Origin of the sequence: Streptomyces resistomycificus (assembly GCF_001514265.1) — a bacterium.
Lineage (GTDB): Bacteria > Actinomycetota > Actinomycetes > Streptomycetales > Streptomycetaceae > Streptomyces > Streptomyces resistomycificus.
Map to the genome: position 1 here is coordinate 295,855 of NZ_KQ948990.1, position 56,129 is coordinate 351,983.

Consider the following 56,129-nt stretch of genomic DNA (forward strand, 5'->3'; position numbering starts at 1 on the left):
CCGGCGAGATTGACCTTGATCTGCTCGTCGTCGCCCTCGCCCTCACCGGTGAGGTTGTCACCGGTGTGCTCGACCGAGCCGTCGGGGCTCTTGAGGTTGTTGAAGAAGACGAAGTTTGCGTCGCTGGAGACCTTGCCCGAGGAGTCCAGCAGCAGTGCGCTGGCATCCAGGTCGAAGTCGGTGCCGGTGGTGGTGCGGATGTCCCACCCGAGACCGATGATGACCGCGGTCAGGCCCGGAGCCTCCTTGCTCAGTGATACGTTGCCGCCCTTGCTGAGGCTGACTCCCACGAGTCCTCCATTGGTGTCCAGGGGCGGGGAGCCCCGCCGTGCGTTCGATGTCGGATCAACGAGTCGATCCTAGTGACGGGTTCCCGCACCACGCATGGCTTGGCACCGAAGAATCACAGGGTGTCGAGCGCCTTGACGTACTCGTTCAGGTCACGGGCGTCCGGCAGGGCGTTGACGACGGTCCAGCGCACCATGCCCTCCTTGTCGATGACGAAGGTGCCGCGCACCGCGCAGCCCTTGTCCTCGGCGAAGACGCCGTACGCGCGGGAGACCTCGCCGTGCGGCCAGAAGTCGCTGAGCAGCGGGTACTCGAGGCCCTCCTGCTCGGCGAAGACGCGCAGGGTGTGGATGGAGTCGTTGGAGACGGCGAGCAGCTGGGTGTCGCGGTCGGAGAACTGCGGCAGGTGGTCGCGCAGCTCGCACAGCTCGCCGGTGCACACGCCCGTGAAGGCGAAGGGGTAGAAGAGCAGCACGACGTTCTTGTCGCCGCGGAAGTCGGACAGCTTCACGGTCCGGCCGTGGTTGTCCTTGAGCTCGAAGTCAGGGGCCTTGTCGCCGACCTGGATCGCCATCGCCTCGGATGTCCCTTCGTGGGCTGTTCGGGTGAGAACAGCCTACGCAGCGGTCTTGGGAGGCCTTCGGACGGGCTGGGGGTCCCGGCGCTGTGCCGAGCCCGGCCCAGCCCGTCCGGCGCTGCGGGCTACTTCTTGGACTTCGCGGCCTTCGGCGTCACCAGCCGGCTGCCACTCCAGTCCTTGCCGACACTGACGCTCTTGGACGCGGACAGCCCTGCCGTGGTCGCGGCTTCAGAGATGTCGCTCGGCTCCACGTAGCCGTCCCGGCCGGTCTTCGGCGTCAGCAGCAGGATCGAACCACCCTCTTCGATGTACGTGGTGGCGTCCACCAGCACATCTGTCAGGTCGCCGTCCTCGTCGCGGAACCACAGCACAACGGCGTCGGCGACGTCGTCGTATTCCTCGTCCACGAGGTCCGTGCCGATGACTTCCTCAATGGCCTCGCGGAGTTCCTGGTCTACGTCGTCGTCGTAGCCGATCTCCTGGACCACCTGCTCGGGCTGGAACCCCAGCCTGACGGCAGGGCTCGTCCGCTCCTCCGCGTGGTCCGCGGTCGCGCTCACGGGTTGCCTCCTGATCATGTTTTGGAATGGGGGTCCCCCCGAGCCCCTTCAGGGCCTTGGGGGAGTCTCAGCCACGCGCGTGCGCGAAGCATTGGCCGTAGTCCACACGGGCGGGACGGATCGCGCAAGTACCCGGCCGTTCAGACCGCCGAAACGGTGACGATACCGGCCGTGTCGCCGCAACCCACGGCACACCGCCCCAGGTCGAGGTGACGCAGCCCACACCTTTCTGCCCTGTTTGCGCGTTTGGGAACCACCCCGGGTGAGCCCTTGGGTACATGGCCCTGGTTACCTAACAGTAGAGATGACGTATGACGCCCCGAGGTACACGATGGGGATCGGTGCAGGCAAACCGAACACCCCGAGGAATCCCTCGCAAAGCAGCCCTCTGACAGGTAAGGAACAGCGTGGCTTCCGGATCCGATCGCAATCCGATCATCATTGGCGGCCTTCCGAGTCAGGTTCCTGACTTCGACCCCGAGGAGACTCAGGAGTGGCTCGACTCCCTTGACGCCGCGGTCGACGAACGCGGCCGGGAGCGGGCCCGCTACCTCATGCTCCGCCTCATCGAGCGCGCCCGCGAGCGGCGCGTGGCCGTGCCCGAGATGCGCAGCACGGACTACGTCAACACGATCCCGACCAGGGCCGAGCCGTTCTTCCCCGGCAACGAGGAGATCGAGCGCAAGATCCTCAACGCGACCCGCTGGAACGCGGCCGTGATGGTCTCGCGCGCCCAGCGGCCCGGCATCGGCGTCGGCGGCCACATCGCCACCTTCGCCTCCTCGGCCTCGCTCTACGACGTGGGCTTCAACCACTTCTTCCGCGGCAAGGACGAGGGCGACGGCGGCGACCAGGTCTTCTTCCAGGGCCACGCCTCCCCGGGCATCTACGCCCGTGCGTTCCTGCTGGACCGCCTCAGCGAGCAGAACCTGGACGCGTTCCGCCAGGAGAAGTCGAAGGCCCCGCACGGCCTGTCCAGCTACCCGCACCCGCGGCTGATGCCCGACTTCTGGGAGTTCCCGACCGTGTCGATGGGCCTCGGCCCGATCGGCGCGATCTACCAGGCCCGGATGAACCGCTACCTGCACGCGCGCGGGATCGCGGACACCTCGAAGTCCCAGGTGTGGGCGTTCCTCGGGGACGGCGAGATGGACGAGCCCGAGTCGCTCGGCCAGCTGTCCATCGCCGCCCGTGAGGGTCTGGACAACCTCACCTTCGTCGTCAACTGCAACCTGCAGCGGCTCGACGGTCCGGTGCGCGGCAACGGCAAGATCATCCAGGAGCTGGAGTCGATCTTCCGGGGCGCCGGCTGGAACGTCATCAAGCTGGTGTGGGACCGCTCCTGGGACCCGCTGCTGGCGCAGGACCGCGACGGTCTCCTGGTCAACCGGATGAACACCACTCCCGACGGCCAGTTCCAGACGTACGCCACCGAGACCGGCGCGTACATCCGCGACCACTTCTTCGGCGACGACCAGCGGCTGCGGGCGATGGTCGAGGGCATGACCGACGACCAGATCCTGCACCTGGGCCGCGGCGGTCACGACCACCGGAAGATCTTCGCGGCCTACAAGGCGGCCGTGGAGCACAAGGGCCAGCCGACCGTGATCCTCGCCAAGACGGTCAAGGGCTGGACGCTGGGCCCGAACTTCGAGGGCCGCAACGCCACGCACCAGATGAAGAAGCTGACGGTCGCCGACCTCAAGGGCTTCCGTGACCGGCTGCACCTTCCGATCTCCGACAAGGAGCTGGAGTCGGGCGTGCCGCCCTACTTCCACCCGGGCCGGGACTCGGAGGAGATCCAGTACATGCACGACCGCCGCAACTCGCTCGGCGGTTACGTCCCGACGCGTGTGGTGCGCTCCAAGCCGCTCGCGCTGCCCGAGGACAAGACGTACGCGACCGTGAAGAAGGGGTCGGGTCAGCAGTCCATCGCGACGACCATGGCCTTCGTCCGGCTCCTCAAGGACCTCATGCGGGACAAGGAGATCGGCAAGCGGTTCGTGCTGATCGCGCCGGACGAGTACCGCACGTTCGGCATGGACTCCTTCTTCCCGAGTGCGAAGATCTACAACCCGCTCGGCCAGCAGTACGAGGCCGTGGACCGGGACCTGCTGCTCGCGTACAAGGAGTCGCCGACCGGGCAGATGCTGCACGACGGCATCTCCGAGGCGGGCTGCACGGCCTCGCTGATCGCCGCGGGTTCGTCCTACGCCACGCACGGCGAACCGCTCATCCCGGTGTACGTCTTCTACTCGATGTTCGGTTTCCAGCGCACCGGCGACCAGTTCTGGCAGATGGCCGACCAGCTGGCGCGTGGTTTCGTCCTGGGGGCGACCGCGGGCCGTACGACGCTGACCGGCGAGGGCCTCCAGCACGCGGACGGCCACTCGCAGCTGCTCGCCTCCACCAACCCGGGCTGTGTGGCGTACGACCCGGCGTTCGGCTTCGAGATCGCGCACATCGTGCAGGACGGTCTGCGCCGGATGTACGGCACCTCGGAGGAACACCCGCACGGCGAGGACGTCTTCTACTACCTCACCGTCTACAACGAGCCGATCCAGCACCCGGCCGAGCCGGAGAACGTCGACGTCGAGGGCATCCTGAAGGGTGTCTACCGCTTCAGCGAAGCCACCTCCGGGTCCGTGCCGGCGCAGATCATCGCGTCCGGTGTGGCCGTGCCGTGGGCGGTCGAGGCACAGCGGATCCTCGCCGAGGAGTGGAACGTCAAGGCCGACGTCTGGTCGGCGACCTCCTGGAACGAGCTGCGGCGCGAGGCCGTGGAGGTGGAGGAGCACAACCTGCTGCACCCCGAGGAGGAGCAGCGGGTGCCGTACGTGACGCGGAAGCTGGCCGGTGCCGAGGGGCCGTTCGTGGCCGTGTCCGACTGGATGCGGTCGGTGCCGGACCAGATCGCGCGGTGGGTGCCGGGGACGTACCAGTCGCTGGGCGCCGACGGCTTCGGCTTCGCCGACACCCGCGGGGCGGCCCGCCGGCACTTCCACATCGACGCGCAGTCGATCGTGGTGGGCGTGCTGACCGAGCTGGCCAGGGAGGGCAAGGTCGACAGGTCGGTGCTCAAGCAGGCGATCGACCGGTACCAGCTGCTGGACGTCTCGGCGGCCGACCCGGGGGCCGCGGGCGGCGACGCGTAAACCCGTCCGCTGCGGCGGTCACGACGGAAGGGCGGTGGAGCCTCGGGCCCCACCGCCCTTCACCGCTTCTTTACGATGCGCTCATGAAGGAACAAACGGCGCAGGTACGGTGGGAACGTCGGGCCCAACGGCCCCTGCTGGCGCTCGCGGTGCTGTTCGCCGTCGCCTACGCCGTGCCCATCGTGGTCAGTCCGGCGAGCCGGTCGCTGACGAACGCGTGCACGGCGGTGGAGTGGCTGGTGTGGGGGGCGTTCGCCGCCGACTACCTGGTGCGGCTGGTCCTCACGGAGGACCGCGTTCGGTTCGTACGGACCCACTGGCTGGACCTGTGCGCGGTGGCGCTGCCGCTGCTCCAGCCGCTGCGGCTGCTGCGGCTGGTGTCGACGCTGCTGCTGGTGCAGCGGCGGGCCCGGATGGCCTCGCAGATCCGGCTGACCACGTATGTCGCGGGGGCGGTGGTCGGGCTGCTGATGTTCGGGTCGCTGGCCGTGCTGTCGGTGGAGCGGGAGTCGGCGGACGGGAACATCAGGACGCTGGGTGACGCGGTGTGGTGGTCGTTCACGACGATGACGACCGTGGGGTACGGGGATCACGCGCCGACCACCGGGCTGGGGCGGGTGATCGCGGTGGGGCTGATGCTGTCCGGGATCGCGCTGCTCGGTGTGGTGACCGCGAACATCGCCGCGTGGTTCATCGCCCGGTTCGAGAAGGACGACGTGGAGGAGCGGCGGCAGACGGAGGCGATCCTGCTGCTGACCGACGAGGTGCGGGCGTTGCGGGCGGAGGTCGCGGCACTGCAGGAGACGTCCGTGCAGAGGTGAGCAGAGGTGAGGGGCGTGGCCCCGCCCGGACAGGGGTGTGGTCCCGCGGGTTCCGCCCGGACAGGGGCGGGCCCCCGGTCGCCCACCGGGGGCCCGCTCCTCATGCGCCCCGGGTCAGAACATTCCGCTGCCCGGGGTGGCCGCTCCGGCGAGCCAGATGACCGCGAGGAGCGTGTCGATGGCGCCCAGTACGAGGGCGACCAGGGCCGGGACGGGTCGGGTGCCCGCCCAGCTGCGGCCCATGGCGAGCCAGCCGCAGACGATCGCTACGGGGCCGAGGATGATCCCCAGCACAAAGAATCCGGCGATCGCGCAGATGACTCCGATGATTCCGAGCGTCGCGCGATCCGGCCCGCTCCGTGACCCCGTCCGGCTACGTGAGCGGGGGTACCTGCGCGTTCCCTGTCCGAAGCCCGCCATCATCAACTCCCAGAACCCCTCGGTTAGTTCGGGTGTGTTCTCGGGTTCACTGTGCGGGTACCCCGGGCGCGTCAGGTAATCCTCCGGGTTTTTACCAACTCACTTTCCGGCCTTGCGGCGCGCCGCCCCCCTCCGGCAGCGCGCCGCAGCACCGGTCGCCCTCCTTTGTCGTACGAACTCCCCGAACTTGCCCGGGGAACATGCCGTACCGGAGGACTTGACCCACTGTGACGTGCGGCGCGTACCGGGTGCGAGGAATCTTTAGCTTTGTCACCCTGATAGGGGAACTGAGCCTGTTTCTCGCGGGGTTCGTCAGATGTGCCCGACGCCCGCGCCCGCCTCCGCGTTCGCGCCGCGCTTGGTGAGCAGCGCGACCAGGACGGCGAAGGCGGCGACCCCGGCGGCGACCAGGGACGCCAGGCTCATGCCGGAGATGAAGGTGTCGTGCGCGACGTCGGCGATCTTCGCGGCGACGGCGTCCGGGGTGCCCGGGGCCACCGGCGGCATGCCGACCTGGACCGCTTCCGAGGCCTGGTCCAGCTGGGGCTGCGTGAGCTGCGGGAGCCCGGCGTCCTTCCAGTTGCCGGCGAGGTCGCTGTCGACCTTGGAGGCCATCACGGCACCGAGGACGGCCGTGCCGAGGCTGCCGCCGATCTGCATCGCGGCCTGCTGGAGTCCGCCGGCTACGCCGGAGAGCTCCATCGGGGCATTGCCGACGATGACCTCGGTGGCGCCGACCATGACGGGGGCGAGGCCGAGGCCCAGCAGGGCGAACCAGAGGGACATGACGGCGCTGCCGGTGTCCGTCTCCAGCGTCGACATGCCGTACATGGCGATCGCGGTCGCCGCCATGCCGCCGGCCAGCGGGACGCGCGGGCCCAGCTTGGTGATCATCGCGCCCGCGAGCGGGGAGCCGACGATCATCATGCCGGTGAGCGGCAGCAGGTGCAGACCGGCGTCGATCGGGCTCATGCCGTGCACGTTCTGCAGGTAGAAGGTGACGAAGAACAGGCCGCCCATGAAGGCGATGGCCATCAGGACCATCAGGACGACGCCCGCCGACAGCGGTACCGAGCGGAAGAGCGCCAGCGGGATCAGCGGCTCCGTGACCTTCGTCTCCCAGAAGGCGAAGAGCGCGAAGAGCGCGACGGACACGGCGAGGAACGTCCACGTGGTGCCGGCGCCCCAGCCCCACTCCGGGGCCTTGATGAGCGCCCACACCAGGCAGAACATCGCGGCCGACAGCAGGGCGATGCCCAGGAGGTCGAAGGAGCGCGGGGCGTTCTCCGCACGGTGGTCGAGCAGGATCACCGCGCCGAGGACGACGGCGAGGATGCCGACCGGCACGTTGATGAAGAACACCGACTGCCAGTTGACGTGCTCGACGAGCACGCCGCCGAGGATCGGGCCGCCCGCGGTGGAGGCGCCGATGACCATGCCCCAGATGCCGATGGCCATGTTGAGCTTCTCGGCCGGGAAGGTCGCGCGCAGCAGGCCCAGCGCGGCCGGCATGAGGAGCGCGCCGAACAGGCCCTGCAGGACGCGGAAGGTGACGACGAACGCGATGCTGTCGGACAGGCCGATCGCGCCCGAGGCGGCGGCGAAGCCGACGACACCGATCAGGAAGGTCTGCCGGTGGCCGAAGCGGTCACCGAGCTTGCCCGCGGTGATCAGGGAGACCGCGAGGGCGAGGAAGTAGCCGTTGGTGATCCACTGGACGTCGGCGAAGCTCGCCTTCAGGTCCTGCTGGATGGCCGGGTTGGCGATCGCCACGATGGTGCCGTCGAGGGCCACCATCATGACCCCGACCGCGACGGTTATGAGCGTGAACCAGGGGTGGCCGCGCAGCCCGCCGGCGGGCGGCTGGTCCGACGGGGTGGAAGGTGCTTCGTCCCCCGGCCCCGTCTTGTCGATGGTGGTCTGACTAGTCATGCGTTCGAGGCTAATGACAGCCACTGACAATTGACAAACCAATTCACAAGTCAGTAACTGACGCATATGGAAACACTGCGCGAACGCAAGAAACAGCGCACCCGCGACGCGCTGACGCGGGCCGCCCTCGAACTGTTCACCAGCCGGGGGTACGAGCAGACGACGGTCGACGACATCGCCGAGGCCGTCGACGTCTCGCAGCGCACCTTCTTCCGCTACTTCGCCAACAAGGAGGAGGCCGCGCTCGCCGTCGAGGAGCTCACGGTGGGGCGTTTCATCGAGTCGGTGCGCGAGCGGCCGGCGCACGAGGCGCCCATGGAGGCCCTGCGGCAGGCCGTCCTGGAGGGCTGGGACACGCTCAACGACGTCGTCGAGTCCGTCGTACCGGTGGAGCTGTATCTGCGCATGTACCGGGTGATCGAGTCGACACCCGTCCTGCTCGCCGCCCATCTGCGCCGTTCGGCGGAGACGGAGGAGGCGATCGCCCGGGTGCTCGCCGAGCGTGAGGGGCTCGACGTGGAGACCGATCCGCGGCCCCGGCTGACGGTGGCCGTCTTCAGCGGGGTGATGCGGGTGACGGAGCGTCAGTGGAGTGTCGGCGAGGACTTCAGCCTGGACGCGATCCGCGCCCTGACGGTCGCGTACCTCGAACAGGTGGGACCCGCGCTGACGGGTGACTGGCGAACGGCCTGAAGGCGCCCGCACTATGCACAGAAGGCCCCCGTTTGTCCAAACGTGATTCACGCCACTTGGTTAACGCGAGACCCTCTCGTTCTCCTAGTGTGTCCTTTCAGTGACTTCCTTCGACACCTCCCCGCAACTGAACGTCTGGCGCGCACTGCTCGCGCTGGCCGTCGTGTTCGTGATGCTGGCGACCACCGGCTGGACCGCACTGCGCAGCCAGCGGAGCGCCCCCGCGCTCGAGGCCTCACTCTCGGACTGGGAGCACGGCCGCATCGCCGGGCACCGGCTTCCGGACCCGCAGGACACCGCCCCCCACCACCTCGCCCGCTTCTTCACCTCGCTCACCGCCCAGCAGCGCGCGAGCCTCGCCCGCCGCTACCCGCTCGCCGTCGGCAACATGAACGGCGCGCCCGTCGAGCTGCGTTACCGGGCCAACCGGATCGCCCTCGGGCAGGCCCGCAAGGTCGAGCTGAAGCGCATGCGGGACACCGGGCTCACCCCCGACGGCCGCCGGCAGGCGGGCCAACGCATGCACCGCTACGAGTCGCTGATGAGTGACGGCCGCCACATACTCGCCTTCGACCCCGACGGCTCGGGCCGGGTCGCCGAGGTCTTCGGCAGCCTGCGGAAGGCGGAGCGCGTCTCGGTCGTGGTGCCCGGCGTGGACACCGACCTGCTCACCTTCCAGCGCACGAACCGCAGATACTCGGCGCCGGTCGGCATGGCCAAGGCCCTGTACCGGGCGGAGCGCGCCGCTAGCCCGTCGACGCGTACGGCCGTCATCGCCTGGGCCGACTACACCGCGCCCAGCGGTCTCGGCATCGACTCGGCCACCGCGATGCGCGCGGCGGACGGCGCGATCCGGCTGAACGCGCTGGTGAAGGCCCTGCCCGGCAGCACGCCGGTCTCTCTCTTCTGTCACAGCTACGGCTCCGTGGTGTGCGGCCTCGCCGCGCGCACGCTGCCGGACCGGGTGGCCGACATCGCGGTGGCCGGCAGCCCCGGCATGCGTGTGACGAACGCCTCCCAGCTGCACACCTCCGCGCAGGTGTGGGCGATGCGGGACGCCGACGACTGGATCCAGGACGTGCCGTACCTGGAGGTCGGAGGGTTCGGCCACGGGGCGGACCCGATGTCCGCCGCGTTCGGCGCGCGGGTGCTGTCGGCGCGGGGCGCGGACGGACACAGCGGCTATTTCGAACCGGGTACGGAGAGCCTGCTGAACTTCGCGGAGATCGGCATTGGCGCATACCGCTCGGTGCAGTGCGCGGGCGATGTCGAGGCGTGCCGGACGGGTTTGTCCGGGACGGCGTCGGCCGGACGCGCGTAGAGACGGAGGAACCGCGGTTTGCGCGGGGAGGGGACGAAGAAGCTCGTGCCGCATACGATGAGCCGCATGGGTGACGTACTGGCCGGATTTCATGCCGCCTGGGAGTTCGAGTCCGACTCCGTGCTCATCCGTTACGAACGGGGGATTCGAACACCCAAGCTCTTCCAGGCACTCGGGGAACGGCGTATCCCCCTGGACGCGCTCGCCGGGGTCACGCTCACACCCGGCAGACGCGGGACGGTGGTTCTGCACGTCGAGCCGCGCCCCGGCGCCGACCCGCTGATGGAGGCGGCCGCGGGTCAGCTGAAGGACGGCTGCGATCCGTACCGGCTGGTGCTGCCCGCCGACAAGGAGACGCTCGCCGAGTACTACGCCGACGAGCTGCGGGCGCGGCTGACCGAGGCGGGCAGCCCTCCCGCCGAGCGGTTCCTGGTGCCCGCGCCCGAAGTGCCGCTGCAGTTCAAGGCGTACGACGGGAAGGCCTCCTTCGACGGCCGGACCGTGCACTTCCGCTGGTTCTGGACCGGGGCGTCGTCGGCGAAGTGGAAGGCGGGCGACCAGAGTTTCCCGGTGTCCGAGCTCAGCGGGGTGGAGTGGCGGTCGCCGGAGGTCTTCGAGGGCCATCTGCGGCTGGAGCGGCGGGACGCGGGGGCACCGCCCGCGCAGGCCGACCAGGATCCGGCGGCCGTGGTGTTCGGGCTCGGATACGGGCCGGTGCACGAGTCGTTGCCGTTCGCGGCGGCGGTGCTGGCCGCCGTCCGCGAGCGCGGGCCCGTCGCGGCCGTGACCGCGACGGCACCCAGACGCGACCCCGCCGACATCGCCGAGCGCATCCGTCACCTCGGGGAACTGCATCAGGCGGGGCTGGTGACGGACGAGGAGTTCTCGGTCAAGAAGGCCGAGTTGCTCGCGGAGCTGTAGTCACTCCCGTCCGGCGGAGGTGAACGTCATGTCCGCGTAGCGGTCTCCGGCGACCTTGGCCGCGATGGGCTCCAGGAGGGACAGCTCGTCCTCGGTCAGCTCGATCCTCGTCGCCGCCGTGTTCTCCTCGACCCGACCCGCCTTGCGGGTGCCCGGGATCGGGACGACCGGCAGGCCGTGGACCGCCGACTGCTGCTGGACCCAGGCGAGGGCAACCTGCCCGAGCGAGATGCCGTGCGCCTCGGCCACCGTGCGCAGCGGCTCCAGCAGGGCCACGTTCGCGGCGGCGTTCTCGCCGGTGAAGCGGGGCTGGTGGCGACGGAAGTCGTCGGGGGTGAGGTCCTTCTCGGCGTTGGCGAAGGAGCCGGTGAGGAAGCCGCGGCCGAGCGGGGAGTACGGCACCAGGGTGACGCCCAGTTCGCGGGCCGCCGGCACCACGTTCGCCTCGATGTCCCGGCTGAACAGGGACCACTCCGACTGCACGGCGGCGATCGGGTGGACCGACTGCGCGCTGCGCAGTTCCGCGGCGGTGACCTCGCTCAGGCCCAGTTGCCTGACCTTGCCCTCGCGGACCAGCTCGGCCATGACGCCGACGCTCTCCTCGATCGGCACGTTCACGTCGCGCCTGTGCATGTAGTAGAGGTCGATCACGTCGACGTCCAGGCGCTTCAGGCTCGCCTCGACGGCCTGGCGGATGTACGGCGGGTCGTTGCGGATGACGCGCCGGGTCGGGTCGCCCGCGGGGATCGACAGCGCGAACTTGGTGGCGATGACCACCTCGTCGCGGTGTGCCTTGAAGAACGGGGCGAGGAACTTCTCGTTCTCCCCCGCGCCGTAGGCGTCGGCCGTGTCGTAGAGGGTGACGCCGAGTTCCAGGGCCCGCTCCAGGGTCGCCCTGGACTCGTCGGCGTCCGTGGGGCCGTACGCGAAACTCATCCCCATGCAGCCGAGTCCCTGTACGCCGACCTGAGGGCCGCCGTCGCCGAGCTGGGCCGTGGGTATCGTGCCGTCCGTCATCAGGACCTTTCCGACGCCAGGGCACGCCCGGCGTCCGCGTAGAAACCGATCTTCCGGTCGAGGACCGCGAGCGTGTCCTGAAGTTCCGCGATCCGGGCGAGGACGTCCTCGCGGGTCGCCTTCAGCAGCTCGAAGCGGTCCGTGTAGGTGTGGTCGCCCTCGCGGACCAGTTCCGCGTACCGCACCATGTCCGCCACCGGCATGCCGGTCAGCCGGAGCTTGCCGACGAGGTCGAGCCAGTCGAGGTCGCGGTTGCTGTAGCGGCGCTGTCCGGTGTGCGAGCGGTCGATGTGCGGCATCAGGCCGATGCGCTCGTACCAGCGCAGGGTGTGCGCGGTCAGGCCGGTGATCGCGACGACCTCGCTGATCGTGTAGCTGTCCTGGCCTTCCGGGCGCCTTCCGGGGTGCGCCGGGGGGACGCAACTGTCGGTCCTGGTACCCGTGGTCTCCATCACCGTCATGACCACCACGCTATGGCCTTGGAGTGCACTCCAAGCAAGCGATACCGGTAAGAAATCGGCAGGACGCGCCACAGGGTCGGTGACTAGCGTGCGGGCCATGAGTCTTGTACGTCGTGCCACGGCCGGGGACGCGCGGGAAGTGCTGCGGCTGCGCCAGGTGATGATCGACTCGATGGCCGGCCCCGACGCCGGGGACACGGACTGGCACCTGGAGGGACTGCCGAGCCTGCGGGAGAGACTGGCCGACGCCGAGGGGGACTTCGCCGCGTTCGTCGTCGACCACCCGGAGCGGCCGGGGGTGCTGGCGGCGCTGGTGGTGGGGACCGTCGACTACCGCATCGGGAAGGCGGGCAACCCCCGCGGACTCGCCGGGTACGTCTTCAGCGTCGCCACCGAACCGGACGCGCGCCGCCGCGGGTACGCGCGCGCGTGCATGGAGGAACTGCTCGCCTGGTTCCGCGAGCGGGGCGCCGGCCAGGTCCTGCTGACCGCGTCGAAGGAGGCCGAGCCGCTCTACGCCGCCCTCGGCTTCGTCCGCAAGCCGGACCCCGCGATGGGGCTGAGGCTCTGAGCGGCTTAGGCTCGACGGCATGTCCTTGCAGAGCCTTGCCTTGATCGAGAACTGGCCGGTTCCCGCCGCCGCGGCGGCCGTCGTCCGGGCGGACGGCACCCTCCTCGGTAGCCACGGCCCGGTCGGGCAGCGCTTCCCGCTGGCCTCGGTCACCAAGCCGCTCGCCGCGTACGCCGCCCTCGTCGCGTACGAGGAGGGGGCGATCGAGCTCGACGAGCCGGCCGGGCCGCCCGGGGCGACGGTCCGTCACCTGCTCGCGCACACCTCCGGTCTGGCCTTCGACGAGCACCGGGTGACGGCCCCGCCCGGGGAGCGGCGGCTGTATTCCAACGCCGGGTTCGAGCAGCTCGGGGACCACATCGCCAAGGCGACGGACATCCCCTTCGCCGAGTACCTGCGGCAGGCGGTGCTGGAGCCGCTGGGCATGGCCTCGACCACGCTGGCGGGCTCACCGGCGAAGGACGGCGTCTCGACGGTGGACGACCTCGTGCGGTTCGCGGCGGAGGTGCAGGCGCCCCGGCTGCTCGACGCGCGGACGGTCGCCGAGGCGATGACGGTCCAGTACCCCGGGACGAAGGGCGTGCTGCCGGGGTACGGACACCAGAACCCGAACGACTGGGGGCTCGGCTTCGAGATCCGCGACGGCAAGTCCCCGCACTGGACGGGTTCCTCGTCCTCTCCCCGCACCTTCGGTCACTTCGGCCAGTCGGGTACGTTCCTGTGGATCGACCCGGACGCGGGGACGGCCTGCGTGGCCCTCACGGACCGCGCCTTCGGCCCCTGGGCGGTCGAGGCGTGGCCGCCGTTCACGGACGCGGTACTGGCGGAGTCACGAGGCTGAGGCCACCCCGCCCAGCCCCGAGGGGCGGGCGTCGGCCGGTGTCAGTCCGTCATCTCCCACACCAGCAGTTCCGTCCCCGCCGTCAGGCCCACCGCCTCCAGATCCTTCGCGTCCGTGATCCGTGCCGCGTCGCCCGGGCCCAACCGCTCGCCGTCCAGGATCACTTCGCCCCGTACGACGTGCACGTACGCGTACGGCCCGTCCGGTAGCGCCGTCCGCTCGCCCGCCGCCAGGCGCCGTACGTGCAGCATCGCGCCCGCCTCGGGGACGGCGTAGGGCGTGGAGTCCGCGATGCCGTGGACGATCTCGTACCAGGGGTCGCCGCCGGGCTCCAGCGGGGCCAGCCACATCTGGACGAAGGTCAGGGGGCCGGGGCCGTCGTTGCGCTCGACGTGGCGGACGCCGCCCGCCGAGCTCAGCCGCTGGACGTCGCCGGCCCGGACCACCGTCGCGTGGCCGGCCGAGTCGCGGTGCGTCAGCTCGCCCTCGACCACCCACGTCACGATCTCGGTGTGGCTGTGCGGGTGCTCGTCGAAGCCGGCGCCGGGGTCGAGCCGCTCCTCGTTGCAGGCGAGCAGCGCGCCGAAACGGAGGTTGTCGGGGTCGAAGTGCGGGCCGAAGGAGAAGGCGTGGAACGACTCGATGCCGGCCTCCGGGTCGCCGCCGCGGTAGCGCTCGGTGGCGCGCCGTACGTCCATCACGGACACCACCGTAGTCCTCACCCCGCACCCGGCGGCGCGTTCTCCCGTCCGGATAAGGCAGTCTTGTCCCCGTGCCCGAACCCGAATCCCACGCCGGTCACGGCGCCGCGCCCGATGCCCACCCGCACTCCGCGACCCTGAAGCGGCTGGAGCAGTCGTCCGGACGTCTCGCCGCGCAGGCCATCCAGCGCATGGACGAGACGCTGTCGTGGTACCGGGCGATGCCCCCGGAGAACCGTTCCTGGATCGGTCTCGTCGCCCAGGCCGGTATCGCAGCCTTCACCGAGTGGTTCCGGCGCCCCGACGCCCCGCAGGCGATCTCCACCGACGTCTTCGGCACCGCGCCCCGGGAGCTGACCAGGGCCATCACCCTGCGCCAGACCGTCGAGATGGTGCGCACCACGATCGAGGTCATGGAGTCGGCCATCGACGAGGTGGCGGCTCCCGGCGACGAGTCCGTACTGCGCGAGGCGCTGCTGGTGTACGCCCGCGAGATCGCCTTCGCCACCGCCCAGGTGTACGCCCAGGCCGCCGAGGCACGCGGCGCCTGGGACGCGCGGCTGGAGTCGCTGGTCGTGAACGCCGTGCTGAGCGGGGAGGCCGACGAGGGGGCCGTCAGCCGGGCCGCCGCCCTCGGCTGGAACTCCCCCGAGCACGTGTGCGTGGTGTTGGGCGCCGCTCCCGACGGTGACAGCGAGTTGACCGTCGAGGCCATCCGGCGGGCCGCCCGGCACGCCAAGCTCCAGGTCCTGACCGGGGTGCTCGGGGCCCGGCTCGTGGTCATCGCGGGCGGCAGCGACAACCCGCTGGCCGTCGCCAAGTCGCTGATCGGGCCGTACGCCGCGGGGCCGGTGGTGGCGGGCCCCGTCGTACCCGACCTGCTGGCCGCGACCCGGTCCGCGCAGGCCGCCGCCGCCGGTCTCAGGGCGTGTTCTGCCTGGCAGGACGCCCCGCGGCCGGTTCTCGCGGACGATCTGCTCCCGGAGCGCGCGATGGCCGGCGACCCCTCCGCCCGCGAGCAGCTGGTGGAGGAGATCTACAGACCGCTGGAGGAGGCCGGCTCGGCTCTCCTGGAGACGCTCTCCGTCTATCTCGAACAGGCGAGCAGCCTCGAGGGCGCCGCGCGGATGCTGTTCGTCCATCCCAACACCGTGCGCTACCGGCTCCGACGTGTGACTGACGTCACCGGCTGGTCACCCTCGGACGTACGTTCGGCGTTCACTCTGCGCATCGCGCTGATCCTGGGGCGTCTGGCCGACGGGGATCTCCAGCTCTAGTCTTTTGTCGGGGGTCCACAAAACGCCCCCCTGTTCTTCGTCCCTGTCCCCACGGGCGGCCGTGGGGGCTCCCAAGAGAGAGTGTGAGAGTGCTCGTACTCGTCGCTCCCGGCCAGGGCGCCCAGACGCCCGGCTTCCTGACCCCCTGGCTCGAACTCCCCGGTGCCGCGGACCGCGTCGCCGCGTGGTCCGACGCCATCGGACTGGACCTCGCCCGTTACGGCACGCAGGCCGACGCGGACGAGATCCGCGACACCGCGGTGGCCCAGCCGCTGCTCGTCGCGGCCGGAATCCTGTCCGCCGCGGCACTCGGTGACGTGCGGCCCAGCGCCGTCGCCGGACACAGCGTCGGTGAGATCACCGCCGCCGCCTTCGCGGGCGTCCTCGACGACTCCTCCGCCCTGACCCTGGTACGCAGGCGGGGCCTGGCGATGGCCGAGGCCGCCGCCGTCACCGAGACCGGCATGTCGGCGCTGCTCGGCGGCGACCCCGAGGTGAGCGTCGCGCACCTGGAGAAGCTCGGTCTCACCCCGGCGAACGTGAACGGGGCCGGCCAGATCGTGGCGGCGGGCACCCTGGAGCAGCTCGCGGTGCTGAACGACGACAAGCCGGAGGGCGTCCGCAAGGTCGTCCCGCTCAAGGTGGCCGGTGCCTTCCACACGCACCACATGGCCCCCGCGGTCGACGCGCTGGCGAAGGCCGCCGAGGCCCTGACGCCCGCCGACCCGAAGATCACCTACGTCTCGAACAAGGACGGCAGGACCGTCTCCACGGGTGCCGAGGTCGTCTCGCGCCTGGTCGGCCAGGTCGCCAACCCGGTCCGCTGGGACCTGTGCATGGAGACCTTCAAGGAGCTCGGCGTCACCGCCCTGATCGAGGTGTGCCCCGGCGGCACCCTGACCGGCCTCACCAAGCGAGCGCTGCCCGGCGTGCGGACGCTGGCGCTCAAGACCCCCGACGACCTCGACGCTGCTCGCGAGCTCATCGCCGAGACGACCACACCTGCCGCTGACGCGGCGGGCGCCTGAGAAGGAGCCCCGGAGCAATGTCGAAGATCAGGCCCAGTAAGGGCGCCCCGTACGCGCGGATCCTCGGGGTGGGCGGCTACCGTCCGACCCGGGTCGTGCCGAACGAGGTGATCCTCGAGACGATCGACTCGTCCGACGAGTGGATCCGCTCGCGCTCCGGAATCGAGACCCGGCACTGGGCCTCCGACGAGGAGACCGTCGCCGCCATGTCGATCGAGGCGTCCGGCAAGGCGATCGCCGACGCCGGGATCTCCGCCGAGCAGATCGGCGGCGTGATCGTCTCGACCGTCTCGCACTTCAAGCAGACCCCGGCCGTCGCCACCGAGATCGCCGACAAGCTCGGCACGAACAAGGCCGCCGCCTTCGACATCTCGGCCGGCTGCGCGGGCTTCGCCTACGGCCTGACCCTCGCCAAGGGCATGATCGTCGAGGGTTCCGCGGAGTACGTCCTGGTCATCGGCGTGGAGCGGCTGTCCGACCTGACCGACCTGGAGGACCGGGCCACCGCCTTCCTGTTCGGGGACGGCGCGGGCGCGGTCGTGGTGGGTCCCGCTCAGGAGCCCGCGATCGGCCCCACGGTGTGGGGTTCCGAGGGCGACAAGTCCGAGGCCATCAAGCAGACCACGCCGTGGACGGACTACCGCGACGGCGAGGTCGCCAAGTTCCCGGCGATCACGCAGGAGGGCCAGGCGGTGTTCCGCTGGGCCGTGTTCGAGATGGCGAAGGTCGCCAAGCAGGCACTGGACGCGGCCGGGATCTCCCCGGAGGACCTGGACGTCTTCATTCCCCACCAGGCCAACGAGCGGATCATCGACTCGATGGTCAAGACTCTCAAGCTGCCGGAGCACGTCACCGTCGCCCGGGACGTGCGCACCACCGGCAACACCTCGGCCGCCTCGATTCCGCTCGCGATGGAGCGGCTTCTGGCGACCGGCGAGGCGAAGAGCGGCGACACCGCGCTCGTCATCGGATTCGGGGCGGGTCTCGTGTACGCCGCGACGGTCGTTACCCTCCCCTAGGCACTCCGTGCCGGATCATCATCGGATCCGATACGGGATCATCACAGCCACACCCTCTGGATTACTACGAAGGAGCGCCTGACATGGCCGCCACTCAGGAAGAGATCGTCGCCGGTCTCGCCGACATCGTGAACGAGATCGCCGGCATCCCGGTTGAGGACGTCCAGCTGGACAAGTCCTTCACCGACGACCTGGACGTCGACTCGCTGTCCATGGTCGAGGTCGTCGTCGCCGCCGAGGAGCGCTTCGACGTCAAGATCCCCGACGAGGACGTCAAGAACCTCAAGACGGTCGGCGACGCGACCGAGTACATCCTCAAGCACCAGGGCTGATCCTCTAGGCCCGGAGCCTGCCCCGCCACCCGGCGGTGGCGCCGTATGTCCCCGCATCGTCGGGGGTAGTCCTCCCGATCCGTTGGAGAAAGAATTCCCGTGAGCCCGACCAATCGCACCGTGGTCGTCACCGGTATCGGCGCAACCACACCGCTGGGTGGCGACGCAGCCTCTACCTGGGAGGGACTGATCGCCGGCAAGTCCGGAGTGAAGCCCCTCGAGCAGGAGTGGGCCGCCGAACAGGCGGTCCGTATCGCCGCATCGATCGCCGTGGAGCCGACCGAGGTCATCCCGCGGCCGCAGGCCCGCCGACTCGACCGCTCGGCGCAGTTCGCGCTGATCGCGGCCAAGGAGGCGTGGGCCGACGCCGGTTACTCCGCCAAGGCGGGCGAGGACGACTCGGTCGACCCCGACCGGCTCGGTGCGGTGATCGCCTCCGGCATCGGTGGCGTGACGACCCTCCTCGACCAGTACGACGTGCTGAAGGAGAAGGGCGTCCGCCGCGTCTCCCCGCACACCGTCCCCATGCTGATGCCGAACAGCCCCTCCGCGAACGTGGGCCTGGCCGTGGGCGCCCGTGCGGGCGTGCACACCCCGGTCTCCGCGTGCGCCTCGGGCGCCGAGGCCATCGGCTACGCCATCGAGATGATCCGCACCGGCCGCGCCGACGTCGTCGTCGCGGGTGGCACGGAGGCGGCGATCCATCCGCTGCCGATCGCCGCGTTCGGCAACATGATGGCGATGTCCAAGAACAACGACGACCCCGAGGGCGCCTCGCGTCCCTACGACGTCGCGCGGGACGGGTTCGTCCTCGGCGAGGGCGCCGGCGTGGTCGTCCTGGAGTCCGCCGAGCACGCCGCCAAGCGCGGTGCGCGGGTGTACGCCGAGGCGGTCGGGCAGGGCATCTCCGCCGACAGCCACGACATCGTGCAGCCGGAGCCGGAGGGGCGTGGCATCTCGCACGCCCTGCAGAACCTGCTGGACCGCACCGACCTGAACCCGGCGGAGATCGTGCACGTCAACGCGCACGCGACGTCGACGCCGGCCGGTGACATCGCCGAACTGAAGGCCCTGCGCAAGGTCTTCGGCGACGACACGGACCACATGGCGGTCTCGGCGACCAAGTCGATGACGGGTCACCTGCTGGGTGGTGCCGGCGGTGTCGAGACGGTCGCGACCGTTCTCGCCCTGTACCACCGGGTGGCCCCGCCCACCATCAACGTCGAGAACCTCGACCCGGAGGCCGAGGCCAACGCCGACGTCGTCCGTGGTGAGGCGCGCAAGCTGCCCGTCGAGGGCCGTCTGGCCGCCCTGAACGACTCGTTCGGGTTCGGCGGACACAACGTGGTGCTGGCGTTCCGTACGGTCTGAGCATCACCGTGAACGGCGTGTGGCCCGCCCCCGTCGGGGGCGGGCCACACGCCGTTCGTCGTCCGCGGGCCGGCCGGCTCACACCACCTGGTGCAGCCAGCGGACCGGCGCTCCCTCGCCCGCGTACCTGAAGGGCTCCAGCTCGTCGTCCCACGGCTTGCCCAGCAGCTTCGCCAGCTCCGCCTCCAGGTCGGTCTCGCCGCGCTGGGAGCGGACCAGGGCGGCACGGAGGCGGTCCTCGGGGATGAGGATGTCGCCGTGGATGCCGGTGACGGCGTGGAAGATGCCCAGTTCGGGGGTGCAGCTGTAGCGCTCGCCCTCGGCGGTGGCGCAGGGCTCGGCGGTGACCTCGAAGCGCAGGAGGTGCCAGCCTCTGAGCGCGGAGGCCAGTTTGGAGGCCGTGCCGACCTGACCCTGCCAGGAGAACTCCGAGCGCCAGGTGCCGGGCGCGGCGGGCTGCCGGATCCAGTCGAGGTTGACCCGTGTGCCGAGCACCCCGGCGACGGCCCACTCGACGTGCGGGCACAGCGCGCGCGGCGCGGAGTGCACGTACAGAACTCCACGTGTCGTCACCGGGACCTCCGGGCAGAGCGGGACATCTTGCGAACTGACGGACGGTCGTGGCCGGGCAGCCACGTTGATGGCGAGGCTACCGTGCGACGGCGCAAGGAGTGTGACGTACCGTCGGTCCTGGTGCCGGGAAACCCCTGCCATTCACCCGGCAGGACGCTAGTACGGGTGTGAACCGTTGCGTGCCGCCCCTCGGGAACTCTCGCGCGTTGTTATGGACGGAAGAGCTTTTCCCGTCTCATGTCATCACCGGACGACACGCCACCCGACACACCACCCGACCGAGGGGATCACCACCGGATGCGCAAGCAGGGCCATCGCGCACGCGCCGTTCTCGCCGTCCTGGCGGCGGCCGTCCTGGGTGTCACCGGCTGTGACGCCGTCGGTGGCACCTCGCCGGGGCCTAGCGGCACGGGGGCGCAGAAGGGGAAGCCGTCCCCGAAGCCGACGCCGGCCTGGGACAGCAGTCCCGCCTCGGTCGCCGCCGTGGGGGACTCGATCACCCGTGGTTTCGACGCGTGCTCGGTGCTGTCGGACTGCCCCGAGGTGTCCTGGGCGACGGGCAGCAGCGCCAAGGTCGACAGTCTCGCCGTCCGGCTGCTGGGGAAGGCGAAGGCGGCCGAGCGCAGCTGGAACTACGCGGTGACCGGGGCGCGGATGGCGGACCTGCCCGGTCAGATGGCCCAGGCGGGCACGCGCCGGCCGGGGCTGGTGGCGGTGATGGTGGGGGCGAACGACGCCTGCCGGTCCAGCGTCTCGGCGATGACGTCCGTGGCCGTGTTCCGCTCCGACTTCGAGGACGCGATGAGCACGCTGCGGCGGGCCTCCCCCAAGGCGCAGGTGTACGTGGCGAGCGTGCCGAACCTGAAGCGGCTGTGGTCCGAGGGCCGCACCAGCCCGACGGGCAAGCAGGTGTGGAAGCTGGGCATCTGCCCGTCGATGCTGGCCGACGCGGACGCCCTGGACGCGGCGGCGACCGAGCGCCGGAACACCGTGCAACAGCGGGTGGAGGCCTACAACGAGGTGTTGGAGGAGGTCTGCGCCAAGGACCGCCACTGCCGCTTCGACGGGGGCGCGGTCCACGACTTCCGCTTCGGCACCGCCCAGCTGAGCCAGTGGGACTGGTTCCATCCGAGTGTGAACGGCCAGGCGCGGCTCGCGGAGATCGCCTACCGGACGGTCACCGGCAGGAAGGCGTGACGCGGGGCCGTGGGGTCGTGTCCTAAAGTTCCGCACATGAACGAACTCTTCGGCACACTTCCCGACGGCACCCCGGTTCACCGCTGGACCCTGGAGCGGGCCGGCGTCCGTGTCCGGGTCCTGTCGTACGGCGGGATCGTGCAGTCGGTGGAGGTCCCGGACCGGGAGGGGCGCACCGCGGACGTGGTGCTGGGGTTCGCGGACCTCGACGGCTACCTGACGCACCCGGAGCCGTACTTCGGGGCCCTGGTCGGGCGGTACGCGAACCGGATCGCGGGCGGTCGCTTCCCGCTGGACGGCCGTACGTACGCGCTGGCGCTGAACAACCCGCCCAACTCCCTGCACGGCGGTGAGCGCGGTTTCGACAAGCGGGTGTGGGACATGACGCCGGTGGAGCACGGCGTGCGTCTGGCGCGGGTTGCCGGCCATGGCGAGGAGGGCTTCCCGGGGCGTCTGGAGGTGGCGGCGACGTACACGCTGGAGGAGTCCGGCGCGCTGCGGATCGCGTACGAGGCGGTCACGGACGCGCCGACGCCCGTGAACCTGACCAACCACAGCTACTTCAACCTGGGCGGCTCGGGGAACGCGGGCGGGCACGAGCTGCGGATCGCCGCGTCCCGGTTCACGCCGGTCGACGCGGACCTGATCCCGACCGGTGTGCTGGAGGAGGTCGCGGGGTCGGGCTTCGACTTCAGGGAGGCCCGGAAGGTGGGCGCCGGCTACGACCACAACTTCGTGCTCGACAAGGGGGTCACCCGGGCGCCCTTGGAGGTGGCCGAGCTGCACGACCCCGCGTCCGGCCGGGTGCTGACCGTGGCGACCACCGAGCCCGGCCTCCAGCTGTACACCGCGGACCACCTGGGCGAGCCCTTCGCGCCCGGCGACGGCATCGCGCTGGAGACCCAGCACTTTCCCGACTCCCCCAACCGTCCGGACTTCCCGAGCACGGTGCTGCGGCCTGGCGAGGTGTACCGGTCGGAGACGGTGTACGGGTTCTCGGCCCGTTAGGGCCCGTCCGCGAAAGGGACTCCGTCCTTCGGGAGCGGGTCCCCGGACGTCATGAGCCCCGGCCCAGGGGTCAGGTCCCGGGCCGGGGCTGGTCATGCGGGAGGCTCCTCCCTGATCAGACGTTAATCGTCGCGGTGAGTCGGCGGTCCAGGATCGAGCGGCTCACCTGGATCTCGTACGAACCCTTCACAAACGACCAGGAGCCCTCCTTCTCGTCCCAGACCTCGAAGGCGCGGCGCGGCAGCTCCACGACGGCTTCGGCGCTCTCGCCGGGGGCCGCCGTCACGCCCGCGAATCCGGCCAGTCGGCGGGCCGGGCGCTCGGCGTCGGGCTCGCCGGGCGCCAGGTAGACCTGGACGACCTCGCGGCCGGGGCGCGCGCCGGAGTTGCGGAGGCGGACCCGGACGGTGGTGCCCCGGACCTCGACGGACTCGTAGGTCCAGTCGGTGTAGCCGAGGCCGTGCCCGAAGGGGTACGCCGGGGTGCGGCCCTCCTTCTCCCAAGCCGGGTAGCCGATGAAGACGCCCTCGCGGTACGGGAGCTCGCCGTCGTCCGGGACGACCTGGGTGACCGGGGCGTCGGCGAGGCTGCCCCAGGTGCTGGGGAGGCGGCCGCCGGGCTCGTGGGCGCCGGTGAGGACGTCGGCGAGGGCGTCGCCGCCCTCCTGGCCGGGGAACCAGCCGAGGAGGACCGCGGCGACCTCGTCGCGCCAGGGCAGTTCCACCGGGGAACCGGAGTTGACGACCACGACGGTGTTCGGGTTGGCGGCGGCGACCGCGCGGACCAGGTCGTCCTGGCGGCCGGGGAGGGCCAGGTCGGTGCGGTCGTAGCCCTCCGACTCGACGCGCTCGGTGGTGGCGACCACGACGACCGCCGTGTCGGCGGCACGGGCGGCGGCCGCCGCCTCGGCGATCAGCTCGTCGGGGTCGCGCCGGGGGTCCTGGTGGACGAGGGAGAAGGAGATGACCTTCAGCGGGAGGTTCTCGGGGAGCCGGACGACCTGGGTGAGGGAGACCTCGACGGGGCGGCCCGCGGTGAGTTCGACCTGCGCGCGGGGCTCCGGGGCGCCGAAGAAGGTGAGGAACGGGTCGTCCTTGGCGGGGCGTTGGACGTCGTCGAAGTACGTGGTGCCGTCGACGCGCAGGGTGAAGTGGCCCAGCCCCTTGACGCCGAAGGTGTGCCGGCCGGACTCGCGCGGGGTGAAGGTGCCGGTGAGTTCGACGGTGTGGAGGGTGTCGTGGGTGACGCCCTCGGGCAGGTCGGCGCCCATCCACTGGAGCTGACCGTTGGGGGCCGTGCCCGTGCCGATCACGTCGCCGTCGGCGTCGCGGCACACGGCCCGCAGCTCGAAGCCCTGGTCGGCGACGGCGAGTTCGGTGTTCGGGTCGGCGCCGACGGCGTAGGTGAGGGTGCCCTCGGGGAGGGCGGCGGTGAGTCCGTCCAGCGGGGAGACGATCCGGGCCGGGAAGACGGTGGCGGAGCCGCCGCCGAGGACGCGGGCGTCGCGGGCGGCGGCGCCGGCGAGGGCGACCGTGCCCTGCTTCAGGGGCAGGGCGCCGCGCTCGTTGCGTACCAGGACGAAGGCGCGGCGCGCGATCTCGCGGGCCAGGGCCTGGCCGTCGACGGGTTCGGGCAGTGCGGTGACGGCCGGCTCGGCGCCCCTCAGGACACCGACCCGGGCGGCGAGCCGCAGGACGTTGCGTACGGCGTCGTCGACCTTGGCCTCGTCGACCTCGCCGTCCCGCACGGCCCGGGCGAGCGGGTCGCCGTACACGGTCTGCGGTCCCGGCATGGCGACGTCCAGGCCGCCGTTGACGGCGGCGGTGGTGGAGCGGGCGGCCGTCCAGTCGGAGACGTTGCAGCCGTCGAAGCCCCACTCGCCCCGCAGGACCTCGTTGACCAGGTGGTGGTGCTCGGTCATCGTCGTGCCGTTGACCGAGTTGTAGGCGGTCATGATGCCCCACGGGTGGGCGTTGGCGACGATGAACTCGAAGGGCGCCAGGTAGAGCTCGCGCAGGGCGCGCTCGCTCACCACGTTGTTCACCGTGAAGCGGTCGGTCTCGGCGTCGTTGGCGACGAAGTGCTTGACGGTGGTGCCGACGCCGCCGGACTGGACGCCGCTCACGTACCCGGCGCCGATCCGGCCGGTGAGGTGCGGGTCCTCGCTGTACGCCTCGAAGTGGCGGCCGCCGAGCGGCGAGCGGTGCAGGTTGACCGTGGGGGCGAGCAGCACGTGGACGCCCTTGCGGCGGGCCTCCTGGGCGAGGAGGGTGCCGGCGCGGCGGGCCAGCTCGGGGTCCCAGGTGGCGGCCAGCGCGGTCGGGGAGGGGAGCGCCACGGAGGGGTCGTCGGCGGTCCAGCGGACTCCCCGGACGCCGATCGGGCCGTCGGACATGACGAGGGAGTCCAGGCCGATCTCCGGCAGGGCGGGCAGGGACCACATGTCCCGGCCGGCCAGGAGGCGGGTCTTGGCGTCCAGGTCGAGCCTGCCCAGGGCCGCTTCGACGACTGCCTCGGTGTCCGGCGATGTCGGGGTTCCCGCCATGGCGGTGCCTCCTCGTTGAAGTCCGTGCGGTTCCTCCATCCTGCATCGGTTCCCTGTAGACCGGTAGGTTTTGTTACCTTGACGTTATATTCTGTGAAGTCGGGTGTCGTACGGTGACGGCATGGGCGTGCGAGTCAGGAGCGAGGAGCGGCGGGCGGCGATCGTCACGGCCGCGCTGGAGGTGATCGCCGAGCGCGGTTACCGGGGCGCGAGCCTCGCGGCGGTGGCCGAGCGGGTGGGGCTCACCCAGCAGGGACTGCTGCACTACTTCCCGACGAAGGACGCCCTGCTGGTCGCCGTCCTGGAGGAGCGGGACCGCTGGGACGCCTTGCCGGCCCGGCCGCGGCGGCTGGATCTGCTGGCCTCGCTCGTCGAGTACAACGCGATGCGGCCCGGCATCGTCCAGACCTTCTCGGCACTGCTCGGCGAAAGCGTCACGGAGGGGCATCCGGCGCGCGGCTACTTCACCGAGCGCTACGCACAGGTGCGGGCGGGCATGGCGGACGTGCTGCGCGCCGAGTACGGCGACCGCCTCCCGAACGGCCTCACCCCCGAACGCACCGCTCCCCTGCTCGTCGCGGTGATGGACGGGCTGCAGTACCAGTGGCTGCTGGACCCGGACGCGGTCGACATGCCGGGCGCCTTCCGGGACTTCCTCACGCTGCTGGGCGAGGGCTGACCGCCGCCACGACCTCGACCTCGATCTGCGCCTCGGGCCGGAACAGCCGGGGCACCTCGAAGGTCATGCTGGTGGGCGGCGTCCCGGTGAGGAACTCCCGTCGCACGGCGCCGTATTCATGCAGGCGGCCGATGTCCGTGAGGTAGGTACGGATGTTGATGACGTCGGCCAGGGACGCCCCGTGGGCCTTCAGCAGGGCGTCCAGCGTCTCGAAGACGCCACGGCTCTGCTCGGCGAGCGTGGCGCCCTCGGCGATCTGGCCGGAGACGAACAACAGGGCGCTGCCGTCGGCGTGTTCGACGCGGGCGACCTGGGAGTAGTAGGGGCTCAGGGGCTGGGGCGCGGAGGCGGGAGAGCCGAGGGTGATCTGCATGCCGTCGACGCTAGGTCCGGGTCAGGGATGCGACAAGCGAATGTCTAGCATGGCCGCCATGCCGAATCCGCATGTTTCTGCCGACTGCGCGGCGTCCGACGTCGTGCCGGATCTGTCCACCGTGTGGCTGCGCGTGTTCGTGGAGGTCGCCCGGCACGGTTCGTTCACGGTCGCCGCCAGGACGCTCGGCTGGACGCAGTCGGCGGTCTCCCGGCAGGTCTCCTCGCTCGAAGGGGCCCTGGGCGGTGCCCCGTTGTTCGACCGGCTCCCGCGGGGCGTACGGCTGACCGAGGCCGGCCGGGTGCTGGTGCCGTACGCGGAGGCCGTCGCCGAGACGCTGCGGGGGGCCGGGCGCGAGCTGGCCGCGCTGCGTGCGGTGGCCGGTGGCCGACTGCGGTTCGGGGCGTTCGCGACGGCCGACGCGGCGCTGGTGCCGCACGCCCTCGCCGTCTTCCGCACCCGCCATCCCCACGTGGCGGTGCACCGCGAGGAGGGCTTCACCCCCGCCCTGCTGGAGCGGCTCACCGCCGGCCACCTCGACCTGGCGGTGGTCTCGACGACGAGCGGCGACCTCCCCACGGCGGCGTACACACTCCACCACCTGCTCGACGAGTCGCTGTACGTCGCCGTCCCGGCCGGTCACCCGCTGGCGGCGGGCCGGGGGCCGGTGCGGCTCGGCCTGCTCGCCGACGCCGACTGGATCTCCGGCGGCCGCGGCCCGGAGGGCACGCTGCTGGACGCGGCCCTGCGGCAGGGCTTCCGGCCGCGGATCGTGCACGTCGTCGGCGAGTGGACCGCCAAGCAGGGGTATGTCGCCGCCGGGCTCGGGGTGACCCTGGTCCCGGCGCTCGCCGCCGCGTCCGTGCGGCCGGACGTGGCCCTGCTCCCCGTGCTCGACGAGGGCGGTCCGGCCCGTGCCGTGTACGCGGCGACGGCGAGGGGCCGGTCGCTGCCGCCGGCCGCCGAGGCGTTCGTCGGGGTGCTCCGGGAGTCCGCGGCGCGGATTCCCCGAGCGGCCCGCACCATGGCGTAGACCACTTCCGTCACGCGATACTGCCGCCGTTCGGCACCACGCTCCCCACAGCGACGGAAGGACTCGAACCCCCTTGAACTCCCTACGTGTTCGCATCGGCGTGCTCGGACTGGCCCTGGTGGCCGGGCTGGCCGCCCCCGCACAGGCGTCCGCGGCCGAGACGGCCCCCTCGCCCACCGTCGAGGAACAGCGGCTCGACCGGGCCGTGCCCCGGGAGATCCTGCGCCGGTCCGGATTCGACGCCGTGACCGCGCGGTTCACCCGGGAGCTGGGGGCGGCACGCTCCTACGCCGAGGCTCGGCGGACCGTCGTACGCGAAGGGTCGACGCTGTGGCGGCGGGCCGTCGCGCGGGCGCAGGGGCGGGGGCCGGCGGGCGGGGATCTGAGCCGGGACGACGACCGGCCCCTGTACTGGGCGCGGCTGGCGATGACGCGTGAGGTGCGGACGTGGGACCCGGGGTTCGGGCTGTCCCAGGCCCGACGGTCGGCGCTGCTCGGCGAGTTGGAGCGGACCTCGCGGGGGCAGAGCGCCGTCCGGTATCCGCACGGCAGGGGGATCAAGCGGGTCCTGGTGACCGGCTTCGACCCGTTCACGCTGGACCGGGACATCCGGATCTCCAATCCGTCGGGGGCGACCGCGCTCGCGCTCGACGGGAAGCTGATCGAGACGGCGGACGGGCCGGCGCGGGTGGAGACCGTCGTCTTCCCGGTGCGGTGGCGGGACTTCGCCGAGGGCACGGTGGAGCGGACGCTGCGGCCGCAGCTGAGGCGGGTGGACCTCTTCGCCACGGTGAGCCAGGGGCGCGTCGGCCGGTTCGACGTCGAGCGGACCAACGGGGCCTGGCGGGGCGGCTTCGCGGACAACGACAACATCGGCGAGACGGGGACCGTCCCGGTCACCGACCCCGCATCCCAGCCGCAGTGGACGACGACGACCCTGCCGTACGGGAAGATCGTGGCCGCTTCGACGGGGCGGTTCCCGGTCTACGACAACACGAGCGTGACCGAGATACCGGCGGGAGGCACGCAGGCCGTCGTACGGCCGGACGGGCCCACCCCGGGATCGACCGCGCGGGCCGGGGGCGGGGGTGACTACCTCTCCAACGAGATCGCCTACCGGGCCACGCTGCTGCGGGACCGGCTGGGGTTGCACGGGGTGCTGCCGGGCGGGCATGTGCACACGCCCGTGCTGCAGTTCGGAGCGGGCAACACCGACCCGGCCACGGGCGCGGTGACCGACGCGGAGTTCGTGCGGAACCGGCTGGACATCGTCGCGCAGGTGACGGAGATCGTGCGGGTGGCGGTCGAGGGGGCGCCGGCGCCCTAGTGCCGCGCGTCGGCTGAACCGGCGCCCTCGTCGTCAGACGCCGTACGGGCCGGGGTGGCCGGCTTCCGCCTCCGCCGTCTCCCCCTCCGCGCTCTCCCCGGCCGCCCTCTCCCCGTCCTCGGTCTCCTCGCCCAGCAGTTCCCGCGCCATCAGCGTCGCGCCCGCCACCGCGCCCGGCATCAGGAACACCGCGACGAAGGGGACCAGGAAGGAGACGGCCAGGGGGGTGCCGAAGCCCCAGACCAGGGACTTGCGGGCGCGCAGGAGGGCGAGGCGGTCGCGGAGTTCGACGCTGCGGCGCTGCAGGGCGACGGAGGTGAGCTCCTGGGTGAGGAAGAAGCCGGTGACGACGAAGCCGATCGCCGGGACGGCGGTCTGGCCGAGGACCGGGATGAAGCCGAGCCCGAAGAGCAGGATTCCCCAGCACAGGGCGCGCACCAGAACCCGCAGGCTGTCGCGGGCCGAGATCCACAGCTCACGCCAGAGCGGGAGGTCGGACTCGGGGGCGGTGCCGTCGGGCGAGACGTCCCGGTCGACCTTCTCGGAGAGGCTCTCGTAGAAGGGCTGGCCGATCAGGAGAGTGACCGCGGTGAACGTGATCACGGACAGCAGCAGGGCGAGCGCGAACAGCACGGCGGTGAGCAGGCCGCGGAAGAGACCCTGCCAGGGGCTCGTCCAGTCGTCGGCGAAGGGCGTCGCCCAGCCGACGAAGTCCGCACCCCACAGCGCGAGGGCGACGAGCGCCGCCGCGTAGAGAACGAGGGTGATCAGTCCCGGGAGCAGGCCGAAGCCGAACTGCTTGCCGTGCCGGGCCACCCACCGCTGGCCCTTCAGAAGGTACTTGAATCCCGCCCCGAGATCGCGCATGCGCCAACTCTATCGGGAGCGACCGCCCCCCTTCCGGTGGTGCCCGCCCAGCCCCCGGGGTCCGCCTCGCCCGCCTCGCGGGCCGGTCCGGGGCCGGTGCGACGCCAACTCCCTCTTGTTGCGGTTGAGTCGAACAGGTACACCTCGCCGTACCGATCTCTGGAAGCCCCACGGGAGGTACGCGTGCGCACCACGAGAACCGTTCCTGCGAGACCCTTGCTGATCAGCGCCCTGGCCGTCACCACGGTGGGCTCGCTGTTACTCACCCCCCACACCGCCGCCGCCGAGCCGAAGCCCCCGGTCACCCGGGAGGGACCGGCCGTCGAGAAGGGTGCCGCCCGCGCCCCCAGGAGCGCGGCCGAGCGGGCCCTCAGCGGCACGACGGGCCCGGCCGCCGGCACGGGCACCGGCACCGGCACCGGCACCGGCACCGGCACCGGGCGGGGCTATCCACGCGAGCAGGTCCTGGCCCCCGACCCGCACAACCCCGCCGACAAGTCCATCAAGCTGGGCCTCACCCCGTACCACGCGATCGCCCCGAAGCTGAACGCGATCCAGCGGCTCGGCGACCGGGTGAGCGTCGAGGTCGCGGGCCGGTCGGCCGGCGGGCACCGGCTCTACCTCGTCACCGTGACCGCGCCGGAGAGCACCCGCCAGGCCCGCGCCCAGGAGCGGATGCGCGAGCTGATCGAGAACGCGCCCGCCGCGGCGGCCAGGAGCCGGGAGCTCAGAGCGGGTTACAAGACGCCCGTGTTCTTCAACAACAACATCCACGGCAACGAGTGGGAGGGCACCGACGCCTCCCTGAAGCTCATCGAGCGGCTCGCGACCGCGAAGGACCGCAGGACGCGCGACCTCCTCTCCCACAGCCGCCTCTACTTCAACATCACGGCCAACCCGGACGGCCGGATCGCCGGCACCCGAGCCAACGCCAACGGCTTCGACATGAACCGGGACTTCGTCACCGCCTCGCAGCCCGAGGTGCGCGCGATGCGGCAGATCGAGATCGACAAGCAGCCGGCCGTCATGCTCGACGTGCACGGCTACGTCAACGGCACGCTCATCGAGCCCACCACTCCCCCGCACGGCGAGAACTACGAGTACGACCTCTTCCTGAAGAACACCTACGCCAACGCCCTGCGCATGGAGTCCGCCGTCAACGGCCTCGGCTACACGCCCGCCAAGGACGGTGTGCGGCCCGCGCAGATCCCCTTCCGGGACCAGGAGGAGGGCTGGGACGACTGGCCGCCGATCTTCACCCCGCAGTACGCGGCCTTCCACGGCACGGTCGCCGCGCACACCGTGGAGATCCCGCTGACGGTGAACAACGCGGCCTACGACAGCCTGCCGGAGAGCGAACTGCGCCGCCGGTCCGCGATCAACGTGGACGTGGCCGGTGCCGCCCTCACGGCCACCCTCGACTTCGTCCGGACGAACCGCGCCTCGCTCGTCGCCGACCAGATCGAGGTCTTCCGGCGCGGTGCGGCGGGCGAGCCTCAGGTACCGGTCTCCGCCGAGACCGTACCGGGCGTGCCGGGCATCGGCCCGGAGGACGTGTACACCACCGACTTCCCGCGCGCCTACGTCGTCCCCGGCGGCTCCCCCGCCGCGGCCCGCCTCGTCGACCACCTGCTCGCCAACGACGTCCGCGTCACCCGCGCCGCCCACACCTTCCGGCTGGGCGGACGCTCGTACCCGAAGGGCTCGTACGTCGTCGACATGCGCCAGCCCAAGCGGGGGCTCGCGAACGTGCTGCTCGCCGACGGGAGGGACATCAGCGACAGGGTCTCGGTGATGTACGACATCTCGGGCTGGAGTCTGGGCCGGCTGTGGGGCGCCGAGGTGACGCAGGTGACGTCCGGCAGTCTGCGGGGACTTCCGCTGCGGTCCGTCGGCCGGGCCGCTCGGGTCGGTCACGTGGCCCCGCGTGGTGACCTGCGGCTGCGGCTCGAGGACCCGCGGGAGATCGCGGCGCTCAACTCACTGCTCCAGCGGGGAGTCGAGGTACGGCGGTCCGCCGACGGCAGTGCGATCGTGCCGGCGTCGGCGCGCGCGAAGGCCGCGGCCGCCGCCCGGACGTACGACGTCGTCTTCGACGCGACCAGGGTGACCGGCACGACCGAGCTGCGCCGCCCACGGGTCGCCGCGGCGGTGACGCCGGGTGAGCTGTTCGCGCTCCGGGAGATGAACTTCGAGGTCACACCGGTCTCGACGGCCGTGCTGAACGCGGGCTTCGACTGGTCGGCGGCCGACGTGCTGTTCGTCTCGGCGGGCCTGAACCGCGACGCCCTGAACCCGGCCGCCCGCTCGGCACTCGACGCGTTCCTCGCCGCCGGACACGGCCTCGTGGGGCGCGGGGTGACCGGTGCCGGCCTCGCCACCGCCGCCGGACTGCTCGCGGCCAGGCCGGTCGAGGGCAACACGGACGCCAACGGCGTGGTGCGGGTGGTGAACTCGGGACCCGTGACGGCCGGAGCGCCGGACCACGGATTCGTGTACGCGCCCGTCTGGTTCACCGACCTCGGGCCGGAGGTCCGGGTGGAGCAGACGTACGGGAGGGGGAACCCGCTCGTCTCAGGGCACTGGCGTGCCCTGGAGGACGGCTCGGGTGGTCCCGCCCAGGCGGCCGGGCAGGCCTCGGTCGTCAGCAGCTCGGGGGCCGTTCTGTTCGGCACCGAACCCCTCTTCCGGGACCACCCGAAGGGGGAATTCGCGCAGGTCGCACGCGCGCTGTTCACAGTGGCACACGCGAGCGGCGGCACAGGTGAGGAGAGCGGATGACGCAGGAGATCCACGGCACGGTCGCGGACGGGTTCGAGGCGGTGCGCGAGGAGTTCGCCGCCTTCGTGTCGGGGGAACGCCCCGACTACGAGGGACAGGTGTGCGCGTACGTGCACGGCCGCAGAGTCGTCGACCTGTGGGCGGGGCACGACGCCGGCGCCGGTTCCCTCTACGGCGTGTACTCGTCGACCAAGGGCGCCGCGCATCTCGTGGTCGCGCTCCTCGTGCAGGACGGCACGCTCGAACTGGACCGCAAGGTCACGTACTACTGGCCGGAGTTCAGCGCCGAGGGCAAGGGCGCGCTGACCCTGTGCGACCTGCTCGCGCACCGGGCGGGCGTGGTCGGGCTCGACGCCGGGTTCAGCGCGCAGGAACTGGCCGACGACCGGGTGCTCGCCGAACGGCTCGCGGACCAGCGGCCGTTCTGGCGGCCCGGCACGGCCTTCGGCTACCACGCGCTCGTCATCGGCGCGCTCACCGGCGAGGTGGTCCGCCGCGCCACCGGCCGCAGCCTCCAGGAGGTGTACGAGGAACGGATCCGCGTCCCCTACGGGCTGGACTTCTTCCTGGGGCTGCCCGAGGCGCTGGAGTCCCGCTACCGCCCGGTGCAGCCGATGATCCCGACGGCGACCCAGCAGGCCCTGCTGGACTCGACGCCCACCGGTCCGCACACCCTGTCGTCGATCGCGTTCAACCAGCACGTCCCGGACGCCGGGGACCTGGTGGACTACGCCAACTCCCGTGCCGTGCGCGCCAAGGGGCCGGCGTCGGCGGGCGGGGTCGCCGCGGCGCGCGGGCTCGCCGGGATGTACGCGGCGGCGATCAGCGAGGTGGACGGGCGGCCGCCGCTGCTGAAGCCGGACACGGTCGCGGAGGTGGGCCAGATCCATTCGACGGGGTACGACCTGGTGGCCCGGGCGCACAAGTCGTACGGCCTCGGTTTCCAGGCGACCGCGGACAGCTGGCACCCGTTCCTGGGCGCCGGGGCGTTCGGGCACAGCGGCGCGGGCGGCTCGCAGGCCTTCGCCGATCCGCGCAGCGGACTGGCGTACGGCTACACGCGCCGCCGGATGGCCTTCCCGGGCGGGGCGGCGCCGGAGAACGAGCGGCTGGTGAGGGCCGTGCACTCGGCGGCACTCGCCTCCTGAGCGGCGTACGACCAGAGGCCGCACCCCACGTCCAGGGGTGCGGCCTCCGTCATGGGCGACGGCCGTGGTCAGACAAGCGTCACGGTGATGTTGTCGCGGGTCGCCCTGGAGTACGGGCAGACCTGGTGGGCCTTCTCGACGAGGCCCCGGGCCGTCTGCGGGTCCACGTTCGGCAGGGCCGCCGAGATCTCGACGATGAGGCCGAACCCGTCACCGTTCTTGCCGAGCCCGACCTTCGCGGTGACGGTCGAGCCGGTGAGGTCGGCCTTCTCCTGGCGGGCCACGACGCCGAGGGCGCCCTGGAAGCAGGCGCTGTAACCGGCGGCGAACAGCTGCTCCGGATTGGTGCCGGTGCCGCTGCCGCCGAGCTCCTTGGGCGGGCTGACGACGACGTCGAGCGTGCCGTCGTCGGTGGCGACCCGGCCGTCGCGGCCGTTCTCTGCGGTGGCGACGGCGGTGTACAGGACGTCGGACTGCTGGATGGGCATGCGGTTGTCTTCTCTCCTCGGTCCGCCGCGACTCGCGCCCACGATCGCGACGGATTTCGGAAAGAAGTTACCGCATGCCGGAAACGGCGGGAAGCCTTGTGGCGGCCCGTGGACGCCTTGCCGGCCCTACAGCTTGACGATCATCTTCCCGGTGTTGTCGCCGCGCAGGACGCCGAGGAAGGCCTCCAGGTTGTTCTCGATGCCCTCGACGACCGTCTCGCGGTACTTGAGCGCGCCCGAGGCGACCCAGGGGCCGACCTCCTGGACGAACTGCGGCTGGAGGTCGTAGTGGTCGCTCACCAGGAAGCCCTGGATGCGGCCGCGGGTCGCGATGAGCCGGGCGAGGTTCTTCGGGCCGGGGACGGGCTCGGTGTTGTTGTAGACCGAGATCATTCCGCAGACCGCGATCCGGCCGTCCTGGTTGAGCTGCCCGAGGGCGGCCTCCAGGTGGTCGCCGCCGACGTTGTCGAAGTACACGTCGACGCCGTCCGGAGCGGCCTCGCGCAGCTGCCCGGCGACCGAGCCGCTCTTGTAGTTGAACGCCGCGTCGAAGCCGTACTCCTCGACCAGGAGCTTGACCTTCTCGTCGGAACCGGCCGAGCCGATGACCCGGGAGGCGCCCTTGAGCTTGGCGATCTGGCCGACCTGGCTGCCGACCGCGCCGGCCGCGCCGGAGACGAAGACCGAGTCACCCTCCTTGAAGGCGCCGGTGCGCAGCAGACCGGCGTAGGCGGTCAGCCCGGTCATGCCGAGGACGCCGAGGTAGGCGGAGAGCGGGGCGGCCTCGGGGTCGACCTTCACCGCCTGCTGGGCGTCGAAGGTCGCGTACTCGCGCCAGCCGCCGAAGTGCAGCACGTGGTCGCCGACCGCGATGCCCTCGGCCTCGGAGGCGACGACCTCGCCGACCGCGCCGCCCTGCATGGCCTTGCCCAGCTCGAAGGGCGCCACGTAGGACTTGGCGTCGCTCATCCGGCCGCGCATGTAGGGGTCGACGGAGAGGTACTTGTTGCGGACCAGGACCTGGCCCTCGCGGGGCTGCCGGATCTCCGCCTCGACCAGGGCGAAGTCCTCGGGCTTGGGCCAGCCGACGGGGCGGCTGAGCAGGTGCCATTCGCGGTTGATCATGACGGAGCCTTTCGATTTACTTCAGTACCTGAAACAACAATGCCTCTGAATATTTCATGCTGTCAAGTAAAGGGGTACCCTGGATCGCATGGCCACACCCGAGAAGACCGGCAGACCCGACGCGCTGACCATGGAGGTCGTCGAGCTCATCGGCGACGTCGTGGCGCGCTTCTACGAGGACTTCGAGGACGCCGCCTCGGGACACACCCTGACCGGCGCGCAGGCGCGGCTGCTGAGTCTGCTGTCCCTGGAGCCGCTGCCCATGCGCAAGCTCGCCCGGAAGCTGAAGTGCGAGCCGTCGAACGTCACCGGGATAGTGGACCGCCTGGAGGCGCGGGGGCTGGTGGAGCGGCGCCCCGATCCCGCGGACCGCCGGGTGAAGGTCGCCGCGGCCACGGAGGAGGGCCGACGGGTGGCCCGGGAGCTTCGGGAGGAGCTGCGCTTCGGCAAGGAGCCGCTCGCCGGACTGTCACACGGCGAACGGGAGTCCCTGCGGGACCTGTTGAGGCGGATGCTGGACACGGAGGCACGGGGCGACCAGGGCTGATCGAGCCGGGTGGTCACTGGTCGGCTAGGCCCTCGGGCCGCCCCGTCCGCCGTCGCCCGGGCAGGCGGAGTCATTCGCCCGATGCGCGGGGGCGACCGCCTCAGGTACACCACCACAGGAACCGGTCGCACTCCGAGGGCGAGGGATCCGGGGTCGGGTCCGCGGTCGTCGGGTCGGCGGTGGGGGTCGCGGAGCCGGCCGGAGTGGCCGCCGGGGCCGAGGTCGACACACCCGGGGCCGTGGTCGTCGCCGACTGGGCTTCCTTGTCGGCGTCGCCCTTGTCCTTGTCCTTGTCCGACTCCTCGTCCTCCGACGCCGACGCCGACGGTGACGGTGACTTCGAGGCGTCCGGGGTGGCCGAGGCGGCGGTCTTGCTCGGGTCGTCCAGGGGCTCGGCCGTCGCACCCGCCTCCGCGGACGCCGCGCCGTCCGCCGACGCGTCACCCGCGGCGGCCGGCGTGGGGGCGGAGCCGGGGGCGTCCATGCCGAGTTCCGCGAGACTGAGGCCGCCGGCCGCCAGGACGAAGCCCGCGGTGACCAGCAGGACCCGGCGGCGCCGGCGGCGATGGGCCGCGGCCTTCCGGTCGCGGCGGCTGGCACCGGCGGTGGAGCCGTCGACGTCGTCCTCGGCGTCGTCCTCGTACTCGGAGTCGTCGAGGCCCTCGGGGTCCTCGGGCACGCCGGACGCCACGGCGGCCCGGCCCCGCGCACGCCGGCGCGCCGCGCGGCCGCCCGTCGGTTCCGTCGGCGGCTCGGACCCTTCCCTGGACGGTTCCGGTTCCGGCTCCGGCTCCGCCTCGGCCCGGTCGTGGCCCGCCTCGGCCTCGTACGCCGCCACCTCATGGCCGTTCCCGTACGCGGCGGTCGCGTGGCCCTCGCCGTACGCCGCGGGCCCGCTCACACCCCCGTACGCACCCGCGTGACCGGCGTCCGCGTACCCGCCGCCGTACGCCCCGTCAGCCCCGTACGCCTGCTGCGGCTGCACCGGCTCAGGCGCCTGCTGCCGCGCCGCGTACGCGCGTAGTTCTTCGGCCGAGGTGCCGCACCCCGGGCAGGCGAGGGCGCCATTGAGGTGCCGTCGGCACGGGAAGCAGTAGTCCATGACGCGGGAAGAATAGGTTCCGCACAGGGAGCGTTCCCAGAGATCCATGTGAAGGTTCCGTGCGGAACTGGTGTTTCGCGTTTGCCCAGTTGAGGTCAAGCCCCACTATTCCGCGCCAACCCCGACACGCCGGAGCGGTCCGAGGCACGGCGTACGTGCGTCGGACCGCTCCGGCGTGAAGGCGCGCCTCTCGGCGTCCTCGGCTCAGGTCTTCTTACGGGCCGTCATGGCGCGCTGGATCAGGATGAACGCGCACAGCAGCACACCGGTGGCGATCTTCGTCCACCAGGAGCTGAGCGTGCCCTCGAACTGGATGATGCTCTTGATCAGGCCCAGGACGAGGACGCCGAAGAGGGTGCCCAGGACATAGCCGGAGCCGCCCGTCAGCAGCGTGCCGCCGATGACGACCGCGGCGATCGCGTCGAGTTCCATACCGGTCGCGTGCAGCGGGTCACCGGACTGGATGTACAGGGTGAAGAGCAGGCCGGCCAGGGCCGAGCAGAAGCCGCTCACCGTGTACACGGCGATCTTGGTGCCGCCCTGCGGCAGGCCCATCAGCATGGCCGACTGCTCGTTGCCGCCGATGGCGTACACCCGCCGTCCGAAGCGCGTGTAGTGCAGGACGTAGAACGCCACGGCGAGGACGACGAGCGCGACGATGGCGCCGACCGACAGGAAGCCCATCCCCAGCGACGCCTGCGCCTGGGCCATGCTGCTCACCGTGGAGTCGTCGATGGCGATCGACTCCTTGCTGATGACCAGGCACAGTCCGCGGAAGAGGAAGAGGCCGGCGAGGGTCACGATGAAGGGCTGGATCTCGAAGTTGTGGATCACATAGCCCATCAGGAAGCCGCCGAAGGCTCCCACGCCCAGCGCGATGGGGATGACGACCAGGATGGGCAGGCCCTGCTCCTCCACCAGCCATGCGGTGAGCATGGTCGTGAAGCCGATCACGGAGCCGACGGACAGGTCGATGCCGCCGGACAGGATGACGAAGGTGGCGCCGACGGCGGCGACCAGCAGGTAGCCGTTGTCGATGAAGAGGTTGAGGAAGACCTGCGGTTCGCCGAAACCGTAGTTCTGGTAGCGGCTCAGGCCCGCGATGTACATCACGAGGAAGAGCGAGGCGGTCACCAGGACCGGCAGGCGCCGGTCACCGAGCAGCCGGGCGGCCTTGGACGTCGTGGTCGAAGGGGTACGACTGCCCTGGGTCTTGGGGGTCTGGGTGGTCGCGCTCATCACGACACCTCCATCTTGGGGGCTGCCGCGGTGGTCGGGGTGGTGTCCGCCGGGGTGGCGGCCGGCGTGCCGCTTCCCTTCGCGCCGGATCCGGAGCCGAACCTGGCGCCGAACACCTTGGCGCGGAACTTCGGGGACTGCAGCAGGCAGACGACGATGACGACGGCCGCCTTGAAGACCAGGTTGGTCTGGGTCGGCACCCCGATGGTGTAGATCGTGGTGGTCAGGGTCTGGATGACGAGGGCGCCCACCACCGTGCCGCCGATGGAGAACCGGCCGCCCAGCAGCGAGGTGCCGCCGATCACCACGGCGAGGATCGCGTCGAGCTCGATCCACAGACCGGCGTTGTTGCCGTCCGCGGCCGAGGTGTTGGAGCTGATCATCAGGCCCGCGATACCGGCGCACAGGGCGCAGAACACGTACACCATGATCTTGATGCGCAGGGACCTGATGCCGACCAGGCGGCTGGCCTCGGCGTTGCCGCCGACCGACTCGACCAGCAGGCCCAGCGCGGTGCGGCGGGTCAGTGCCACGGTGACGGCCACGACCGCGGCCACCACGAAGATGGAGAAGGGCAGCGTCAGCCAGTAGCCGCCGCCGATCAGCTTGTACGGCTCGCTGTTGATGGTGATGATCTGGCCGTCGGTGATCAGCTGGGCGACACCGCGCCCGGCGACCATGATGATCAGCGTGGCGATGATCGGCTGGATGCCCATCCGGGCGACCAGGAAGCCGTTCCACAGACCGCAGACCACCGCGGCCAGCAGTCCGATGCCCATGGCCAGCAGCACCGCGGACAGGGCGCTCTGGTCGGCCTGGTCGCTGATGTACGAACAGGTCAGGGCGCCGGTGATGGCGACCACGGCGCCGACGGAGAGGTCGATGCCGCCGGTGGCGATGACCAGGGTCATGCCCACGGCCACCAGGATGAGCGGCGAGCCGAACAGCACGATCGAGACGAGGCTGCCGTAGAGGTGGCCGTCCGTCATCCGGATCGAGAAGAAGTCAGGGGTGAAGGGAACGTTGATCAGCAGCAGGGCGACCAGCACGGCTACCGGCCAGAACAGGTGATGCTGCGTCAGCGCTCGCCATCGGGGAGTGGTGGTCACTGGTGCTCTCCGCTCGCGATGGTCTCCAGGATCCGGGTGGGCGTGATCTCGGGGCCGTTGGCGATCTGCGCCACCAGCTTGCGGTCGCGCAGCACGCCGATGGTGTGACTGAGCCGGAGGACCTCCTCCAGCTCGGCCGCGATGTACAGCACTGCCATACCTTCCTCGGAGAGCGAGACCACTAGTTTCTGGATCTCCGCCTTCGCGCCCACGTCGATGCCGCGCGTCGGTTCGTCCAGGATCAGCAGCTTCGGCTGGGTGATGAGCCAGCGGGCGAGCAGCACCTTCTGCTGGTTGCCGCCGCTGAGCTGGCCGACGCGGGCCTCCGGGTTGGCGGGACGGATGTCCAGCGCCTTGATGTACTTGGCGACGAGTTCGTCGCGCTGGGCGGCCGGGATGGGCCGGGTCCAGCCGCGGGACGCCTGCAGGGCGAGGATGATGTTCTCCCGCACCGTCAGGTCGGGTACCAGGCCCTCGGTCTTGCGGTTCTCCGAGCAGAACGCGACGCCGGCGGCGATCGCGTCGTTCGGGGCGCTCATCGAGACCTGTTTGCCGCCGATGGTGACCTTGCCGCTGTCGGGCTGGTCGGCGCCGAAGAGCAGCCGGGCGAGTTCGGTGCGGCCGGAGCCGAGCAGACCGGCGAGGCCGAGGACCTCGCCCTTCTTGATGTCCAGGTCGAAGGGGGCGACGCCGCCGGTCCTGCCGAGGCCGTCCGCCTGGAGCAGGCTCTCGCCGACGTCGGCGTGCAGCTGGTGCTCGTGGAGCTCCTCCAGCTGGTCCATCGCCTTGCCGATCATGAGCTGGATCAGTCCGACCTGGTCGAGTTCGCTGACCAGGTGTTCGCCGACCAGGGTGCCGTTGCGCAGCACGGTCATGCGGTCGCAGATCTCGTAGATCTGGTCGAGGAAGTGCGAGACGAACAGGATCGCGACGCCCTCGTCCCTGAGCTGCCGCATCAGGCGGAACAGTTCGAGGACTTCGTCGCGGTCGAGGCTGGACGTCGGCTCGTCCAGGACCAGCACCTTGGTGCCGCCTCCCGCGCCGTCGCTGTCGCCGGTGCCGACCGACCGTACGATCGCGACCAGTTGCTGCACGGCCAGCGGGTACGAGGACAGGGGCGCGGTGACGTCGATGTCGAGGCCGAGCCGGTCGACCAGCTCCGCCGCCTCCTTGCGCATGCGCTTCCACTGGATGCGGCCCGCGCGGGTGGGTTCACGTCCGATGAAGATGTTCTCCGCCACCGACAGGTTGGGGCAGAGATTCACCTCCTGGTAGACCGTGCTGATGCCGGCCTGCTGCGCCTGCAGCGGGCTGCCGATCCGCACGGACTTCCCGTCGAGGGTGATCGTTCCGCCGTCCAGCGAGTAGACGCCGGTCAGCACCTTGATCAGGGTGGATTTTCCGGCACCGTTCTCGCCCATCAGGGCGTGGATCTCACCGGGGAAAAGCCGGAAGTCGACACCCGACAGAGCCCGTACCCCCGGAAACTCCTTGACTATGCCCGTCATCTCCAGGACGGGCAGCGGCTCTGCCATGGCAGCGCTCCTCATCGATTTCGTTCAGGCCCGCAGGGAGCCCCCTTGACAGCCCCTCAGCTGAGGGGTCGGTCGGGCGGAGGCTCCCTGCCGGTGGCTGCGGTCGGTCAGTACTTGCGGGTGGGGAGCGCGGCCTTGGCCTGGTCCTGCATGAAGTCGCTCTCCTTGGTCTTGATCCAGCGCTCGACCGTCTCGCCGTCCTTGACCTTCTGCACGACCTCCATCAGCTGGGGGCCGAGCAGCGGGTTGCACTCGACGATGGCGTTGATCTTGCCCTCGGACATCGCGATGAAGCCGTCCTTCACGCCGTCGACCGTGACGATCAGGATGTCCTTGCCGGGCTTCTTGCCGGCCGCCTCGATGGCCTGGATGGCGCCGATGCCCATGTCGTCGTTGTGCGCGAACAGCACGTCGATGTCCGGGTTGGACTGCAGGAAGGCCGCCATGACCTGCTTGCCGCCGGCGCGGGTGAAGTCACCGGTCTGGCTGACGACGATCTTCCAGTCGTCGGCGTGGTCGGCGTCCATGACCTCCTTGAAGCCCTTGGCGCGCTCGATCGCGGGGGCGGCACCGGTGGTGCCCTCCAGCTGTGCGATCTTCACGGGACCCTTGTGACCGGCCTTCTCCAGGACCTTCTCCAGGATCTTGGCGGCACGCCGGCCCTCGTCCGTGAAGTCCGAGCCGACCAGGGTCACGAACAGGGACTCGTCGGAGGTCTCGACGGAGCGGTCGGTGAGGACCACGGGGATCTTCTTGGCCTTGGCCTCCTTGAGCACCGCGTCCCAGCCGGTGACGACCACCGGCGAGAAGGCTATGACGTCCACGCCCTGGGTGATGTAGCTGCGGATCGCGGAGATCTGGTTCTCCTGCTTCTGCTGCGCGTCGGAGAACTTGAGGGTGTAGCCGGCCTCCTTGGCCGCCTCCTTCACCGAGTCGGTGTTGGCGCTGCGCCAGCCGCTCTCCGAGCCGACCTGGGAGAAGCCGAGGACGAGCTTCTTGGAACCGCCGCTGCCGGAGGTGGAGGAGGAGCTGTCGTCCTCCTTGGCGCAGGCCGCCAGGCCGGTCGCAGCCGCCACGCCGACCGCCGCGGTGAGGAAGTTCCGTCTGTTGAGCATGTGTCTTCTCCTTTGAAGAGCCGGTCCGGGATGGACCACTGGTACTCGATGGGACCGGCCGCACTGCGTCCAGCCTGTCGATCATTGTTCGAAATGTCGGCCGTATGGGTGGATGGAAGTCGATCGTCCGTGAGGTGATCGACCGGTGCCGCGTCAGCCGGGCGCGGCCCCCGATTGAGGGGCGTACGGGAACGTACTGGCCCGGACGACGAGTTGGGGTTCGATGGCCACCCGGGACGTCCCGGAGGGGGTCCGGCCCTCGATGAGATCCAGCAGCAGGGCGATGCTCCGCTTGCCCACCGTCGCGAAGTCCTGCCGGACGGTGGTGAGCGGCGGAGCGAAGAACTCCGACTCCGGGATGTCGTCGAAGCCGACCACCGCGACGTCCTGGGGAGTGCGCACTCCCGCCTCACGCAGAGCCCGCAACACCCCCAACGCCATCTGGTCGTTGGCGACGAAGACGGCGGTCAGGCCCCGGCCCACCCAGCCGGCCAGTTCCTGGCCCGCACGGTAACCCGACAACGGACTCCAGTCACCCCCCAGCGGGAGCGGCGGTTGCACACCCGCCTCCTCCAGGGTCGCCCGCCAGCCGTCGGTCCGGTCCACCGCCTCCTGCCAGTCCTCGGGTCCGGCGAGATGCCAGACCGTGCGGTGACCCGAGGCCAGCAGATGGCCGGTGGCCAGCCGCGCACCCAGGAACTGGTCCACGTTGACGCTGGGGATCTCCACGCCTGACCCGGTTCCCACGGCCACCACCGGGAAGGGATGGCGCAGTTCGGCGAGGGCCTCGACCGCCGACCGCTGCGGGGCGAGGGCGATCACCCCCTCCACGCCACCCTGGCTGAGGTGGGCCAGGGCCTCGGACAGTGTCTCGACCGTCAGTTCGCGCAGACTGACCGTCGAGACGACGTACCCCTCGGCACGAGCGGCCTCCTCGAGCGCGAACAGCGTACTGGCGGGCCCGTAGAGCGTGGTGTTGGAGGCGACCACACCCAGGGTCCGGGTGCGCCGGGTCGCCAGGGCCCGGGCGGAGGAGTTGCGGCGGTAGCCCATCTCCTCGATCGCGTGCAGCACCTTGGCCCGTGTCTCGTCCCGCACATTGGGGTGGTCCCCCAGTACGCGGGACACGGTCTGGTGGGACACGCCGGCCATGCGTGCCACGTCGGCCATGGTGGGCGGCCGAAGCTGTGTGTAGGTCACGGCCGCTCCTCCCTGGTGATCGTCTGCCGATAGGCCCTGTGGGGCGGATAAGTCCTGAGGTCTGGGCGGGCGGGTCCGCACCGTCGGCTTCACCCCGGGGTACCGGAGAGCCTCATGGCACCGGACGGGAGGACGAGTGGGAGCACAGCCGGCATGACGCTCGTACCTCCTTGGGTGCCGTGGGGCGACAACTGATGGATGCGGAGGTCATTGTGAGCGCTAACAATTCATGGCGGTCAAGAGGGCTGCGTCAGGGAGGTCGTCACGGTTGGATAACGCGACAGGCGGCGAGGGAGGGCTGTTGGGACCGCCGCCCGCCACCCCGACCCTCGTGAAGAAACCGTTATGTGTTCCACCCATTGACACCCCGACCGGGTCGTCCTTACTGTCGCGACAGCATTTCGAACAAGTGCCGAAATTTCGAACAGCTACAAAGGACAGGGAGTACCGTGCGCATCACGGGAATCAGCACGCACGTGGTAGGGACGCCGTGGCGGAACCTGACCTACGTCCAGGTGCACACCGACGAGGGACTCACCGGAGTCGGCGAGACCCGCATGCTGGGCCACACCGACGCTCTGCTCGGCTATCTGCGTGAGGCGGAGGCCAACCACATCCTCGGGTCCGACCCGTTCGCTGTCGAGGATCTGGCCCGCCGCATGAAGTACGGCGACTACGGCCGGGCCGGCGAGATCGTGATGTCCGGCATCGCCGTCATCGAGATGGCCTGCTTGGACATCAAGGGCAAGGCTCTCGGCGTGCCGGTCTGGCAGTTGCTGGGCGGCAAGGTCACCGACAAGGTCAAGGCGTACGCCAACGGCTGGTACACGACCGAGCGGACGCCGGAGGCCTACCACAAGGCCGCCCAAGGGGTCATGGAGCGCGGGTACAAGGCGCTCAAGATCGACCCCTTCGGCACCGGGCACTACGAGCTCGACCACCAGCAGAGCCTGTACGCCGTCTCCCTCATCGAGGCGGTGCGTGACGCCATCGGGCCGGACGCCGAGCTGATGCTGGAGATGCACGGCCGCTTCTCCCCCTCCACCGCCGTCCGACTGGCGAAGGACCTCGCGCCCTTCAAGCCCGCGTGGCTGGAGGAGCCGGTCCCGCCGGAGAACCTGAAGGCCCTGGAGAAGGTCGCCGCCAAGGTGGACATCCCGGTCGCGACCGGTGAGCGGATTCACGACCGCATCGAGTTCCGGGAGCTCTTCGAGAGCCAGGCCGTCGACATCATCCAGCCGGACGTCGGCCACATCGGCGGCATCTGGGAGACCCGGAAGCTGGCGGCCACCGCCGAGACCCACTACATGCTGGTGGCTCCGCACAACGTGGGCGGCCCGGTGCTCACCGCCGCCTCCCTCCAGGTCGGGTTCAGCTCGCCGAACTTCAAGATCCTCGAGCACTTCAACGACTTCGCGGACGCGGAGATCAAGAAGGTCGTCAAGGGCGCGCCCGAGGTGATCGACGGGTACTTCCACCTCTCCGACGCGCCCGGTCTCGGTGTCGAGCTTGACGTCGACGCCGCCGCCGAGTTCCCGCAGCAGCAGGCGCGCTTCGACCTGTGGGCCGAGGGCTGGGAGCAGCGCAAGCCCAAGGGCGCCAAGTGAGCACGGCCGTCGTCGTCGAGGCACCGGGCGAACACCGGCTGGTCTCGCACGAGCCCAGCCGGCCGGAGGCCGGTGAGGCGCTGGTACGCGTCCACGCGGTCGGTATCTGCGGCAGCGACCGCGAGCTGTACCAGGGCAACCGGCCCGAGGGGTACGTCCGCTACCCGCTGACGCCCGGCCACGAGTGGTCCGGGACGGTCGAGGCGGTCGGCGCGGGCGTCCCCGAGGCGCTCGTCGGCCGGAAGGTCGTGGGCGAGGGCTTTCGCAACTGCCAGGTCTGCGACCGCTGTCACGCGGGCGAGACCACCCTGTGCACGGCGGGGTACGAGGAGACCGGGTTCACCCAGCCGGGTGCGATGGCCACCACCCTCACCCTGCCCGCCCGGTTGCTGCACGCCCTGCCGGACGACGCCGACCTGACGGCGGCGGCCCTGCTGGAGCCGGCGGCCTGCATCGCGGCCGCCGCTATCAAGGCGAACGCGCGGCCGGGTGAGCGGGTAGCCGTGGTCGGCACCGGCACCCTCGGGATGTTCGCGATCCAGTTCCTGAAGGCGGGCTCCCCGGCGGAGCTGCTGGTCGTCGGCACCCGCAACGACCGCGAGGCGCTGTCGAGGCAGTTCGGCGCCACCGGCTTCCGCACCAAGGACCAGGAACTCCCCGACGACTTCGACGTCGTCATCGAGACCGCCGGGTCCGCCTCCGCCGCGCGCACCGCCGCCTCCCTGCTCCGGCGCGGCGGACGCCTGGTCCTGACGGGCATCCCGGCGTCGGGCGCCGAGGGTCTCGACCCGACGGACCTGGTCGTGCGGCAGCTGGAGGTGCACACCGTCTTCGGGGCCGCTCCGGACGCCTGGGCGCACACCGTGCGGGTGTTCGGGGCCGGGCTGCTGGACCCGCTGCCGCTGGTCACGCACGAACTGCCGCTCGACGGGTTCGCCGAGGCGATCGAGCTGGTGGGGTCCGGCGATCCGAAGGTGGGCAAGGTACTGCTCCGCCCCTAGACGTACGCCGGTACGGGGGCGACCTGACGGCTTCCGTACCGGCGTACACCCAAGCCCCGCACGACTTGAGCCGCGAATATTGTCCGAAATATCGAACACGAAGGACAGCTTGTGACGACCGACGCTTCCGCCACGGCAGCCCGCAGACCAGGTGAGCCGGCGCTCACCACGCTGGGCCTGGGCGCGCCCGCCCTCGACCCCGCCGACGCCTCACCGCACACCTTCCCCGGCGGCGGCCGCTGGCGCACCGAGATTCCCTCGTGCGAGGGTCCCGAAGCGCTGGCCGTCGTCCTCAAGGAAGCCTCGAAGCTCGACGTGCCGATCCACCGGATCAGCCAGGGCAGCGGTGTGTGGATGCTGACCGACGCCGAGATCACCGAGATGGTCGACGCGACGGGCGAGCGGGACATCGAGCTCTGCCTGTTCACCGGCCCTCGCGGCACCTGGGACATCGGCGGCTCGACCCGTACCGACTCGCGCGGCGGCGGCCTGCGCGCCCGCGGCCACGACGCGGTCGCCGGGTGTGTCGAAGACGCCGTGCGCGCGACGGAGTTGGGCGTCAAGTGCCTCCTCGTCGCCGACGAGGGTGTGCTGTGGACGCTGCACCGGGCGCGCCTGGCCGGGATCATCCCGGCGGACACGACCCTCAAGGTGAGCGCCCTGATCGGTCCGGTCAACCCGGCCGCGTACGCCGTATACGAGAACCTGGGCGGCGACTCGGTCAACGTGCCCAGCGACCTGACCCTCGACCACCTCACCGAGATCCGGCGGGTCTCCGCCGCCCCCATGGACATGTACATCGAGGCCCCCGACGATCTCGGCGGCTATGTGCGGATGTACGAGGTCGCCGAGCTGATCCGGCGCGGCGCACCGCTCTACCTGAAGTTCGGCCTGTCGAAGGCCCCGGGGATCTACCCCTACGGCCATCACATGCGGGACCTGACCCTGTCCACGGCCCGGGAGCGGGTGCGGCGCGGCCGGCTCGCCCTGGACCTGCTGGCACGGCACGGAGTGGGCGACGACATGGCCCCGCTCGGCTCCCGGCTGCCGGGCACGCTGAAGCGGTTCGGAACTCCCTCATAACGTTCCGGACAACGCCCCTTCACAAAAGCAGACGCGGCCACACACAATCCCACACATCTTCTCGGTCGCATCGCGCATCGCACGACGGACGGCACCCGCACCGCCAGACCGAGCCAGCCCCACCACGTCAAGGATGATGATCATGCGTACTCGCCGAGCCGCACTCACCGCCATAGCCGGCGCCGCCTCCCTCGCCCTCACCCTGTCCGCGTGCGGTCAGAGCGGTGAGGGTGGCAGCGAGCAGGAGACCGGCAGCGCCAAGGGAGGCACCATCGGCATCGCGATGCCGACCAAGTCGTCCGAGCGCTGGATCGCCGACGGCAACAACGTGGTCAAGGACCTCAAGTCCAAGGGCTACGAGACCAAGCTGGTCTTCGGCGAGGACGACCCCGAGAACCAGGTCTCGCAGATCGAGAACCTGATCACCCAGGGCGTCAAGGCACTGATCGTCGCGGCGATCGACAACAAGTCGCTGAACGGCGTGCTCCAGCAGGCCAAGGAGGCGAACATCCCGGTCATCGCCTACGACCGTCTGATCCTCGGCACGGAGAACGTCGACTACTACGCGTCCTTCGACAACGAGAAGGTCGGCGAGCTCCAGGCCAGCTACATCGTCGACAAGCTCGGCCTGAAGGACGGCAAGGGCCCGTTCAACATCGAGCTCTTCGCCGGCTCCAACGACGACAACAACACCAAGTACTTCTTCAACGGCGCGATGAGCGTCCTGCAGCCGTACATCGACAGCAAGAAGCTCGTCGTCAAGTCCGGTCAGACCAAGCTCACCCAGGTCACCACCCTGCGCTGGGACGGCGCCACCGCCCAGCGCCGCATGGACGACATCCTGACCGGCTCCTACAAGAGCGGCCGGGTGGACGCGGTGCTCTCGCCGTACGACGGCATCTCCATCGGCATCCTGTCGGCGCTGAAGTCGGACGGCTACGGCTCCGGAAGCAAGAAGCTCCCGGTCCTCACCGGCCAGGACGCCGAGCTCGCCTCGGTGAAGTCGATCATCGCGGGCCAGCAGACGATGACCGTCTACAAGGACACCCGTGAGCTGGCCAAGGTCGCCTCGAACATGGTCGACGCGTCGCTGAACGGCAAGAAGCCGGAGATCAACGACGACAAGACGTACGACAACGGTTCGAAGGTCATCCCCGCCTACCTGCTGAAGCCGGTGAGCGTGGACAAGACCAACTACAAGGAGATCCTGGTCGACGGCGGCTACTACACCGAGGGTGACCTCAAGTAACCGTCGCCACCTACTGATTGGAAGGCACGACCATGGCGGGACCCGTCCTGGAAATGCGCTCGATCGTCAAGACCTTTCCCGGTGTCAAAGCGCTCTCGGACGTCACGCTGACCGTCCGGCAGGGCGAGGTCCACGCCATCTGCGGTGAGAACGGCGCCGGGAAGTCCACCTTGATGAAGGTGCTCTCCGGCGTCCATCCGCACGGCACGTACGAGGGCGAGATCCTCTTCGACGGAGAGGTCTGCGAGTTCAAGGACATCCGGGCGAGCGAGGCGCACGGCATCGTCATCATCCACCAGGAGCTGGCCCTGGTGCCGTTCCTGTCGCTCGCGGAGAACATCTTCCTCGGCAACGAGCACGCCACCCGCGGGCTCATCAACTGGAACGACACCCTCAAGCACGCCAGTGAGCTGCTGCGCCGGGTCGGTCTCAGCGACCACCCGGAGACCCGCGTCGCCGACATCGGCGTGGGCAAGCAGCAGCTGGTGGAGATCGCCAAGGCGCTGTCGAAGAAGGTGAAGCTGCTCATCCTGGACGAGCCGACCGCGGCTCTGAACGACGAGGACAGCGGCAAACTCCTCGATCTCATCCTGGAGTTGAAGAAGCAGGGCATCACCTCGATCATCATCTCCCACAAGCTCAACGAGATCCGCACGGTCGCCGACTCGGTGACGATCATCCGCGACGGGCAGTCCATCGAGACCCTCGACGTGAAGGCCGCGGAGACCACCGAGGACCGGATCATCTCCGGCATGGTCGGCCGTGACCTCGACCACCGCTTCCCCGAGCGCACCGCGTACGAGGGGGAGGTGGACGCGGCCCCCGCGCTGGAGATCCGCGACTGGACCGTGCACCACCCGATCGACCAGCAGCGCAAGGTGGTCGACGACGTGTCGATCCACGTGCGGCGCGGGGAGATCGTCGGCATCGCGGGCCTGATGGGCGCCGGCCGCACCGAACTGGCGATGAGCGTCTTCGGCCGCGCCTACGGCCGGCACGCGGACGGCACGGTCCTCAAGGACGGCAAGGAGATCCGTACGAAGACCGTCGCCGAGGCGGTCAAGCACGGGATCGCGTACGTCACCGAGGACCGCAAGCACTACGGCCTGAACCTCATCGACACCATCAACCGCAACATCTCGCTGAGCGCGCTCGGCAAGGTGTCCAAGCGCGGGATCGTCGACGAGCACGAGGAGCGCAAGGTCGCCGAGGGCTTCCGCAAGTCCATGAACATCAAGGCGCCGACCGTCTTCGAGCCGGTGGGCAAGCTGTCCGGCGGCAACCAGCAGAAGGTCGTCCTCAGCAAGTGGATCTTCGCGGGTCCCGAGGTGCTGATCCTGGACGAGCCCACGCGCGGTATCGACGTGGGCGCCAAGTACGAGATCTACACGGTCATCGACCAGTTGGCGGCCCAGGGCAAGGCGGTCGTCTTCATCTCCTCCGAGCTGCCGGAACTGCTCGGTATGTGCGACCGCATCTACACGATGGCCGCCGGGCGGCTCACGGGCGAGTTCCCGCGGGCCGAGGCCACGCAGGAAGTGCTGATGCGCCAGATGACGAAGGACAAAGAGGTAACCCGATGAGCACGGATGTGACCGCCAAGAGCCCGGCGCCTGCGCCGCCCGGCAAGAGCGGGACGGCCGGCGGCGGCCTGCTCCAGCTGATGCTGGACGGCCTGCGCCGCAACATGCGCCAGTACGGCATGCTGATCGCGCTCGGCCTGATCGTCGCGCTCTTCGCCGTCTGGACCGACGGTGACCTGCTGCTGCCGCGCAACGTCTCCAACCTGGTGCTCCAGAACAGCTACGTGCTGATCCTCGCGATCGGCATGATGCTGGTGATCATCGCGGGCCACATCGACCTGTCGGTCGGTTCACTGACGGCGTTCGTGGGCGCGTTCGCGGCCGTGCTGACCGTGCAGCACAGTGTGTCCTGGCCGGTCGCCGTGGTCCTGTGTCTGGCGATCGGCGCGGTGGCGGGCTCCGTGCAGGGGTTCTTCATCGCGTATCTCGGCATACCGTCGTTCATCGTCACCCTCGCGGGCATGCTCGTCTTCCGCGGTCTCACGGAGATCCTGCTGGAGGGCCAGACCCTCGGCCCCTTCCCGGACGGGCTGCAGAAGATCGGCAACGGCTTCCTGCCCGAGGCCGGCCCGGAGACCAACTACCACAACATCACGCTGCTGCTGGGCCTGGCCCTGCTGGTCTTCGTGATCCTCCAGGAGGTCCGCGACCGCAAGCGCCAGCAGGAGTTCTCGCTGGACGTGCTGCCGCGCAACATCTTCCTGCTCAAGCTCGTCTCCATCGGCTCCGCGGTGCTCGTCGTCACCCTGCTGCTCGCCAGCTACAAGGGTGCGCCGATCATCCTGCTGATCCTCGGCGCGCTGGTCGTCGGCTACGGCTACGTGATGCGCAACGCGGTGTTCGGCCGTCACATCTACGCGATCGGCGGCAACCTGCCGGCGGCGAAGCTGTCCGGCGTGAAGGACAAGAAGGTCACCTTCCTGGTCTTCCTGAACATGGGCGTGCTCGCGGCACTGGCGGGTCTGGCGATCGCCGCCCGTCTGAACGCGGCCTCCCCGAAGGCGGGCCTGAACTACGAACTCGAGGCCATCGCCTCGGCGTTCATCGGTGGCGCGTCCATGAGCGGCGGCGTCGGAACCGTCCTCGGCGCGATCATCGGCGGTCTCGTCCTCGGTGTGCTGAACAACGGCATGAACCTCCTCAGCGTCGGCTCCGACTGGCAGCAGGTCATCAAGGGCCTGGCCCTGCTGGCCGCGGTCGGGTTCGACGTGTGGAACAAGCGCAAGTCCGGTTCGTAGGTCAGCAGGGGCCCCGCCGTCCGGCGGGGCCCTTCTCTCTTTTCAGGCGCCGCACACGGAACTGAGGCAGAAACCGGTGAAGTCCCTCTTCGGCAAGCTCGCCGACGGCACGAAGGTCCACAGCTGGGCGCTGGACAACGGCGGCACCCGACTGAAGGTCCTCTCCTACGGCGGCATCGTCCAGTCCCTGGAGATCCCGGACCGGGACGGCCGTTACGCCAACGTCTCGCTGGGCTTCGACACCATCGAGGACTACGTCGAGGGGAGCCCGTACTTCGGCGCGCTGATCGGCCGCTACGGCAACCGCGTCGCCGAGGGCCGGTTCACCCTGGACGGCGAGAGCCATGAGGTGAACGTCAACGACGGCGCCAACAGCCTGCACGGCGGCGCCCAGGGCTTCGACACGCGCGTGTGGGACGTCGAGCCGTTCACCGAGGGTTCCGACGTCGGCCTGTACCTGTACTGCACCAGCGCCGACGGCGAGATGGGCTACCCCGGCACGCTCAGGACGAAGGTGACGTACACCCTCACCCGGCAGGGCGACTGGCGCGTCGACTACGAGGCCACCACCGACAAGGCCACCGTCGTCAACCTCACCAGCCACGTCTACTGGAACCTCGCCGGCGAGGACAGCGGCACGATCTACGACCACGAGCTGGAGATCGCGGCCTCCCGCTACACGCCGGTCGACTCGGGACTGATCCCCACGGGCGAGCTCGCCGAGGTCACTGGCACCCCCTTCGACTTCCGTCGCGCCAAGACGGTCGGCGAGGACCTCCGGGGCGCCCACCGGCAGTTGCTGTACGCCAAGGGCTTCGACCACAACTGGGTGCTCGACAAGGGCGTCACGCGCGAGCCTGAGCACGTGGCGACGCTCCGGGACCCCTCCTCGGGCCGCACGATGAGGATCGCGACGACCGAGCCGGGTCTGCAGTTCTACTCCGGCAACTTCCTCGACGGCACCCTCGTCGGCAGCGGTGGCACCATCTACCGCCAGGGCGACGCCCTCTGCCTGGAGACGCAGCACTACCCCGACTCCCCGAACCACCCGTCGTTCCCCTCGACGGTGCTGCGGCCCGGGCAGGCGTACCGCACGACGACGGTGCACTCGTTCCAGGCGTGACACCGCGGCACAAGGCCTGACCAGGAACGCCTCTTCACAGGTGGCACACAAGTTCTCACCGGTCTCCCAGCGGTTGAACAGCGTCACCCCAGCCTCCGTATGTAAGGGCGGCCCGTGCTCCCCCGCGCGGGCCACCCAATGACGACGGGCCCGGTCGTCCCCGCCAGGCCCGCCCCATACGGAGGCTCCCCTTGGCTGACAACGTCACCTCGCTGTTCCGCAGCACCGCGGCGCACAGCCCGTCGATGGCGGCGCTGACGCGGGAGGGCGGCGAAGGGGCCGGTCCGGTCGACTTCTGCATTCCCTGCAACCCCTACTTCCCCACCCCGGCCATGTTCGACGACATGGCCGGCCGGCTGCGGGACATCATCACGTACTACCCGAGCGGCGCCGACACCATCACGGCCGAGCTGTGCAGTCTGCTCCAGCTCCCGCCGCAGTGCGTGGCGATGGGCAACGGCTCGACCGAGCTCATCACCTGGATCGACCACCTGCTGGTGCGCGAGTCCCTCGCCGTCCCGGTCCCGACCTTCGGCCGCTGGACCGACCAGCCGATGGAGACCGGCAAGCGGGTCGACATGTTCCCGCTCCAGGAGTCCAGCGGATTCGCCCTGGACCTCGCCCAGTACGCCGAGTTCATCCGGGCCCGGGGTACCCGGGTGGCCGTCATCTGCAACCCGAACAACCCCGACGGCGGCTTTCTGCACAAGCACGCGATCGTGCAGTTCATGGACGCGATGGCCGACCTGGACCTGGTCGTGATCGACGAGTCGTTCCTGGAGTTCGCGGACGCCGAGGTCGAGCCGAGCGTCGTCCAGGAGGCCATGCTGCGGCCCAACGTGATCGTGCTGCGCAGCCTCGGCAAGAACTTCGGTCTGCACGGCATACGGTTCGGCTACCTGGTCGCCAACCCGTCCCTGGCTGGCCGGGTCCGGTCGATGCTGCCCAAGTGGAACCTCAACTCCTTCGCGGAACACGTGGTGTTCATGCTGAAGGAGCACGGCGCCGAGTACGCCCAGAGCCTCCAGCAGGTCCGCCGCGACCGGCTGGACATGGCGGGACAGCTCTCCGCGCTGCCCGGACTGACCGTCTACCCCTCCCAGGGGAACTTCCTCTTCGTACGCCTGCCCGTGGGCGCCGAGGGCACCGTGGTCCGGGACCGGATGCTCACCGAGCACCGGATCCTCGTCCGCGAGTGCGGCAACAAGATCGGCTCCTCCAGCCGCTTCCTGAGACTCGTGGTGCGCCCCCAGGTGGACGTGCGTCGCCTGGTGTCCGGCCTGGAACAGGTGCTCTACGGGACCAGGAGGGGAGCCGCCGTGCCCGAGCTGGCTACAGGGACCAGCTACAGCTCGGGTACGGCGGCCGTCGACCGGCTGGTCGGCGCCACCAACGGCGGCGGCATGCAGGGCCTTGCCGCTCAGGCCATGGCCGCCGCGCCGGGGCTCACGTCGGCCCCGTCCATCGGCGCCGGCATGCCGATGCCCGCGGTGGCGCAGACCGTACAGCCGGGACAGTCGGCCGGGGCCGGGATGCCGATGCCGGCGGCGGCCCAGGCAGCCCCGCAGCCGGTCGGCTACCCGGCTCCGGCTCCGGCCCCCGCTCCGATGCAGGCCCCTGTGCAGGCCCCGGTGCAGATGCCGGCCCCGGTGCAGATGCCGGCGCCGACTCCCGTGCCGGCACCGGCCCCGTTCCCGTCGCCCATGGCGGCGCCCGTGCCCGCCGCCGCCGCGATGACCGGCCCGACGCCGCCCGGTGTCCCCGCGCGTGGCGGCCTCACCGCCGCGCAGGTCCGCGGCATGACCGCCCCGAGCTCCGCACAGGACCTGTCCACCGCCCCGGCGACCGGCTGGCCCAACGCCCAGAGCTGGCCGAACGCCGCGGGGATGGGCCAGACCGGGTAAGGCGCCTCCTACGCCGGGTTGAGCCGCCACTGCTGGCAGTTGTTGCCCAGCCACGACCACTGCCGTACGTCGGCGGCGTCGGCGGTGGAGCAGTCGGCGACGTCGGCGACCTTGCCGGTGGCCTGGTTCACGATCCGGACGTAACCACTGTCGGTCGCGAGGAACCGGAACCGCTGGCAGGTGTTGTTCAGCCAGGACCACTGCCGCAGGTCGGCGCCGTCGGCGGACGAGCAGTCGGCGGTGTCGAGCACCTTGCCGGTGGCCACGTTCACCAGTCGGCTGGTGTCGTCGCCCTGGTCCTCGACACGCCACCGCTGGTTGTTGCCGCCGCTGCAGGCGTACTGCTGGACGTTGGCGCCGTCCGCCGTCGAACTCCCGGCGACGTCGAGGCACTTGCCGCTGTTGCGGTTGGTGATCGTGTACGTCGTCGAGGCGGTCGAGGGCTCACCCGACGGCCCGGTCATGCTCGCCCCGAGCCGGGCGGGCGTACCGAAGTTCGGCGTGCCGTCGGAGTTCCAGGTGAGCTTCTGCGCGCGGGCGGTACGGCCGTTGTCGCAGCCGTCGGAGGCGGAGTCGTTGGCGTGGTAGACGATCCAGTCCTCGGTGCCGTCGGGCGACTTGAAGTGGCCGTGGTGGCCGGGGCCGTAGACACCCGCCGCGTCGTCGCGTTGGAAGACCGGCGTCGACTTCTTCGTCCAGGAGGAGGCGGCGAGCGGATCGGAGCCGGTGAGGCTGAGCTGGCCGAGCTTGTAGTCAGGGGTCCAGCACCCGCTGGCCGAGTAGATCAGGAAGGTCCGTCCGCCGCGCTGGAGGATCTCCGGGCCCTCGTTGACCGTGCCGTTGCGCTCCCAGCTGAAGGTCGGCGTGGAGACGGTGGAGAAGCCGGTGGCGAGGGTGTACGGGTTGGACATCCGCGCCGCGACCAGGTTCTGCGTCCCGCCGCCGGTCGTGCTGCCGAACAGGTACAGCTGACCGTTGATCGTGGCGACCGTCGGGTCGAGCATCCAGCCGGAGCCCAGCTGCCCCTTGTAGGTGTACGGACCCATCGGGTCCGAGCCGGTGCTCTCCAGCACGTGCGAGCGCTGCGTGGGGTTGTAGTCGGAGATGTTCTGCCCGGCGACGTAGTACATGTACCAGCGCCCGTTGAGGAAGTGCATCTCGGGCGCCCAGATGTTGCAGCACCGGTTCGCCGCGTCGCCCTTCCACACCTGCACGCTGGGCGCGGTGGCCAGCCCTGCCAGGGTGGTGGACTTGCGCATGGTGATGACGTCGGTCCAACTCGTCGTCACCATGTAGTAGTTGCCGTTGTGGTACGAGATCCAGGGGTCGGCGCCCTTCTGCGCCTTCACCGGGTTGGCGAACGAGGCCGCACTCGCGGAGGGCTGTCCTATCGAGAGGGCCAGCAGCAGTGCTGCCAGCAGGGTCAGTATGCGACGGGCCATCCGCTGCTCCAGTTCAGTAGGTTGACGCCCAGCTTGGGCGTCCCGTTGTCGTTGCGGTCGTAGTAGTGGTAGACGATCAGGTCGCCGTCGGCGTCGTTCATGATCGATTGGCCGCCGGGGCCGATGACGCTGCCCTGCGACTCCAGCACGGGCGTGCCGCCGTTGTTCATCATCGAGACGCCGTTGCGGTCGACGTACGGCCCGGTGACGCTGGTGGCGCGGCCGACCTTGACCTTGTACGTCGAGGAGGTGCCGGCGCAGCAGGTGTCGTAGGAGGCGAACAGGTAGTAGTAGCCGCCCCGTTTGACGATGTACGGCGCTTCGACGGCCTTGGTCCCGGTGGGGCGGGAGGCGAGCGAGTAGCGGGTGGTGTTGGAGGACAGCTGCTTCCCGGTGGACGGGTTGAGCTGGATCATCTTCAGGCCGGTCCACCAGCTGCCGAAGGACAGCCACCACTTGCCGTCGCCGTCGACGAAGAGGTTCGGGTCGATGGCGTTGTAGTCGCTGGCGGAGCCGGACGTGTAGACCGTGCCCTGGTCGGTCCAGCTGCCGGGCTGTCCGGTGGCGGAGGTGGCGAGCCCGATGGCCGAGGTGTTGGAGCCGAACTTCGAGACGGAGTAGTACATCAGGTACTTGCCGCCGTGGTACGAGATGTCGGGCGCCCAGGCCTCGGGGACCGAGGAGTAGTTCCGCCACCAGCTCGGCCTGGCGGAGAAGGCGTCACCGCCGGCCCGGAAGGCGGTCCGGTCGCCGGACGTCCTGCTGCTGATGCCGCCGCCGGTGGCGTACAGCAGGTACTGCCCCGACGAGGTGCGGATCATGGTCGGGTCGTGGACGACCACGTCGCCGGTGACCCGGCCGGGGTTGGGGTACGCCGAGGCCGTGCCCGGTATCAGGGCGAGCAGGACGGCGGCGGGGACGGCGAGGAGCGCGGTTCGGCGGGAAGTACGGGAGGTGCGGCGCACGCGGGGCCTCCTTGCGTGGGGGATACGGTCCGTTCGGTATATCGATCACCGATCAGAACTTCGGACGGACCGTAGAATCGAACCCCTTGCGCGTCAATGGTTCGCGCAGCCCCGGTGGTCGCGCACCGGCCTCACGCCGCAGCCGGCACGCCGAGGCGCCCCCGCCGAAGCCCGCACGCCGCGCCCCTTACGCCGCCGGCCCGAAGTCCGCCTCCAGCCGTTCCCGCCAGCCCGCGTCCGCCAGTCCCGCTCCCACCAGTACGTCCCGCCAGTCCTCCTTGGCCAGCTGGACCGCGTCGAGGAGGCGGTCCATCCGGCCGCGGCCGCACAGCAGGGTCGCCGCGGCGATGCGCTCCTTGTCCTCGGGGCCGCCGCGCTCGGCCAGGTGGCTGACGAGTTCGGCGAGGAGCTCTTCCACGACATGCCCGTCGCGGCCGGGGAAGTCCTTGGCGATGCGTTTCTCGACGCGTCCGGTCAGCTTCATTCGCACTCCCATTCGCAGACCTTTCGAACCTTTTCTACCCGTTTGATCCCTCGCTACGTCACGCTACCCCGCCCGACCCCGCCGGACGGGCTGTCTCGCAAGGCACTTGACGGATCGTCGCTTTACCCGACTGACAGCTGACCGACAGAG

General features: G+C 70.4%; 50 protein-coding genes and 1 pseudogene (1 of these 51 running past the window's edge). 28 read left to right on the forward strand and 23 right to left on the reverse strand.

Going from position 1 to position 56,129, the window contains the following annotated elements; all coding sequences use genetic code 11:
* The 3 genes from AQJ84_RS11490 to AQJ84_RS11500 form a co-directional block, all read right to left on the reverse strand.
* A protein-coding gene (locus AQJ84_RS11490) for a TerD family protein (protein ID WP_030040134.1) crosses the window boundary here: on the reverse strand, positions 1-290 show its 5' portion. The gene continues 286 nt to the left of window position 1, outside the view; only the first 290 of its 576 coding nucleotides appear in the window; it begins with the start codon at positions 288-290; its stop codon lies beyond the left edge, outside the window.
* Positions 291-403: 113 nt separating this feature from the next.
* A complete protein-coding gene (locus AQJ84_RS11495) occupies positions 404-862 on the reverse strand; it encodes a peroxiredoxin (protein WP_030040133.1) in 459 nt (152 codons plus the stop codon).
* A 128-nt stretch (positions 863-990) separates the two neighbouring features.
* Positions 991-1,428 (reverse strand): DUF3052 domain-containing protein, encoded by a 438-nt coding sequence (locus tag AQJ84_RS11500; protein WP_030040132.1) that lies wholly within the window; start codon positions 1,426-1,428, stop codon positions 991-993.
* Between the two features lie 407 nt (positions 1,429-1,835).
* On the opposite strand from AQJ84_RS11500, the gene aceE reads away from it, so the two are divergent.
* Together aceE and AQJ84_RS11510 are read left to right on the forward strand one after the other, a co-directional pair.
* Positions 1,836-4,583, forward strand: coding sequence for a pyruvate dehydrogenase (acetyl-transferring), homodimeric type (gene aceE, locus AQJ84_RS11505; RefSeq protein ID WP_030040131.1), 2,748 nt, complete (start codon positions 1,836-1,838; stop codon positions 4,581-4,583).
* Positions 4,584-4,666: 83 nt separating this feature from the next.
* Positions 4,667-5,404: a potassium channel family protein gene (locus AQJ84_RS11510; protein WP_053192048.1), complete on the forward strand. Its 738-nt coding sequence runs from the start codon at positions 4,667-4,669 to the stop codon at positions 5,402-5,404.
* Positions 5,405-5,518: 114 nt separating this feature from the next.
* Here the strand turns inward: AQJ84_RS11510 and AQJ84_RS11515 are convergent, their stop codons facing one another.
* Positions 5,519-5,827, reverse strand: coding sequence for a hypothetical protein (locus AQJ84_RS11515; RefSeq protein ID WP_030040128.1), 309 nt, complete (start codon positions 5,825-5,827; stop codon positions 5,519-5,521).
* A 309-nt stretch (positions 5,828-6,136) separates the two neighbouring features.
* Positions 6,137-7,756 (reverse strand): MFS transporter, encoded by a 1,620-nt coding sequence (locus AQJ84_RS11520; protein WP_030040127.1) that lies wholly within the window; start codon positions 7,754-7,756, stop codon positions 6,137-6,139.
* A gap of 66 nt (positions 7,757-7,822) precedes the next feature.
* Between AQJ84_RS11520 and AQJ84_RS11525 the strand changes: the two genes are divergently transcribed.
* The 3 genes from AQJ84_RS11525 to AQJ84_RS11535 all read left to right on the forward strand — a co-directional run bounded on the left by AQJ84_RS11525 (position 7,823) and on the right by AQJ84_RS11535 (position 10,691).
* Positions 7,823-8,449, forward strand: a complete 627-nt coding sequence (locus AQJ84_RS11525) for a TetR family transcriptional regulator (RefSeq protein WP_030040126.1) — start codon at positions 7,823-7,825, stop codon at positions 8,447-8,449.
* A gap of 100 nt (positions 8,450-8,549) precedes the next feature.
* Positions 8,550-9,770 (forward strand): alpha/beta hydrolase, encoded by a 1,221-nt coding sequence (locus AQJ84_RS11530; protein ID WP_053192050.1) that lies wholly within the window; start codon positions 8,550-8,552, stop codon positions 9,768-9,770.
* A 57-nt stretch (positions 9,771-9,827) separates the two neighbouring features.
* Positions 9,828-10,691 carry a DUF4429 domain-containing protein gene (locus AQJ84_RS11535; protein ID WP_053192052.1) on the forward strand — a complete coding sequence of 288 codons (864 nt, stop codon included), beginning with the start codon at positions 9,828-9,830 and terminating at the stop codon, positions 10,689-10,691.
* On the opposite strand, the gene AQJ84_RS11540 is transcribed toward AQJ84_RS11535, so the two are convergent.
* Positions 10,692-11,708, reverse strand: a complete 1,017-nt coding sequence (locus tag AQJ84_RS11540) for an aldo/keto reductase (protein ID WP_030040122.1) — start codon at positions 11,706-11,708, stop codon at positions 10,692-10,694.
* Positions 11,708-12,169 carry a MerR family transcriptional regulator gene (locus AQJ84_RS11545; RefSeq protein WP_030040121.1) on the reverse strand — a complete coding sequence of 154 codons (462 nt, stop codon included), beginning with the start codon at positions 12,167-12,169 and terminating at the stop codon, positions 11,708-11,710. Before AQJ84_RS11545 ends, AQJ84_RS11540 begins: the two co-directional genes overlap by 1 nt.
* 97 nt (positions 12,170-12,266) lie before the next feature.
* Here AQJ84_RS11545 and AQJ84_RS11550 point away from each other — a divergent pair, with 97 nt between their 5' ends.
* Entirely contained in the window at positions 12,267-12,740 is a 474-nt protein-coding gene (locus tag AQJ84_RS11550; protein WP_030040120.1) for a GNAT family N-acetyltransferase, read from the forward strand.
* Positions 12,741-12,759: 19 nt separating this feature from the next.
* A complete protein-coding gene (locus tag AQJ84_RS11555) occupies positions 12,760-13,581 on the forward strand; it encodes a serine hydrolase domain-containing protein (protein WP_030040119.1) in 822 nt (273 codons plus the stop codon).
* A 41-nt stretch (positions 13,582-13,622) separates the two neighbouring features.
* Here AQJ84_RS11555 and AQJ84_RS11560 read toward each other — a convergent pair whose 3' ends face one another.
* Positions 13,623-14,279 (reverse strand): pirin family protein, encoded by a 657-nt coding sequence (locus AQJ84_RS11560; protein ID WP_030040118.1) that lies wholly within the window; start codon positions 14,277-14,279, stop codon positions 13,623-13,625.
* A 74-nt stretch (positions 14,280-14,353) separates the two neighbouring features.
* Between AQJ84_RS11560 and AQJ84_RS11565 the strand changes: the two genes are divergently transcribed.
* The 5 genes from AQJ84_RS11565 to fabF all read left to right on the forward strand — a co-directional run bounded on the left by AQJ84_RS11565 (position 14,354) and on the right by fabF (position 19,309).
* Complete coding sequence (locus tag AQJ84_RS11565) at positions 14,354-15,559, forward strand: PucR family transcriptional regulator (protein ID WP_053192054.1); 1,206 nt, start codon at positions 14,354-14,356, stop codon at positions 15,557-15,559.
* Positions 15,560-15,648: 89 nt separating this feature from the next.
* Positions 15,649-16,587 carry an ACP S-malonyltransferase gene (locus AQJ84_RS11570; protein ID WP_030040117.1) on the forward strand — a complete coding sequence of 313 codons (939 nt, stop codon included), beginning with the start codon at positions 15,649-15,651 and terminating at the stop codon, positions 16,585-16,587.
* Between the two features lie 17 nt (positions 16,588-16,604).
* Positions 16,605-17,606, forward strand: coding sequence for a ketoacyl-ACP synthase III (locus AQJ84_RS11575; protein ID WP_030040116.1), 1,002 nt, complete (start codon positions 16,605-16,607; stop codon positions 17,604-17,606).
* Positions 17,607-17,689: 83 nt separating this feature from the next.
* Positions 17,690-17,938: an acyl carrier protein gene (locus AQJ84_RS11580; RefSeq protein ID WP_030040115.1), complete on the forward strand. Its 249-nt coding sequence runs from the start codon at positions 17,690-17,692 to the stop codon at positions 17,936-17,938.
* Between the two features lie 99 nt (positions 17,939-18,037).
* The gene (fabF, locus tag AQJ84_RS11585; RefSeq protein WP_030040114.1) at positions 18,038-19,309 is read left to right on the forward strand and encodes a beta-ketoacyl-ACP synthase II; all 1,272 of its coding nucleotides are present in this window, start codon (positions 18,038-18,040) and stop codon (positions 19,307-19,309) included.
* A gap of 78 nt (positions 19,310-19,387) precedes the next feature.
* On the opposite strand, the gene AQJ84_RS11590 is transcribed toward fabF, so the two are convergent.
* A complete protein-coding gene (locus AQJ84_RS11590) occupies positions 19,388-19,882 on the reverse strand; it encodes a DUF3145 domain-containing protein (RefSeq protein WP_030040113.1) in 495 nt (164 codons plus the stop codon).
* A gap of 297 nt (positions 19,883-20,179) precedes the next feature.
* Between AQJ84_RS11590 and AQJ84_RS11595 the strand changes: the two genes are divergently transcribed.
* On the forward strand, positions 20,180-21,079 hold the full coding sequence (locus tag AQJ84_RS11595; RefSeq protein WP_030040112.1) for an SGNH/GDSL hydrolase family protein: 900 nt from the start codon (positions 20,180-20,182) through the stop codon (positions 21,077-21,079).
* A 36-nt stretch (positions 21,080-21,115) separates the two neighbouring features.
* Positions 21,116-22,087: an aldose epimerase family protein gene (locus AQJ84_RS11600; protein WP_030040111.1), complete on the forward strand. Its 972-nt coding sequence runs from the start codon at positions 21,116-21,118 to the stop codon at positions 22,085-22,087.
* Positions 22,088-22,202: 115 nt separating this feature from the next.
* Here the strand turns inward: AQJ84_RS11600 and AQJ84_RS11605 are convergent, their stop codons facing one another.
* On the reverse strand, positions 22,203-24,632 hold the full coding sequence (locus tag AQJ84_RS11605; protein WP_053192056.1) for a glycoside hydrolase family 3 protein: 2,430 nt from the start codon (positions 24,630-24,632) through the stop codon (positions 22,203-22,205).
* 103 nt (positions 24,633-24,735) lie between these two features.
* Between AQJ84_RS11605 and AQJ84_RS11610 the strand changes: the two genes are divergently transcribed.
* Positions 24,736-25,311, forward strand: coding sequence for a TetR/AcrR family transcriptional regulator (locus AQJ84_RS11610; RefSeq protein WP_030040109.1), 576 nt, complete (start codon positions 24,736-24,738; stop codon positions 25,309-25,311).
* Here AQJ84_RS11610 and AQJ84_RS11615 read toward each other — a convergent pair.
* Positions 25,289-25,684, reverse strand: coding sequence for a RidA family protein (locus AQJ84_RS11615; protein WP_030040108.1), 396 nt, complete (start codon positions 25,682-25,684; stop codon positions 25,289-25,291). The two genes, AQJ84_RS11610 and AQJ84_RS11615, sit on opposite strands and share 23 nt — an antisense overlap.
* A 58-nt stretch (positions 25,685-25,742) precedes the next feature.
* Between AQJ84_RS11615 and AQJ84_RS11620 the strand changes: the two genes are divergently transcribed.
* Both AQJ84_RS11620 and AQJ84_RS11625 read left to right on the forward strand, forming a co-directional pair.
* Complete coding sequence (locus AQJ84_RS11620; RefSeq protein WP_374935413.1) at positions 25,743-26,717, forward strand: LysR family transcriptional regulator; 975 nt, start codon at positions 25,743-25,745, stop codon at positions 26,715-26,717.
* 73 nt (positions 26,718-26,790) lie between these two features.
* Positions 26,791-28,044: a pyroglutamyl peptidase gene (locus AQJ84_RS11625; protein WP_053192058.1), complete on the forward strand. Its 1,254-nt coding sequence runs from the start codon at positions 26,791-26,793 to the stop codon at positions 28,042-28,044.
* A 33-nt stretch (positions 28,045-28,077) separates the two neighbouring features.
* Here AQJ84_RS11625 and AQJ84_RS11630 read toward each other — a convergent pair whose 3' ends face one another.
* Positions 28,078-28,911, reverse strand: a complete 834-nt coding sequence (locus AQJ84_RS11630) for an EI24 domain-containing protein (RefSeq protein WP_030043685.1) — start codon at positions 28,909-28,911, stop codon at positions 28,078-28,080.
* A gap of 183 nt (positions 28,912-29,094) precedes the next feature.
* Here AQJ84_RS11630 and AQJ84_RS11635 point away from each other — a divergent pair, with 183 nt between their 5' ends.
* Together AQJ84_RS11635 and AQJ84_RS11640 are read left to right on the forward strand one after the other, a co-directional pair.
* Positions 29,095-31,692: a M14 family zinc carboxypeptidase gene (locus tag AQJ84_RS11635; RefSeq protein WP_030043686.1), complete on the forward strand. Its 2,598-nt coding sequence runs from the start codon at positions 29,095-29,097 to the stop codon at positions 31,690-31,692.
* Positions 31,689-32,840 (forward strand): EstA family serine hydrolase, encoded by a 1,152-nt coding sequence (locus tag AQJ84_RS11640; RefSeq protein WP_030043687.1) that lies wholly within the window; start codon positions 31,689-31,691, stop codon positions 32,838-32,840. Before AQJ84_RS11635 ends, AQJ84_RS11640 begins: the two co-directional genes overlap by 4 nt.
* Positions 32,841-32,908: 68 nt before the next feature.
* On the opposite strand, the gene AQJ84_RS11645 is transcribed toward AQJ84_RS11640, so the two are convergent.
* Positions 32,909-33,328, reverse strand: a complete 420-nt coding sequence (locus AQJ84_RS11645) for an organic hydroperoxide resistance protein (RefSeq protein ID WP_030043688.1) — start codon at positions 33,326-33,328, stop codon at positions 32,909-32,911.
* A gap of 126 nt (positions 33,329-33,454) precedes the next feature.
* Positions 33,455-34,453, reverse strand: coding sequence for an NADP-dependent oxidoreductase (locus tag AQJ84_RS11650; RefSeq protein WP_030043689.1), 999 nt, complete (start codon positions 34,451-34,453; stop codon positions 33,455-33,457).
* A gap of 88 nt (positions 34,454-34,541) precedes the next feature.
* Here AQJ84_RS11650 and AQJ84_RS11655 point away from each other — a divergent pair, with 88 nt between their 5' ends.
* Positions 34,542-35,000 (forward strand): MarR family winged helix-turn-helix transcriptional regulator, encoded by a 459-nt coding sequence (locus tag AQJ84_RS11655; protein ID WP_030043690.1) that lies wholly within the window; start codon positions 34,542-34,544, stop codon positions 34,998-35,000.
* A 100-nt stretch (positions 35,001-35,100) separates the two neighbouring features.
* Here AQJ84_RS11655 and AQJ84_RS11660 read toward each other — a convergent pair whose 3' ends face one another.
* The 6 genes from AQJ84_RS11660 to AQJ84_RS11685 form a co-directional block, all read right to left on the reverse strand.
* On the reverse strand, positions 35,101-36,150 hold the full coding sequence (locus AQJ84_RS11660) for an SCO2400 family protein (protein ID WP_225889088.1): 1,050 nt from the start codon (positions 36,148-36,150) through the stop codon (positions 35,101-35,103).
* 156 nt (positions 36,151-36,306) lie between these two features.
* Positions 36,307-37,341 carry a galactofuranose ABC transporter, permease protein YjfF gene (gene yjfF, locus AQJ84_RS11665; protein ID WP_030043693.1) on the reverse strand — a complete coding sequence of 345 codons (1,035 nt, stop codon included), beginning with the start codon at positions 37,339-37,341 and terminating at the stop codon, positions 36,307-36,309.
* The gene (locus AQJ84_RS11670) at positions 37,341-38,450 is read right to left on the reverse strand and encodes an ABC transporter permease (RefSeq protein ID WP_053192061.1); all 1,110 of its coding nucleotides are present in this window, start codon (positions 38,448-38,450) and stop codon (positions 37,341-37,343) included. The genes yjfF and AQJ84_RS11670 overlap by 1 nt, the downstream gene beginning before the upstream one ends.
* Complete coding sequence (locus AQJ84_RS11675; protein ID WP_030043696.1) at positions 38,447-39,985, reverse strand: sugar ABC transporter ATP-binding protein; 1,539 nt, start codon at positions 39,983-39,985, stop codon at positions 38,447-38,449. The genes AQJ84_RS11670 and AQJ84_RS11675 overlap by 4 nt, the downstream gene beginning before the upstream one ends.
* Before the next feature lie 107 nt (positions 39,986-40,092).
* On the reverse strand, positions 40,093-41,100 hold the full coding sequence (locus AQJ84_RS11680) for an ABC transporter substrate-binding protein (protein ID WP_030043697.1): 1,008 nt from the start codon (positions 41,098-41,100) through the stop codon (positions 40,093-40,095).
* Positions 41,101-41,253: 153 nt separating this feature from the next.
* Entirely contained in the window at positions 41,254-42,300 is a 1,047-nt protein-coding gene (locus AQJ84_RS11685) for a LacI family DNA-binding transcriptional regulator (RefSeq protein ID WP_053192063.1), read from the reverse strand.
* Positions 42,301-42,749: 449 nt separating this feature from the next.
* Here AQJ84_RS11685 and AQJ84_RS11690 point away from each other — a divergent pair, with 449 nt between their 5' ends.
* The 8 genes and pseudogenes from AQJ84_RS11690 to AQJ84_RS11725 all read left to right on the forward strand — a co-directional run bounded on the left by AQJ84_RS11690 (position 42,750) and on the right by AQJ84_RS11725 (position 53,088).
* On the forward strand, positions 42,750-43,907 hold the full coding sequence (locus AQJ84_RS11690) for a mandelate racemase/muconate lactonizing enzyme family protein (RefSeq protein WP_030043698.1): 1,158 nt from the start codon (positions 42,750-42,752) through the stop codon (positions 43,905-43,907).
* A complete protein-coding gene (locus AQJ84_RS11695) occupies positions 43,904-44,908 on the forward strand; it encodes a zinc-dependent alcohol dehydrogenase (RefSeq protein ID WP_053192064.1) in 1,005 nt (334 codons plus the stop codon). The genes AQJ84_RS11690 and AQJ84_RS11695 overlap by 4 nt, the downstream gene beginning before the upstream one ends.
* A gap of 111 nt (positions 44,909-45,019) precedes the next feature.
* The gene (locus AQJ84_RS11700; protein ID WP_030043700.1) at positions 45,020-45,991 is read left to right on the forward strand and encodes a hypothetical protein; all 972 of its coding nucleotides are present in this window, start codon (positions 45,020-45,022) and stop codon (positions 45,989-45,991) included.
* A 142-nt stretch (positions 45,992-46,133) separates the two neighbouring features.
* Positions 46,134-47,240: a multiple monosaccharide ABC transporter substrate-binding protein gene (gene chvE / locus AQJ84_RS11705; RefSeq protein ID WP_030043701.1), complete on the forward strand. Its 1,107-nt coding sequence runs from the start codon at positions 46,134-46,136 to the stop codon at positions 47,238-47,240.
* A gap of 32 nt (positions 47,241-47,272) precedes the next feature.
* The gene (mmsA, locus tag AQJ84_RS11710; protein WP_030043702.1) at positions 47,273-48,823 is read left to right on the forward strand and encodes a multiple monosaccharide ABC transporter ATP-binding protein; all 1,551 of its coding nucleotides are present in this window, start codon (positions 47,273-47,275) and stop codon (positions 48,821-48,823) included.
* Positions 48,820-50,061 (forward strand): multiple monosaccharide ABC transporter permease, encoded by a 1,242-nt coding sequence (gene mmsB, locus AQJ84_RS11715; protein WP_030043703.1) that lies wholly within the window; start codon positions 48,820-48,822, stop codon positions 50,059-50,061. The genes mmsA and mmsB overlap by 4 nt, the downstream gene beginning before the upstream one ends.
* 70 nt (positions 50,062-50,131) lie before the next feature.
* Positions 50,132-51,184, forward strand: a pseudogene (locus AQJ84_RS11720) (aldose epimerase family protein); the annotation flags it as partial.
* Positions 51,185-51,375: 191 nt separating this feature from the next.
* Complete coding sequence (locus AQJ84_RS11725) at positions 51,376-53,088, forward strand: pyridoxal phosphate-dependent aminotransferase (RefSeq protein ID WP_053192066.1); 1,713 nt, start codon at positions 51,376-51,378, stop codon at positions 53,086-53,088.
* Between the two features lie 8 nt (positions 53,089-53,096).
* On the opposite strand, the gene AQJ84_RS11730 is transcribed toward AQJ84_RS11725, so the two are convergent.
* The 3 genes from AQJ84_RS11730 to AQJ84_RS11740 all read right to left on the reverse strand — a co-directional run bounded on the left by AQJ84_RS11730 (position 53,097) and on the right by AQJ84_RS11740 (position 55,979).
* Complete coding sequence (locus AQJ84_RS11730) at positions 53,097-54,530, reverse strand: family 43 glycosylhydrolase (RefSeq protein WP_030043707.1); 1,434 nt, start codon at positions 54,528-54,530, stop codon at positions 53,097-53,099.
* Positions 54,512-55,495 (reverse strand): arabinan endo-1,5-alpha-L-arabinosidase, encoded by a 984-nt coding sequence (locus AQJ84_RS11735; RefSeq protein WP_030043708.1) that lies wholly within the window; start codon positions 55,493-55,495, stop codon positions 54,512-54,514. Before AQJ84_RS11735 ends, AQJ84_RS11730 begins: the two co-directional genes overlap by 19 nt.
* A 187-nt stretch (positions 55,496-55,682) precedes the next feature.
* Complete coding sequence (locus AQJ84_RS11740; protein ID WP_030043709.1) at positions 55,683-55,979, reverse strand: hypothetical protein; 297 nt, start codon at positions 55,977-55,979, stop codon at positions 55,683-55,685.
* Between the last annotated feature and the right edge of the window lie 150 nt (positions 55,980-56,129).

Bases quoted from the DNA above. Each gene is read 5' to 3' on its own strand.
- AQJ84_RS11495 (WP_030040133.1), bottom strand. From the start codon at position 862: ATGGCGATCCAGGTCGGCGACAAGGCCCCTGACTTCGAGCTCAAGGAC.
- AQJ84_RS11510 (WP_053192048.1), top strand. From the start codon at position 4,667: ATGAAGGAACAAACGGCGCAGGTACGGTGGGAACGTCGGGCCCAACGG.
- AQJ84_RS11515 (WP_030040128.1), bottom strand. From the start codon at position 5,827: ATGATGGCGGGCTTCGGACAGGGAACGCGCAGGTACCCCCGCTCACGT.
- AQJ84_RS11520 (WP_030040127.1), bottom strand. From the start codon at position 7,756: ATGACTAGTCAGACCACCATCGACAAGACGGGGCCGGGGGACGAAGCA.
- AQJ84_RS11525 (WP_030040126.1), top strand. From the start codon at position 7,823: ATGGAAACACTGCGCGAACGCAAGAAACAGCGCACCCGCGACGCGCTG.
- AQJ84_RS11535 (WP_053192052.1), top strand. From the start codon at position 9,828: ATGAGCCGCATGGGTGACGTACTGGCCGGATTTCATGCCGCCTGGGAG.
- AQJ84_RS11540 (WP_030040122.1), bottom strand. From the start codon at position 11,708: ATGACGGACGGCACGATACCCACGGCCCAGCTCGGCGACGGCGGCCCT.
- AQJ84_RS11545 (WP_030040121.1), bottom strand. From the start codon at position 12,169: ATGACGGTGATGGAGACCACGGGTACCAGGACCGACAGTTGCGTCCCC.
- AQJ84_RS11550 (WP_030040120.1), top strand. From the start codon at position 12,267: ATGAGTCTTGTACGTCGTGCCACGGCCGGGGACGCGCGGGAAGTGCTG.
- AQJ84_RS11555 (WP_030040119.1), top strand. From the start codon at position 12,760: ATGTCCTTGCAGAGCCTTGCCTTGATCGAGAACTGGCCGGTTCCCGCC.
- AQJ84_RS11560 (WP_030040118.1), bottom strand. From the start codon at position 14,279: ATGGACGTACGGCGCGCCACCGAGCGCTACCGCGGCGGCGACCCGGAG.
- AQJ84_RS11575 (WP_030040116.1), top strand. From the start codon at position 16,605: ATGTCGAAGATCAGGCCCAGTAAGGGCGCCCCGTACGCGCGGATCCTC.
- AQJ84_RS11580 (WP_030040115.1), top strand. From the start codon at position 17,690: ATGGCCGCCACTCAGGAAGAGATCGTCGCCGGTCTCGCCGACATCGTG.
- AQJ84_RS11595 (WP_030040112.1), top strand. From the start codon at position 20,180: ATGCGCAAGCAGGGCCATCGCGCACGCGCCGTTCTCGCCGTCCTGGCG.
- AQJ84_RS11600 (WP_030040111.1), top strand. From the start codon at position 21,116: ATGAACGAACTCTTCGGCACACTTCCCGACGGCACCCCGGTTCACCGC.
- AQJ84_RS11605 (WP_053192056.1), bottom strand. From the start codon at position 24,632: ATGGCGGGAACCCCGACATCGCCGGACACCGAGGCAGTCGTCGAAGCG.
- AQJ84_RS11615 (WP_030040108.1), bottom strand. From the start codon at position 25,684: ATGCAGATCACCCTCGGCTCTCCCGCCTCCGCGCCCCAGCCCCTGAGC.
- AQJ84_RS11620 (WP_374935413.1), top strand. From the start codon at position 25,743: ATGCCGAATCCGCATGTTTCTGCCGACTGCGCGGCGTCCGACGTCGTG.
- AQJ84_RS11630 (WP_030043685.1), bottom strand. From the start codon at position 28,911: ATGCGCGATCTCGGGGCGGGATTCAAGTACCTTCTGAAGGGCCAGCGG.
- AQJ84_RS11640 (WP_030043687.1), top strand. From the start codon at position 31,689: ATGACGCAGGAGATCCACGGCACGGTCGCGGACGGGTTCGAGGCGGTG.
- AQJ84_RS11645 (WP_030043688.1), bottom strand. From the start codon at position 33,328: ATGCCCATCCAGCAGTCCGACGTCCTGTACACCGCCGTCGCCACCGCA.
- AQJ84_RS11650 (WP_030043689.1), bottom strand. From the start codon at position 34,453: ATGATCAACCGCGAATGGCACCTGCTCAGCCGCCCCGTCGGCTGGCCC.
- AQJ84_RS11655 (WP_030043690.1), top strand. From the start codon at position 34,542: ATGGCCACACCCGAGAAGACCGGCAGACCCGACGCGCTGACCATGGAG.
- AQJ84_RS11660 (WP_225889088.1), bottom strand. From the start codon at position 36,150: ATGGATCTCTGGGAACGCTCCCTGTGCGGAACCTATTCTTCCCGCGTC.
- yjfF (WP_030043693.1), bottom strand. From the start codon at position 37,341: ATGAGCGCGACCACCCAGACCCCCAAGACCCAGGGCAGTCGTACCCCT.
- AQJ84_RS11675 (WP_030043696.1), bottom strand. From the start codon at position 39,985: ATGGCAGAGCCGCTGCCCGTCCTGGAGATGACGGGCATAGTCAAGGAG.
- AQJ84_RS11680 (WP_030043697.1), bottom strand. From the start codon at position 41,100: ATGCTCAACAGACGGAACTTCCTCACCGCGGCGGTCGGCGTGGCGGCT.
- chvE (WP_030043701.1), top strand. From the start codon at position 46,134: ATGCGTACTCGCCGAGCCGCACTCACCGCCATAGCCGGCGCCGCCTCC.
- mmsA (WP_030043702.1), top strand. From the start codon at position 47,273: ATGGCGGGACCCGTCCTGGAAATGCGCTCGATCGTCAAGACCTTTCCC.
- mmsB (WP_030043703.1), top strand. From the start codon at position 48,820: ATGAGCACGGATGTGACCGCCAAGAGCCCGGCGCCTGCGCCGCCCGGC.
- AQJ84_RS11730 (WP_030043707.1), bottom strand. From the start codon at position 54,530: ATGGCCCGTCGCATACTGACCCTGCTGGCAGCACTGCTGCTGGCCCTC.
- AQJ84_RS11740 (WP_030043709.1), bottom strand. From the start codon at position 55,979: ATGAAGCTGACCGGACGCGTCGAGAAACGCATCGCCAAGGACTTCCCC.